This window comes from Candidatus Poriferisocius sp. (assembly GCF_965219775.1).
GTDB lineage: Bacteria > Actinomycetota > Acidimicrobiia > Acidimicrobiales > Bin134 > Poriferisocius.
The window spans coordinates 1,375,119-1,432,346 of the sequence record NZ_OZ244793.1 but is presented as its reverse complement, the minus strand read 5'-3'; the positions used below and the strand labels follow the sequence as shown (position 1 = coordinate 1,432,346).

Below are 57,228 nucleotides of genomic sequence, written 5' to 3'. Positions count from 1 at the left end.
GTCGAGGCGCGAATCGGTGCTGCGGGAGTGGGCCCCACACCCGTTCGATTGGCCAACGCGGAGGCGGCGTTGGTGGACCAACCGCTCAGCCCCGAATCAATTGCCGCCGCATCAGAAATGGCCGGTCAGGAAGTCGACCCACGGGGCGACATCCACGGATCGGCCGACTATCGCCGTGATCTCGTCCGGGCCCTGACTCGACGAGCACTTCGGTGACCATGGTCGACCCGTGGGTCGGGCGCTCGTTGCGTCGGGTCGAGGATCCGGCATTGGTGCGGGGGGAGGGCTGCTTCGTCGGCGACGCCGCGGTGAGGATGCACACGGCCAGGTTCGTCCGCAGCACAGTATCCTCCGGGGTGATTCGGTCCATAGAGGGGCCCTGCTACACCGCGGCCGACCTCGATGCCGGTGGGGTCGGGGACATCGAGGCGGTTCTCCACCGCCCCAATTTCGTGAAGGTTCGCCAACCTCTGCTGGCACGTCGCCGAGTGCGGTTTGTGGGTGAGCCGGTTGCCGTCGTCGTGGGGCGCTCACCCGAGGAAGCCGAAGACTTGGCCGACCAGGTCGTCGTCGACGTGGACCACGACGAGGAACCACTGGTCCATCCCCATGACTCCGAAAGCAATGCCGTTGTCGAGGCCGAATTGGCCACTGAGCAGATCGAACGGGCCCTTCATGAAGCGGATCACCTCGTCGAGGTGGTGTTCACCTCGCATCGACAGGCCGCCCTGCCTCTTGAGCCACGGGGCTCCACCAGCGAATACGATCGCCGGACCGGGCGCCTCGTGGTCCGGGCGTCCACGCAAGCTCCACACATCGTACGGACCGCCATTGCCGATCTTTTGGCCATTCCCGAAGCCGACGTACAAGTGGTGGCTCCGGATGTAGGCGGTGGCTTTGGGCAGAAGCTGCCGTTGGCACGGGAGGACGTGGTGGTGGCATGGCTGGCCTTGCAGCGGCGGGGGAGTGTCGCCTGGATCGAGGACCGTTCGGAGAATCTCACGGCGTCGTGGCACAGCCGCGATCAGGTGTATCGAGTTGTCGGTGGATTCACGGACAGCGGGGAATTACAGGCCCTCGATGCCGAGATCATCTGCGATGTGGGGGCATGGTCGTGCTATCCCTTCACCTGGGGGGTGGAACCCCTGATGGCGATGGGCGAGATGTGCGGTCCCTACAAGGTCGCCCACTACCGGGTCCGCACCCGAGGGGTGACCAGCTTCCGCTGTCCGATGGCCCCTTATCGGGGGGTCTCCCGCCCGGTGATCACCGCTTCGTTGGAGCGCCTCATGGACACGGCGGCCCGTCGCATGGCGATGGACCCCGTGGAGATCCGTCGCCGGAACCTCATCGCAGCCTTCCCCCACACCTCGGTGACCGGGATGACCATTGATGCCGGGTCGTACGTGGAGTCACTGGAGAAGGCGGCTGAGTACTTCGATCTCGGCGAGTTTCGACACCGTCAGTCGGAGGCCCGCAAGCGTGGCGGTCCACTGCTCGGTGTCGGGATTTCCTCCTTTGCGGAGCGGACGGGGTACGGCACACCGGTGTTCGCCTCCAGGGCGATGGGGGTTACCCCCGGGTACGAGACGGTCACCATGAAGATGGACCCCTCCGGATATGTCGAAGCGGCCGTCGGCGCGTCACCGCACGGTCAAGGCCTGGAGACGACGCTGGCGCAGTTGATCGCCGATCAGCTCACCGTCGACGTTTCCCGGATCCGAATCGTCCACGGCGACACCGATCGCACGCCCTACGGGTGGGGTACTTTTGCCAGCCGCTCCATGGTGATCGCCGGAGGCGCCGCTCACCTCGCCGCCGGCCGTCTGCGAGAGCGTTTGGCGCAGGTGGCCAGTGCGGTGCTCGAAGCAAATGCCGACGACATCGTGTTCTCCGGGGGCAGTGCGACGGTGGCCGGGACGGATATCGGAGTGCCCGTCGCCGAATTGGCACGAATCGCTCACCACCACACCGAGCGCCTTGAGGAAGGGACTCCAGTGGGTCTGTCGGTGGAGGCCTCCTACGATCCGGGGGGTACGTTCTCCAATGCGTGTCACATCGCCGAGGTGGAAATCGACCCGGAGACCGGAGCCACAAGAGTGACCCGCTTTCTCGTGGTAGAGGACGCAGGCCGGTTGATCAACCCGATGATCGTGGATGGCCAGATCCGTGGGGGTGTCGCCCAGGGGATCGCCAATGCGCTGTTCGAGGAGGTGGTGTACGACGAGGACGACAACATATTGACGGCATCGCTCATGGATTACTTGCCGCCCACTGCGGCCGAGATACCCGACATCGAGATTCGGCACCTCGAGACCATTACCGATGCGACGATTACAGGGGCCAAGGGACTCGGCGAGGGGGGCACCATCGGCGCGCCCGCGGCCGTGCTCAATGCCGTCTCCGATGCATTGGGCCACCTGGACCTGGCCATGAACGAGATGCCGGCCACACCTGAACGGGTTCGGACCCTCATCCGGTCGAGCGAGAATGCCCCATGAGTTCGGAGCAATTGCCCCTGAAGCTGACCGTGAACGGCGAGGAGTACCGGGTGCAGGTGGAGGCCCGGCGGACCCTGGCCGACACGCTGCGCGAAAACTGCGGACTGACGGGAACCCACTTGGGATGCGAGCAGGGAGTTTGTGGCGCGTGCACCATTCTGATGGACGGTGAACCGGTGCGCTCTTGCCTGATGTTTGCCGTGCAGGCCGAGACCTCGGATATCGAAACGGTGGAGGGGCTGGCCGGCGATGATGGAGAATTGCACCAGCTTCAGGAGGCCTTTTCGGCTCACCACGCCCTTCAGTGCGGGTTCTGCACGCCGGGATTCTTGATGCTGGCACGAGGAATCCTCGACCGGCAGCCCGACATTGACGACGACGAACTTCGGGAGGCCCTGTCTTCGAATCTCTGTCGCTGCACCGGCTACCAGACCATCATCGAGGCCGTCCGCAGCGTCCGCGACCAATTGTGAGCCCTGGGTCCGAGGCAGGCCGACAGGGAAGCGTCGGACAGTCGGTCCGCCGCCGAGAGGATAACCCGCTATTGAAGGGACGGGCTCCATTCGTGGCTGACCTCTCGTTTCCCGGCCAGGCTTATCTGCGAGTGGTCCGCTCCGAGGTGGCCAACGGAGAGATCGTTGACATCGACCTGTCCGAGGCACTCAAAGCCGATGGCGTAATCGGCGTGTGGACCGGGGAGGATGTCGCCACCGTTCCGCCCATCGACTTTCGCCAGATCGGCTACGACGAACTCCTGCCCTTTCGCCAACCGGTGCTGGCCCGAGGATCGGTCCGGTACGTGGGTGAACCGGTGGCCATTGTGGTGGCCGAGGATTCCTACGTGGCCGAGGACATCGCGGAACTTGTCGTGGCGGACATCGAACCCCATGACTTCGAGGCGGTCGAGGCCATGGTGCTGCGCAGCGAGTACGGGTCGGTCGACGAGGCGTTCGCCACAGCCCATCATGTCCTGGAGCTCGAATTGGCGGTCGGCCGCCACACGGGGATACCCATGGAGACCCGTGGGCTACTGGCCCGACCGGATCCCGCCACCGGGCGACTTGAACTCCACGGAGCCTCAAAAGTCCCCCATTACACCTGCGCGGCCATCGCTTCCATGCTCAAACTGGAGCCCCATGCCGTGGTCGGACGGGAGTGCGCCGTTGGTGGCGGCTTCGGCATCCGTGGGGAGCTGTACCCCGAGGACGTTCTGGTCGCGTGGAGCGCTCTTCGGTTGGGGAGGCCGGTGAAGTGGATCGAGGATCGTCGCGAGCACCTCATGGCCGCCAACCACAGTCGTGACCAGCGCCATCGCGTCCGGGTGGCGGTGGACCGCAAGGGAGTGATCACTGCGGTGGATGACGAGTTCTGGTACGACCAGGGGGCATACGTACGCACCCACGGGGCCACGGTGCCCTCACTGACCGCGGCCATGTTGCCCGGGCCTTATGCTATCGGCTCCTACCGATCCCGAGGCCACATCGTTCTCAGCGCCAAGACTCCGGCGGGCACCTATCGAGCACCGGGGCGATTTGAGGCAACGTTCGTCTGCGAGCGGATCATCGAAGCGGCAGCTCAGGCGGTGGGACTCGATCAGGTCACCATCAGGCGTCGGAATCTGATTCAGCCCGAATCGATGCCCCACGATCGGCAGCTCTCCGTCTTGGGTACGTCGGTGGTTCTCGATTCGGGGGACTATCCCCGCATTCTCCAGCGCCTGTTGGACCATCTGGACTTTGAAGGGCTCGAGCGCCGGCTCTCTCAACGCCGGCTGGATGGCGAATTGGTGGGACTCGGGATCGCCATGTTCGTCGAGAAGTCGGGTCTCGGCCCATTCGACGACGTTGAGATCACGCTGCGGCATGATGGATCGGTGGAGGTGGTGACCGGTGCCGCTTCGGTTGGGCAGGGGGTCGATACCGTCGTGGCCCAAGTCTGTGCCGATGCACTTGACCTGGACTACCGCGACATCGAGGTAGTCCACGGACAGACCGATCGCATCTCTCGCGGCATGGGCGCTTTTGCCAGCCGAGTGACCGTCATGACCGGCTCCGCCACGCACTTGGCGGCTGATTCCCTCAAAGACGTCGCCCGCAACATCGCAGCCGAAATGATGGAGGCACGGCCCGGAGACCTGGAGTTTCGGGCAGGGGGCATCGGTGTGCGGGGCCAACCGGATCGTTTCCTTGCCCTGGCGGAGATCGCAGGGGCCAATGGAGGAGAGTTGACCGCCGAGGCATCATTCACCTCCGAACACATGACATATCCCTACGGAGCTCATGCAGTGGTTGTGGCGGTGGACGCCGATACGGGAGAGGTGGAGATCGAGCGATACGTGGTCGCTTACGACGTTGGACGAGCCGTGAACCCGATGCTCGTCCAAGGGCAGATCCAAGGGGGTGCCGCTCAAGGCATCGGCGGGGCCCTGCTGGAGGAGTTCCTCTATGACAGTGCGGGCCAGCCGCTGGTGACGTCGTTCATGGACTATCTCATGCCGACGGCATCCGAGACCCCGGCCGTGGAGATTCTGCTCTCTGAGGATGCTCCCAGCCCGTTGAATCCTCTCGGGGTCAAGGGCGCAGGCGAAGGCGGGACCAACGCATGCGGGGCGGCGTTGGCCACTGCGGTGGAACAGGCGATCGGTCGGCCCGGCGCGGTTACCGAATTGCCCATCACGCCGGAGGCGGTCAAAGCGATGATCAAGTAGGGCTTGGCTCGGGCCAGAGTTCGTCGCGGAGTTGGGTCCGGAGGACCTTGCCGGTGGGGTCGCGGGCGATGGTGGGGCGGATGATGTAGCGGCGGGGGCGCTTGTAGCCGGCGAGGTGCTGGCCGCAGGCGTCGTCGATGGCGGCGGTCACTTCCTCGGGGGTGTACCCGTCCACCACGGCCAGGTAGACCACCACCTGCTCCCCCCGGTCGGGGTCGGGGCCGCCCACCGCGCAGGCGTCGGCCACGCCGTCCACGGCAAAGAGCACGTCCTCGATCTCCGCGGGGTAGATGTTCACCCCGGCGGCCACGATCACCTCGGAGCTGCGGCCCGACAGGTACAGGTAGCCGTCCTCGTCGAGGTACCCCACGTCGCCCACGGAGAAGAAACCGGCGTCGTTGTAGGCGTTGTCGGTCTTGTCCTCGGCGTTGATGTAGCGGAAGTAGCGTCCCTCGGGTCGGCGGAAGTACACGGTGCCCGGTTCGCCGGGGCCCAGCACCTGGCCGTCGTCGTCCACGATCTGGATGGTGAGATCGCCGATGGGGGTGCCCACCGTGCCGGGACGGGCCAGCCACTCGGCCGAGTCGCACATGGTCATGCCGCCCTCGGTGAAGCCGTAGTACTCGGTGAAGATGGGACCCCACCACTCGATCATGCGCTGCTTGAGGGGCACGGGACAGGGCTCGCCGCCGTGGAGCACGGTCACCAGCCGGGAATGGTCCAGGGCGGCCTTGCGGTGGTCGGGCAACCCCAGGAGCTGGCGAAACATGGTGGGCACCATGATGGTGGCGGTCACCCCGTCGTTGAACACCTCCACCGAGGCCTCGGCGTCCCACCGCCCCAGGATGCGCAGGGGGGCGCCGTGGGCCAGCGCACCCAGGCAGAACGCCAACGGGGCGCCGTGGAAGAGCTGGGCCACCACCAGGTGCTTGCCGTCACGGGGCAGTCCCAGGCCCTGGGCCCCGAGCGACGACGACGTCCACCACTGCTCGAAGGTGGACTGCGAATCGGCGGTGCGCTCCACCCCCTTGGGGCGGCCGGTGGTGCCCGAGGTGTAGGGGATGCGGTAGCCGGTGCCCCCGGCGGGAAACGGCGTGGAATCCTGGGCGTCGACCCAGGCGTCGAAGTCGTCGCCGATCCAGATCACCGGACGCCCCCCGGCGGCGTCTCGGGCGGCGGCCACGTCGGTCACCACCACCGTGGAGCCCGCGTCGTCCAGCACGTGGGTGATCTCGGCCGGGGTCCAGTTGGTCTTGATCGGGGTCATCTTCAGCCCGGCCCGAAAGCACGCCAGCATCACCTCGACGAACTCGGTGCGGTTGGTACACACCAGCCCGACGTGGTCTCCCGGTGAGGCCCCGGCGGCCAGGAGGCCCCGCCCGATGGCGTGGGTGCGGCGGTCCAACTCGGCCCAGGACACCAGGTGGGTGTCGTCCTCCAGGGCCAGATCGTCGGGTTCCCGCCCGGCCAACATCGCCAACATGGAGGGTGCCGTCACCGATGCGACACTACTGCCGTCCGCTGATGGGTGTCCTGCCCGGAGGCGGGTTCAGTTGTCCTGCAGTCGAGCCCCCGGCCAGCGCAGGGTCAGCCTCTCCAACAGGCCGATGAGATTGAAGAACACGATGCCCCCCGCCGACGAGAGCACCAGACCGGCGAACAGTCGTTTGGTGTCCAATCGGTAGCTGGCCTGGATGATCACATAACCGATGCCCCGGTCGGCGCCGGTGAACTCGGCCACGATGGCCCCGATCACCGCCAGGGTGGAGGCGATCCGCAGCCCGGCGAACACGTACGGCAGCGAGCTGGGCACACGCAGGCGCCAGAAGACGGCCGTCTTGCGGGCCGACAGCACGCTCATGAGCTCCACAGCTTGCCCGCTGATGGATCGCAGCCCTCGAGCCGTGTTCACCAGCACCGGGAAGAAGCAGATGATGGCGGCGATGGTCACCTTGGGTACCAGGGTGAAGCCGAACCAGATGGTGAGCAGCGGGGCGATGGCCACGATGGGGATGGTCTGGAGCACGATCGCCCACGGGAACAGGGCCCCTTCGATGATGCGGAAGTGGACGAAGACCACGGCGGCCACGAAGGCGGCCGCGCTCCCCACCAGGAATCCGAGCACCGCCTCGAGCATGGTCCAGCGAAGATCACCGAGCAGCGACCACCCTTCCTCGTACAATTCCACGCCGATTTCCGACACCCTGGGCAACAGGTAGGTGGGCACGTCGCGCACCACTACCCACACCTCCCAGACCACCAGGGCCGCCACGAACAACAGGGCCGAGAAGAGGTAGGTGAGCCCCTTGGAGTCCCGCGGCGTGCCCGTCATGGGGACGGCACCGCCTGGTCGGCGTCGGGGTGGGCGTCGGCCTGCAGGAGTTCCCGCAACTCGCCGTTCAACGCGGCGAAGTCGGGTTGGTAGCGGATGGCGAGTTCCCGGGGTCGGGTGAAGGGCACGTCGGCGATCCTGAGCACGTGCCCCGGCCGGGGGCTCAGCACCACCACCCGGTCCGACAAAAAGATGGCCTCGGCCAGGCTGTGGGTGACGAACACGATGGTCGAGCCGGTCTGTCGCCACACGTCCAGGAGCTGGAGGTTGAGGTTGTCCCGGGTGAACTCGTCCAGGGCGCCGAAGGGTTCGTCCATCAACAGGGTGGACGGCCCGTAGCTGAGCGCCCGGGCCAGTGCCACCCGCTGTTGCATCCCTCCGGAGATCTGCTCGGGGTAGTGATCCTCGAATCCCTCCAGCCCGACGTCTCGGAGCAGCTTTCGGGCTCGGGTTTCGGCGTCGTGGTCCCGGAGCGGGTTGCGCTTGCCCAGGATCCGGTCGGGCAACAAGACGTTGTTCAGCACCTGCAGCCAAGGGAACAGCACCGGATTCTGGAAAACGAAGCCGAACTCCACGTCACTGCGGGCCTGTGACGGCGTCTTGCCTCGCACCGTCACCGATCCCGACGTGGGTGGTTGCAAGCCGGCAATGATGCGCAACAGGGTCGACTTCCCGCAGCCCGAGGGGCCCACCACGGCCACGAACTCCCCGTCGGCGATGTCGAAGCTCAGCTCCTGGAGCGCTGCGGTGGCTTCGGGGCCGTCGAACCGCATGGTCACGTCGTCCACGACGATGCCCGCGGGGCCATCCGCTCGGCCCGGTGCCGCCTCGCTCACCCGCTGCTCTTTGCCGCCTCGTACCGTCGGATTCCCTCGAGGGCCACGTCGATGGCGTCGTGCCAGCCTTTGACGAGGGGCTCGTTGACCCCCTCGTAGTCGATGTCGGCGGGGGCGGTGAAGTTATACGACACGGCGCAGACCATGGCGGCCTTCACCTTGCGCAGGTGGGCCACGGTGAAGATGGCCGATGCCTCCATCTCCACGTTCATGATCCGGTGCTTGATCATCCGCTCCACCCACTCCGGGGTCTCGGCGTAGAAGCCATCGCTGGAGACGTTGATGCCCACGTGGGTGGCGAACCCCCGGCCGGGGCCAGGTCGCCGGCGGCGTCGATCAAGGCCCGCACCAGGAAGTGATCGGCCACGGCAGGGAAGCCCTCCTCGGCGTACATGGCGCTGGCCCCGTCGTTGCGCATCGACGCGGTGTTGATCAAGATGTCGCCTTTGTCGATCCCCACTTCGAAGGCGGCACTGCTGCCCACCCGGATGAAGTGGGTGGCGCCCACGTTGCAGAGTTCCTCCACGGCGATGGCCGCCGACGGGCAGCCGATCCCCGTGGAAGTCGCACTGACGGGAATGCCCCGGTAGGAACCGGTCACGGTTCGGTACTCCCGGTGGTCGGCCACTTCGCGTGGGTCATCCAGGTGTTGGGCGATCAACCCCACCCGGGCCGGGTCGCCGGGGAGCAGCACGTAGGGGGCCACGTCGCCGGGCCCCACCCGCAGGTGGTACTGGATCTTGTCCCGGGTGGACGCGCCCTTGTCGAAGATGGCCATCGTGTTCCTCTCGTCGACCGCCGGCATGGCCGCCGGGGGTGCTGGCCCCCGGCGGCCTACCGCAATTTAGGAGGTGAAACAGGTATCGGAGTAGACCGAGTTGAGGTCCAACTCGGCTTCGAGGCCGCCGTAGGTGCGCAACACCTCGTCGGCGGTTTCCCAGCGGCTGTGCTTCATCGACCCGATGCCGTCGGCCTGAGCATCCGGGGTCCACACGGCATCCTTGATGGCTTCCAGGCTGCGGGACTCCTTGTCGCGATCGAGGTTGTCCGGGTCGATGGCCAAGACGATGTCCACGGCCTCCTCGGGATTGTCGAAGGCGTATTCCCAGCCCCGGGCGATGGCCCGGACCATCCCGCAGACCACCTCCGGGTTGTCATCGAAGTAGCTCCGGGTGGTGAACAGGGCGTTGGCCGAGGTCTCCACTCCGTAGTCGTAGGGCACGAAGACCCTCGACTCGAAGCCCTGGAGTTCGGCCAGGATCGGCTCGTTGGTGGAGAACACCGTCTTGAGGTCCACGTCGCCGTTGAGGATCGGGGCCAAGTCGAAGCCGGTGGCCACCTTGTCGATGTCGTCGATGTCGATCCCGTTCTTGGCCAGCATGGCCTGGGTCAACTGCCACGGCCCGCCCTCGGCGAAACCGATCCTGCGTCCCACGAAGTCCTCCAGGGTCTCGATGCCGGAATCGGCCAGGGCCATGACCGCACCGGGGTGTTTGTGGAAGTAGGTGGCCACCGTCATCAGGGGGATTTCTTCGGCCGCGGCGAACAGCAGCGACCCGGTGTCGTGGAGCCCGAAGGTGTCGGAGCCGGCGGCCACCAGGGTGATGCTGTTCACGTCGAACCCACCGGGGTTGATCTCCACGTCGAGGCCCTCGTCGGCGAAGAACCCCTTGGCCGCGGCCACGTACGAGCCGCTGAACTGGGTGTTGGGGAACCACGGGAGCCGCAGCGACACCGAGACCGGCTCGGGCGCCGGTTCCGGTTCGGGCGGGGGCGGTTCCTCGGTGGGCGCCGGCGGTTCGGGCGTGGCCGGAGCCTCGGTGGCCGGAGCCGGTTCGGGTGCCGGCGCCGATGTGCCCGCGTCGTCGTCGTTGCCGCAGGCGGTGGCGAGTAGGGCCATCGCCATTACCAGGGCCAGGATTCGTCTCCCGGATCGTGCATACCTCATTGGTTTCCCCTCTCGGTGGTGAAGTTTCGGTTCAGATCGTGGTGGTCGGTTGGGCGGCCGGATGGCCGCAGTTGCAGGACTCCCGGGTGACCAGGGCCGTGGGTACGGTCACCGGGGGCTGGGGTTCACCGTCGCTGATGGCCTGGCGGAGGGTACCGATGGCCTCCTCACCGAGCCGGTCGGCGGGCAGGCGTACCGTGGTGAGCGGTGGGTCGGCCAAGCGGGCGAACGGGATCTCGCCGTAGCCGATGACGGCAACGTCGTGGGGCACCCGAAGACCCCGTTCGTGGATGGCGGAGATGGCGCCGAGGGCCAAAATGTCGCCTGCACAGAAGATGGCGGTGGGCGGATCGTCCTGCAGGAGCAGTTGGGTGGTGGCCTTGGCCCCGGCGTCGAGAGAAAAGTCGGACACCGGTGCCACCAGGTGGTCATCGGAGGGGAGATTGGCTTCGGCCAGGGCTCGGGCGTAGCCGGTGGCGAGGAGATTCGAGCTGGAGTCGGCCGGTGAAGAGATGTAGGACACCCGACGGTGGCCGTGGCCGATGAGGTGCATGGTGGCCTCGTAGGCGTCGTTGGTGCGGTCGGCCAGAATGTGCGAGCCCATCCCTACGTTGGGGCTGTCCACGAACACAAAGGGCAACAACGCCGAGGACGGCTCCACCACCCTCACCACCGCTTCGTCACCGGCGGTGGTGAAGTGAATGAGGACCACGCCGTCCACGTTGCGGCTGAACAGTTGGTCGAGGTGGCGGGACACTACCTGGGCGTCGTAGTGCTGGGTCTGGCAGATGATCGGCAGCCACCCCTCCAGGTCGGCGGCCTGGCTCAGTGCCTGGAGAAAGTCGGCGTAGTAGTCGGTGAACGCGGGCACCATCACGCCGATGCTGTAGCTGGGGTGGGCGTCATTGCGGGCCGACGCCCGGTTGCGGTCGTAGCCCAACACTCGGGAGCGGGATCCCCGGCTGATCGACGCGATGCCGTCGTCGGCCAGTTGCCGGTAGGCGGCCCGGACGGTGTGAACGCTCACTTGGAGTTCGGCGGCCAACTCGGCGATGGGGGGGAGGTGGCTGTCGGCGGCAATCCTGCCCGAGGCCACCTGCCACATGAGCTGACGGGCGATCTGTGTGGCCAACGGCACCCGGCTGGAATCCTGCACCCGGATGGGAGCAGCCAGCCCCCACCGGTGTGGTCGCCGGTCGTTGTGGTCACCATCGCGAGGTCCGTCGTGGAATCCCTCAGCCATAGTGTCGTTCTATCATTCATTCAAACATACGGTCAACCGTATGTTTAGGACCGGTGCCTGGACTGCAGATGCTGCCGCCGCGAGGGCAGCCCCCGGCGGGGGGTGGAGGGAGGGCTTCGAGCCCTCATTCGGTGGGGGGTGGGGGTTAGGGTGGCTCATGGCACCGTGGCCTGCCCGGGGAGCGTTCCCCAACCACCGTTGAGCATCCCATGAGAGTCGCCAGATGAGAGTCATCGAGTCGCGGTGTGATCCGGGCAGTGCCCGCTTCGCAGAGAATCGGGCGGCTTATGAGGGGTTGGTCGCCACTCTGCGGGATCGCCAACAGGTCGCCATTGACGGCGGCCCGGGCCGGCAGCGGTCGATCGAGCGGCACCGGTCGCGAGGCAAGGTGATGGTGCGGGACCGCATCGACATGGTGACCGACGCCGACACCGCGTTCCTGGAGTTCTCCACCCTGGCGGGATTCGGCCAGTACGGCGACGAGGTGCCTGGGGGCGGCATCGTCACCGGGATCGGCCTGGTTCACGGCGTGCCCTACGTGTTCATCGCCAACGACGCCACCGTCAAGGGCGGTTCCCTGGTGCCGGTGGCCATCAAGAAGCACGTGCGGGCCCAGGACATCGCCGAGGAGAACGGCCTCGGGGTGATCTACCTGGTGGATTCCGGAGGGGCCTTCCTGCCCCTGCAGGACGAGATCTTCCCCGACAAGGACCACTTCGGGGGCTCGTTCTACCGCCAGGCCCGACTGTCGGCCATGGGACTGCCCCAGCTCTCGGTGGTCCTCGGCGGCTGCACGGCGGGCGGCGCCTACGTGCCCGCCCTCAGCGACGAGGTGATCATGGTGCGGGGGATCGGGCGGATCTTCCTCGGCGGGCCGCCCATCGTGAAGGCCGCCCTGGGAGAGATCATCGAGCCCGACGACCTCGGCGGCGCCGATCTGCACACCCGGATCTCGGGGGTGAGCGACTACCTGGCCGACACCGAGGCCGAAGCCTACGGCCGCCTGCGGGAGATCTGCGGCACCACCAACCAGCGATCCATCGATCACCGGCAGGGGTGGATCGACTGGCGGGAACCGGAGCCACCGGCCTACGACCCCGTCGAGATCTACGGGATCGTCTCGGCCGACGACCGGATTTCGTTCGACGCCGTCGAGATCATCGCCCGGCTGGTGGACGGATCACGGTTCTCGCCGTTCAAGCCCGAGTGGGGCGACTCGGTGGTGTGCGGCTTCGCCCGCCTGTGGGGCCACCTGGTCGGCATCATCGCCAACAACGGGATCATCTTCAGCGAGTCGGCCCTCAAGGCCACCCACTTCATCGAGCTGTGCGAGCAGCGCCGCGTGCCGCTGCTGTTCCTCCAGAACACTTCCGGCTACATGGTGGGCCGCGACTCCGAAGCGGCGGGCATCGCCAAGAACGGGGCCAAGATGGTGGCCGCAGTGGCCAACGCCACCGTGCCCAAGTACACGGTGCTGATCGGCGGGTCGTACGGGGCGGGCAACTACGGCATGTGCGGGCGCGGCTTCAACCCCCGCTTCCTGTTCGCGTGGCCCAACAGCCGGATCGCCACCATGGCGGCCGACACCGCCGAGACGGTGCTGGTCGACATCCGACTCGGGGGCATGAGGGGCGCCGAGACCACCGAAGAGGAGATCGAGGCCATCCGGGCCGAGATCCGGTTGCAGTACGAGACGCAATCCGACCCCTACTACGCCACCTCCCGACTGTGGGACGACGGCCTGATCGACCCGGTGGACACCCGTGACGCTCTCGGCCTGTGCCTGGCCTTGGCCGCCCGACAGGTTGCGCCCGAGCCGGGGCCGGGCCTGGTCTACCGGATGTGAGGACCCGACCGTGAAGATCCTCATCGCCAACCGGGCGGAGATCGCCCGCCGGGTGATCCGCACCGCCCGACGGCTGGGCCACGCCACCGTGGCGGTGTACGCCGAGCCCGATGCCGGTGCCCCCTTCGTGGCCGACGCCGACGAGGCCGTGCCCATCGGCCCGGCCGACCTGGCCGCCTCCTACCTGAGCGTCGAACGGCTCCTGGACGCGGCGGCCATCTCGGGCGCCGATGCCGTCCATCCCGGCTACGGCTTCTTGTCGGAGAACGCGGCCTTTGCCACCGCGGTGATCGACGCCGGTCTGGTGTGGATCGGCCCCAATCCCTCGGTCATCGAGGCGATGGGCTCCAAGATCGAGGCCCGCCGCATCGCCGCGGCCGCCGGGGTGCCCGTCATTCCCGGTTACGACGAGAGCCAGCAGCCCGCCGATCTGGTGGCCGCCGCCGAGCGGATCGGCTATCCCATCCTGGTGAAGGCGGCCGCCGGCGGGGGCGGCAAGGGAATCCGCATCGCCCAGGCGCCGGAGGAGTTCGAACGGGCCCTGGACGAGGCGGTGACCGAGGCCGAGCGATCGTTCGGGGACGGCCGGGTGATCGTGGAGCGGTTCATCACCCGCCCCCGCCACGTGGAGGTGCAGGTGGTGGGCGACCGCCACGGCGGGGTGATCGAACTCGGCACCCGGGAGTGCTCGGTGCAGCGCCGCTACCAGAAGGTGCTGGAAGAAGCCCCGGCCCCCAACCTGGCCGAGCCCACCCGCCAGGGGCTTCGGGCCGCGGCGGCCGAGTTGGCCCGCTTCATCGGGTACGACTCCACCGGCACCGTCGAGTTCGTGGTGGACGACGAGACCGGCGACTTCTTCTTCCTGGAGATGAACACCCGGCTGCAAGTGGAGCACCCGGTGACCGAGTTCATCACCGGCCTCGATCTGGTGGAGCTGCAGATCGCGGTGGCCACCGGCGAGCCGCTGCCGGTGACCCAATACGAGATCGCGCCGGCGGGCCACGCCTTCGAGGCCCGGATCAACGCCGAGGACGCCACCCGTGGCTTCGCCCCCCGGATCGGAACGGTGAGCCACCTGTCGGTGCCCCCGGACGTGCGCTGGGAATCGGCCGTGGAGGCGGGCACCACCATCACCCCCCACTACGACCCGATGATCGCCAAGCTGATCGTGGGAGGCCCCGACCGCGAGGCCGCCCGCCGCCGACTGGGCCGGGCGCTCGAGGAGCTTCTCATCGGTGGCGTGGTCACCAACACCGGCTTTCACCGTTGGCTCATCGACCAGCCACCGGTGGTTGCCGGCCGGGTCACCACCCGCTTCCTGGACGAGGCCGAACTGCCCGGCGCCCACGATCGGGCCACCGCCGCCGATCGGGCCGCCGCGGCGTGGATGGCAGCTCGCCGGGACGCTGCCGGGGCGGGGCCGTGGACCGCACCGGGGGATCGCCGGTTCACCCCCCACCGGCCCACGCGTCGGATCGTGCTGGAGGACCAAGCCGGCGAGGTCCACGAAATTGTCCCCGAAACCATCCCCGAGGCGTCGGCGCCGACGCCACCGTCGGGCGTGAGCCACGTGGACCTCCCCGGTCGTCAGGTGGCGGTCAACGTGGACGGGCAGAGCCACACCTTCTCGGTTCGCTCCCGCAGTGAGCACTGGGCCCCCGCGGGCGGGGCGGCTCACGGGCACGCGGGCTCGGTGGTGGCGCCGTTTCCCGCCCTGGTCACCGAGGTGCCGGTCAAGCCGGGCGATGCCGTGGCCGGCGGCGACACCGTGGTGGTGATCGAGGCCATGAAGATGCTCCACACCCTCACCGCCGGCGGACCCGGCGTGGTGGCCGAGGTGCGGGTGGCGCCGGGGCAACAAGTGGCCACCAATCAGGTGCTGGTCACGTTCGAGGAGGACGAGTGAGCTCACCAGTGGCCGAGACGGCCCCGTCCTACGCCAGCGGGGCGGCCACCAGCGGGCTGCTCGGCATGACCATCGGGCAGGTGCTGAACCGGGCCGCCACCGAATTCGGCGACATCGAGGCCGTCGTCCATGCGCCCGACGGGACGCGCCTCACCTTTGGGGACCTGCTCGCCAGGGTGCGCCAGGCCGCCACCGGCCTGCTGCGCACCGGGGTGCGACCGGGCGACCGGGTGGGCATTTGGAGCCCCAACAACGTGGAGTGGATCATCACCCAGCACGCCACCGCGCTTATCGGCGCGGTGTTGGTGAACGTCAATCCCGCCTACCGTGTCCACGAACTCCGCTATGCCCTCGAACTGGTGGGCTGCTCGACCGTCATCGCCGCGCCCTCGTTCAAAACGTCCGACTACGAGGCCATGATCGCCGAGGTGGCCCCCGACCTCCCGGCGCTGCAACGCGTCATTCTGCTCGACACCGACTCATGGACGGCGGTGGCCGAGACAACCCCCGATGTCGCGGCCCTCGACGAGGTGGCCGCCTCCTTGAGCTTCGACGACCCCATCAACATCCAGTTCACCAGCGGCACCACCGGTCACCCCAAGGGCGCCACCCTCACCCACCACAACATCGTCAACAATGCCCGATTCGTCGGCGAAGGCTGCGAGTACCGGCCCGGCGACCGCATCTGCGTGCCGGTGCCCTTCTACCACTGCTTCGGCATGGTCATGGGCAACCTGGCCGCCGCCGTCCACGGGGCCACCGTGGTGATTCCCGGCCCCGCGTTCGAACCGGCCCCCACCCTGCAGGCGGTGCAGGACGAGCGATGCACCTCACTGTACGGGGTGCCCACGATGTTCATCGCCGAGCTGGCCCTGGACAATTTCGGCGACTACGACCTTTCGAGCCTGCGCACCGGCATCATGGCGGGCGCCCCCTGCCCGGTGACCACCATGCGCAGGGTCACCACCGAGATGCACATGGATCGGGTCACCATCTGCTACGGCATGACGGAGACCTCGCCGGTCTCCACCCAGACCTCGCCCGACGACACCGAGGAGCACCGGACGGCCACGGTGGGCCGGGTCCACCCCCACGTGGAGGTGCAGGTCGTCGATCCCGAGTCGGGCCGGATCGTGCCCCGAGGAACCGCGGGCGAGTTCTGCACCCGCGGTTATTCGGTCATGCGGGGCTATTGGAACGATCCCGAGCGCACCGCCGAGGCCATCGACGACGGCGGCTGGATGCACACCGGCGATCTGGCCGTCATGGACGATGACGGCTATGTGAACATCGTGGGTCGGATCAAGGACATGATCATCCGCGGCGGGGAGAACATCTACCCTCGCGAGATCGAGGAGTTCCTGCACACCCATCCCGCCGTCGAGGACGTGCAGGTCATCGGCGTGCCCGATGAGCGCTACGGAGAACAGGTGATGGCCTGGGTGGTGCTCAAGCGCGGGCACACGGCCACCGCCGCCGAGCTGCGCGACTTCTGCACCGGCAAGATCGCCCACTTCAAGGTGCCCCGATACGTTGCCTTTGCCGATGATCTTCCCGCCACGGTGACCGGCAAGATCCAGAAGTTCAAGCTGCGGGACATGGCCGCCGAGCACCTGCAGGCGGCCGCGGGCGAGCGCGATTGATGCGCAACGTCTACATGACCGACGAGTTGGAGGCGATCTACCGACAAACCGTGGATTTCGTGACGAGGCGGGTCACCCCCATGGGGGACGAGTGGGAGGAAGCCGGGCGGGTGCCCCGGGCGGTGCTGCGGGAGATGGGCGAGCTGGGGATGCTGAGCCTGCGGATACCCGCCGAGCACGGCGGCCTCGGGCTGGGGATGCTGGCCTCGGCCACTTTCTCCGAGGCCCTGGGGGCGTCGACCTACGCCGGCTTCGACGTCACCGTGCTGGTACACACCGACATGGCCGGTCCCCACGTGGTGAACTCGGGCACGCCCACTCAGCACGCCGAATGGCTGCCGAAGATGATGTCGGGCGAAGCCCTGTTGTCCATCGGCGTGTCCGAGCCGGACGCCGGATCCGACGTGGCCGGGATCCGAACCAGAGCGGCCAAGGACGGCGACGGGTGGCGCATCAGCGGGCGCAAGATGTTCATCACCAACGCGGTGTACGGCGATGTGACCATCGTGGCCGCCCGCACCGACCCCGACGACAAGTACGGCATCACCATGTTCCTGGTGCCCGCGGGCACCGAGGGCTTCGAGGTGGCCTCCAAGCTCGACAAGCACGGATGGCGTTGCTCGGACACCGCCGAGTTGGTGCTGGACGACGTGTGGGTACCCGAGAGCCACATCCTGGGCACCCTGCACCGGGGCTTCTACGAGACCATGAAGAACTTCCAGAACGAGCGGATGGTGTTGGTGGGCATGGGGGTGGGGGCGGCCCAGAGGGCCATCGACATGACCAACGCCTACTGCCACCAGCGCAAGGCGTTCGGCGGCACCCTGTTCGACCTGGGGGCGATTCGCCAGCGGATGGCCATGAACCAGGCCAAGATCGACGCGGTGCGGGCGTCGATGTACCACGCGGCGTGGATGCACGACGCCGGGCAGGACAATGTGAAGGAGATGTCGGGGGTGAAGGCCTGGGGGGCCGAGGTGGTGAATCAGGTGATGTACGACTGCGTCCAGTTCCACGGCGGCATGGGCTACATGCGCGAGTCCGACATCGAGCGGATGTACCGGGACGCCCGCGTCCTCTCCATCGGTGGGGGCGCCACCGAGGTCATGCTCGAAGAAGTGGCCAAGCGCAGCTAGGGTACGGGCCGCAGGTAGTGCAGCCGACCGGGACGAGCAGCCGGACATGACCGAACAGCACGAGAACCTTCAGGCCGACAAGACTCCCGAGGTCCACAACGCCGGCGACAGGGCCCCGGGCAAGGCCGACGACAAGACGAACCGCGACGGTCTGGCCGCGTTGGCCATATTGGCGTTGACCATCGGGTTCATTGTCGTGATCGTGGTGTTCGCCATCGCCTAGGCGAGCGAGTCGGCGAGCGCACAGCCGGGCGGACGGTCGAGCCGGGCCGGCCCAGGGCGGCTGAGCCGAGGCCCAAAACCGGCAAATGGAAGAACCGGTGTCGGTCTGCAAAGATGCTCTCGCTCAGTTGTGCCGCCTGCTGTGCCGCGCGGCGGCCCGTCAATCCCGGAGGGGGAGTTCATGCATTCCATTCAAGGTGATCCTCGGTCACGTCGAAAGATGCGGGTGTGGTCCACGCTGATCGCGTTGTTGGCCGTGTTCGCGCTGGTTGCCACCGCCTGTGGCAACGACGACGATGACGAATCGGCGCCTGCCCCGTCGACTCCGGCGCCCACCGAGGCGCCGACACCAGAGCCCACCGAGGAGCCCGCCCCCGCGGAGCCCATCAAGGTGATGACGGTGACCACGCTCAACGCCGCCGGACCGACCTACCAGAACATCGCCAACACCGCGGAGGCCTACGCCGCCTACATCAACGCCCGCGGCGGCATCGCCGGTCGCCCCCTCGAGGTGACGGTGTGCGACGAGATGTTCGACCCTTCCGTGGCCTCGGGCTGTGCCCGTGAGGCGGTGGCCGAGGACATGGTGTCGATCGTCGGCTCGTTCACTTTCTTCGCCGAGTCCATCGTCCCGGAGGCCTCCCAGTCCGACATCACCTGGTTCGGCCCGTGTTGCCCGATCACACCCTCGGAGCTGACCAGCCCCCACTCCTTCCCCATCGGCAACCAGCCCATGTACGCGGTGGGTGCGGTGAAGAAGGCCATCGAGGACGGCTGCCAGGCCATCTCGGCGGTCATCATCGACGGGGCCCAGATCTTCATCCCGCCCATGGAGAACGCCATCACGGCGTTGGGCCAGGAGTTCGTGGACACCATCATCCTGCCGCCCACCGCCCAGGACTACTCCTCGGAGGTGGCCCAGGCCACCAGCGGTGGGGTCGACTGCGTGATCGGGATCATCTCCGAGACGCCCTACATCACCTGGAACACCGCGTGGTCCCAGTCGGGCACCGACGCCCGCCAGTACGGCCCCCAGGGCAACCTGAACGAGGTGTCGGCCGCCGGTGCCGAAGAGGCCACCGACGGCGACATCATCGCGGGCATGTACCCGGACATCTCCACCCCGCCGTGGGAAGAGTACCGGGTGGCCCTCGAGGAGGGTGGCTACGACCTGACCGCCCACGACTACAACAGCCTGGGGGGCATGGGCACGTGGGCCGCCTTCGTGGCCTTCACGCAGATCGCCGAGACCATCGACGGGGAGATCACCGCATCGTCGTTCTTCGAGGCCGCCTCGGCCACCGACAACCTCGACCTCGGGGGGATGGTGCCGGTGTTGGACTTCACCCAGGAATGGACTGACGGTCTCGAGGGCTATCAGCGGCTCTTCAACCGCAGCGTCGTCTTCAGCACGCTGGAGAACGGCAAGGTCGTGCCGCTGACCACCGACTTCGAGGACGTCGGCGACTTGGCCACCGGCAACGCCGGCTGACCTCCCCCGCATTCAAGGGCCCGCGCCGAGTTGGGCGAGGTAGTCAGATTCGCGCTGTTGGGCTTTGGGGTGGGAGCGCTGTACGCGTTCGCATCCCAAGGCCTGATCGTGATCTACCGGGGCACGGGCGTGCTCAACTTCTCCCTGGGCGCCTCGGCCATCGCCGGGGTGTATCTGCAGTGGGAACTGCAGCAAGAGGCGGGCTGGCCCTTCCTGTTGTCGGCGCTGATGGGGGTGTCGCTGTCGGCGTTGCTCGGGGTGCTCACCCATTGGGTGATCATGCGGCCGCTGCGCCGGGCCAGCTCGCTGATCCGGGTCATCGCCACGCTCGGCGTGCTCATCTTGATCCAGGCCGCGGTGGTGATCCGCTACGGGTCCAACGCCCGCAAGGTGGAGAGTTGGCTGCCCACTGACCGGTTCACCTTGTGGGGTGAGGCGTCCATCACCGTGGACCGGCTCATCCTGTTCGGGGTCGCCGCCCTGTCGGCGGTGGTGCTGTGGTTGATGTACCGCTCCAGCCGGTTCGGCCTGGCCACCGAGGCGGTGTCGGAGAGCGAGCGCCGGGCGGCGGCCATCGGCTTGTCCCCCAACAAGATCGCCATCCAGAACTGGGCGCTGGGTTCGGCCATCGCTGCGGTGGCCGGGATCCTGGTGGTGCCCATCATCACCCTGCAGGTCACGGCCATGACGTCGCTGGTGCTGGCCGCCTTTGCCGCCGCCCTGGTGGGGGACTTCCGATCCTTCCCCATCGCCACCGCCGCCGGTTTGGCGCTGGGCATCGGCCAAACCCTGGTGGGCCGCTACGTGGATCAGCAGGGACTGGGGCCGTCGCTCCCGTTCCTGGTGATCATCGTATTCCTGGTGTTCCGGGGTCGGTCGCTGCCGCTGCGGGACTACTTCCTGCGGGAGCTGCCGATGATCGGCAACGGGCGCATGTCGTGGGACTGGACCATCTTCGGCGTCGGCACGATCGCCTTTCTGATGCTGACCAAGGAGCCCAAGTGGATCGACGCGCTGACCGTCTCTCTGGGTGTGGCCATCGTGTTGTTGTCGATCGTGGTGCTCACCGGCTACGCCGGCCAGCTCTCCCTGGCCCAGTACACCATTGCCGGATTCGGGGCCTACGTGGCCGGGCGGCTGGTGGCGGTCCACGACATCCCCTTCCTGTTGGCGTTGTTGGCCGGGGTGGCCGCGGCGGTGCCCCTGGGGTTCGTGTTCGCCCTGCCCGCGGTGCGCACCCGGGGCATCAACCTGGCCATTGTCACGCTCGGGCTGGGTACCACCATCGAGTTGATGCTGTTCCGCAACCGCGAGTACACGGGGGGTGTGCAGGGCACCCAGGTGGGGAGCCCCGATCTGTTCGGTTTCGACCTGGGATCGATCCGGTACCCCGAGCGGTACGGCCTCTTCGTGCTGGGCCTGGCCCTGTTTGCGGTGTGGGCGGTGTCGAACGTGCGCCGGGGTCGCAGCGGCCGCCGACTCATCGCGGTCCGGACCAACGAACGGGCGGCCGCCGCCCTGGGGATCGACGTGATGGCGGCCAAGCTGTTCGCCTTCTCGTTCGCCTCCGCCATCGCCGCGCTGGGCGGCATCCTGTTGGCCTTCCGGCTGACGTCCATCAGCTACCCGTCGTTCACCAACCTCACGTCCATCCTGTTCGTGGGGCTGGCCTTGGTCGGCGGGGTCGGCCACCTGTTGGGTGCCTTCGTGGGGGCCACCATGGCCACCGCCGGGTTCAGCCAGGAGGTGCTGGAGGCGGCGTGGGGTGGGGTGGGTCGGTGGATTCAGCTCATCAGCGGCATCGCCATCTTGTTGATGGTGCTGGGCTACAAGGACGGGGTGGCCGCCGAGTGGGTCAAGATGTTCCGGCTGGCCAAGAAGGCCCGCAAGTGGGGGCGGACCTACCTCATCGAACTGGAGGACGTGGCCGATCCCAACGCCGGCGACACCCAGGCCACCGTGGCGCCGGTGACCCTGACCGTGGACGCCATGACGGTCCGCTACGACGCGGTGGTGGCGGTGGACGACGTGAGCTTCTCGCTGGAGCCGGGCACCATCACCGGTTTGATCGGGCCGAACGGGGCGGGCAAGACCTCGCTCATCGACGCCATCAGCGGGTTCACCGGGGCCGAGGGCCGGGTGCTGGTCAACGGCACCGACATGTCCCGGCTGTCGCCCGCCCGACGGGCCCGCTCGGGGGTGGCCCGGTCGTTCCAGTCGCTGGAGCTGTTCGAGGACTCCACGGTGTTCGAGAACCTCAGCGTGGCCGCCGACCCCCAGGACCTGCGCTCGTACCTGCGCGATCTGGTGGCCCCGTCCAACCCGCCCTTTCCCCCCGAAGTGGTGCGGGCCATCGTGGAGTTCCAGCTCGACAAGGATCTTCACCGCGACGTCAAGGACCTCTCCTACGGCAAGCGCCGGCTGCTGGCCATCGCCCGGGCGGTGGCCATGCACCCCAGCGTGTTGCTGCTGGACGAGCCGGTCGCCGGCCTCAGCACGGCCGAGAGCGAGGAGTTGGCCGAGGTGGTCCGACGGCTGGCCCGGGATTGGGGCATGGCCGTGTTGGTGGTGGAGCACGACATGAACTTCGTGAACGGCGTGTGCGACCACGTGGTGGTGCTGGACTTCGGCAAGATGATCGCCTCCGGCCCCCCGGAGCAGATTCGCAACGACCCGCTGGTGGTGGCCGCCTACCTGGGCACCGAGGCCGACGCCGAGGCGCAGGGGGTTGAGCCCGCGGCCCCCGTGACGGGGGGCGGGGCATGAGGCCGCTCTTGCAGACCCGCAGGCTCAAGGCCGGCTACCTGGGCCGGGCCGTGGTGCAGGGCATCGACCTGAAGGTGCAACGGGGCGAGGTGGTGTGCCTGCTGGGACCCAACGGGGCGGGCAAGACCACCACGCTGTTGACCATCGCCGGCGAACTCACCCCGGTGGACGGCATCGTCATGTTCGACAACGTTCCCACCTTCACGCCCATGGACCAGCGGGTGCGCAGCGGCGGCATCGGCCTGGTGACCGAGGAGCGGCTGGTGTTCACCAAGATGTCGGCCCGCGACAACCTGCGGGTCGGGGGCGGGTCGGTGGAGGCCGCCCTCGAGCTGTTCCCCGAACTGGAGGCCCGCCTGTCGGTCCGGGGGGGGATGCTGTCGGGGGGCGAGCAGCAGATGCTGGCCCTGGCCCGGGCGCTCAGCCGCAACCCCTCCATCCTGTTGGCCGACGAGCTGTCGCTGGGGCTGGCCCCCAAGGTGGTCGATCGGCTGCTGGGGGCCGTCCGCCAGGCGGCCGACACCAGCGGCGCCGGGGCCCTGATCGTGGAGCAGCACGCCCGCAAGGCCCTGCAGTACTCCGACCGCATGTATCTCATGGCCCGGGGTCAGATCCTGCTGGAACTGTCGGCCCAGGAGGCCCTGGACCGCCTCGATGAGATCGAGGAGACCTACCTGACCGGAACCTCCGAGACCGAGGAGGACCACATCGAGCGGCTGCGCCGCAAGAACAAGAAGAAGGCCTGGAAGCGCCTCCGGGTCCGCGAGCGGGAGCTGGCCCGGCTCTCGGGCAAGCTCATCTCCACCCGCAGCGCGGCCGAGGACGACTATTACCTGGAACGAGAACAACAACGCAGAGACGCGGCCATGGCCCGCCGAAAGAGGTAACCACGATGGGATATCGAACCGCAGAACTGCCCGACGTGGATCTGGACGAATTCGCCAAGATCCCCTTCTTCGAGCGGATGAAGCTGTTGCAGCTCCACTGGGTGGAGCACGGCTTCGGCACCCCCAAACAGACCGGCATGTTCTACGCCTGGAAGATCTTCCTCTACGGGCTGTTCGGCCTGATCGTGGCCGGTGCCTTCACCGCCGGTTTGGAGTTCGACGACATCGGCGGGTGGTGGGACGAGCCCATCTTGTACCAGAAGCTGATGATCTGGACCATCCTGCTGGAGGTGATGGGCCTGGCCGCCACCTGCGGCCCGTTGGCCTTCCACTTCGACCCCCCCATCGGCGGTCTCCTGTACTGGTGGCAGACCGACACGCTGCGGGTGCCTCCCTACCCCAATCACGTGCCGTTCACCAAGGGCAACCGGCGCACCCCGTGGGACACCGGGCTCTACAAGTTGATCCTGGCCAGTCTGGTCCTGCTGTTGGTGCTGTCGCCCCAACAGGTGGACGGGCTGCCCGAGGGACGCACGGGGGTCTTGCCCTCGTGGGCGGTGCTGATCTTCTGCGGGCTGATCCTGCTGATGGCCCTGCGCGACAAGATCATCTTCTTGTCGGCTCGGTCCGAGCAGTACGTGCCCACGCTGATGTGCTTTGCGCTGTTCAGCAACTTCGTGGACATGATCATCGCCGCCAAGATCTTCATCGTGGTCATCTGGATGGGGGCGGGCTTCTCCAAGCTCCAGCACGGCTTCTCGTCGACGGTGTCGATCATGGTGCAGAACACGCCGTGGGTGATCTGGGATCGGTTCCGCAAGGCGACCGTGAAGGACTACCCCAACGACATCCGACCGTCGAGAAACACCCACCTGTTGGCCCACATCGGTGGCACCACGTGCGAGCTGGTCATGCCGCTGGTGTTGCTCCTGTCACCGTGGGGGTGGCCCACCTGGATCGCCATCGTGTCGATCTGGATGCTGCACACCTTCATCATCTCCACGTTCCCCTTGGCGGTGCCGTTGGAATGGAACGTGTTCTTCATCTTCTGCGTGGCCTTCCTGTTCGCCAACTTCCACGCGGGCAACGGCTACGGCGTGCAGGACATGGACCCGGTGCTGTTGGTGGTGGTGCTGGTGGTGGCCCTGTCGCCCATCACGTTGGGTGCGCTGCGGCCCCAGTACGTGTCGTTTCTGGTGGGGATGAAGCAGTACGCGGGCAACTGGGCGTCGGCCACGTTCTCGCTGCGCAACAAAGAGATGGAGGACCGCATCAACGACAAGATCGTCAAGTCGGCCGACAACCAGATCGACCAGCTTGAGCCGCTGTTCGGCCCGGAGATCTCGGAGATCTTCATCCAAAAGGCGGTGGCCTTCCGGATGATGCACCCCATGGGTCGGATGCACATCTCCGGGCTGATGGTGCACGTGGACGACCTCGACAACCGGATACAGCGCGAGGGCGAGTTCTTGAGCAACGTGCTCACCGGCTGGAACTTCGGGGACGGCCATTGCCTGGACGAGCGGCTGATCGCCGGGTGGCAGGAGCGGTGCCAGTACGAGCCCGGCGACGTGGTGGCCGTGTTCACCGAATCGCAGCCCGCGTTCAACAAGAAGGTGCAGTACCGGGTGATCGACGCCGCCCTGGGCACGGTGGAGAAGGGCTGGTACAACAACGACGACGCCTACAACTCCCAGCCGTGGCTGCCCGACGGTCCCATTCCCCACACCGTTACGTGGCGGCTGGAGGGCTACGAGCCCCAAGGGGTGCCCCACCCTGGCAACGCCCGGAACATCCCGTCGGTCGGCAAGGACGGCAAGTGGCTGATCCCCCGAGTGGGCGAGGGTGCCGGGCCCTCCGGTGCCGTTGGCAACCGGTCCGAGGGCACCGAGGGGTCAGCCTGAGCCAGGTCGGGGTGGCCACATGACGTCGGCCATCGTGGTCGGCAGCGGGCCCAACGGGCTGGCCGCCGCGGTGGTGCTGGCGCGCGCCGGGGTCGAGGTGACCGTGCTGGAGGCGGCCGACACCGTCGGGGGCGGGTTGCGCAGCGGGGAGCTGACCGTACCCGGCCTGGTTCACGACCACTGCTCGGCGTTCCATCCGGTGGCCGCGGCCTCGCCGTTTCTTCGGGGGCTCGACCTCGAATCGCTCGGGCTGGCGTGGTGCGCCCCTGCGGTGGACTGCGCCCATCCGCTGGACGACGGCAGCGCCGGGGTGCTGTACCGGTCCATCGGGGACACCGCCGCGGGGCTCGGGGCCGACGGCGGGCGCTGGCGGCGGCTGTTCGGCGCCCTCACCACCGACTTGGACGAGCTGTTGGCCGACATCACCCAACCGGTGTTGCGAGTCCCCCGGCACCCCGTGCTGACCGGCCGATTCGGCGTGCTGGCCATGACCCCGGCCACCTGGCTCGGCCGACTGTGGCGGGGCCCGGCGGCCAAGGCGCTGTGGGCCGGGGTGGCCGCCCACGCCCTGCACCGGCTGGACCGGCCCATGACCAGCGCCGTCGGGCTCATGATCCTGGCCGCCGGCCACCAGCACGGCTGGGTGGTGGCCCGAGGCGGATCCCAGGCCATCGCCGATGCCCTGGTGGCCGACGTGGTGGCCCACGGCGGCCGGGTGGAGACGGGCCGCCGCGTCCGGTCGGCGGGCGAGTTGGGGCCCCACGACCTGTTGATGTTGGACGTGTCACCGTCGATCGCCGCCGACATCCTCGGTGACCGGCTACCCCCGCGGGTGGCTCGGGCCTACCGGGGCTTCCGCCACGGGCCGGGGGCGTTCAAGGTGGACTTCGCCGTCGAGCAGGGGGTGCCCTGGCGGTCGGCCCCGGCGCAGCAGGCAGGCACCGTCCACCTCGGCGGGGACCTCCGCGAGGTGGTGTCGGTGGAACACGAGGTCCACCACGGACGGATGCCCGACCGCCCGTTCGTCCTGGTCGGACAGCAGTACCTGGCCGACCCCAGCCGTTCGGTGGGCGACGTACACCCGGTGTGGGCTTACGCCCATGTGCCCCACGGCTACACCGGCGACGCCACCGAGGCGATCATGGCGCAGATCGAGCGGTTCGCCCCGGGGCTTCGCGAGCGGGTGGTGGCCATGGCGGTACGCTCGACCACCGACATGTCGACCCACAACGCCAACTACGTGGGGGGTGACATTCTGGGCGGCGCCTCCACCCCGAGGCAGCTCTTCTTTCGCCCCCGCTTCGGGCCCAACCCCTACTTCACCGGGGTACCCGGCGCCTATCTGTGCTCGGCCTCGACGCCGCCGGGCGCGGGTGCCCACGGCATGGGCGGCGCCAACGCGGCCACTCGGGCCCTCGCCGCGCTCTGAGTCTCTGGGCGGCGCTCTCCTGGGCCCTCGCCGCGCTTTGAGTCTCTGGGCGGTGCCCTCCCGCTTCGCCGGCCGCGCTCTGAGCTGACCCTTCGGTTGCTCTCGGTCAGGACACCGCTCGGTCCTGGCCCTGCCAGTAGCGGGCCCGCAGGGCCTTCTTGTCGGGTTTGCCCACCGGGGTCAACGGAATGTCGTCCACGTAGTCGACCGACTTGGGGGACTGCTGGGGGCCCTTGGCCTCGCGCACCAGCGACTGCAGCTCCGAGGTCAACGCCGCGGACGGTTCGACGCCGGGCCGCAGCACCACCACCGCCTTGACAGCCTCGCCCCATTTCTCGTCGGGCACCCCGATCACCGACGCCATGGCCACCGCGTCGTGGGTGCTGATCACATCCTCGACCTCGCGGGGAAACACGTTGAACCCCCCGGTGATCACCATGTCCTTGGTGCGATCCACGATGTACAGGAAGCCGTCGTCGTCGAACCGGCCCACGTCGCCGGTGTGCAGCCACTCACCCGACAGCGCCTCGGCGGTTTGTTCCGGCAGATCCTTGTACCCGTGCATCACCAGCGGCCCCCGGGTGCAGATCTCACCCGATTCACCGGGGGCGACCGGCCGGTTGTCGGCGTCGAGCAGGGCCACGTGCATCCACGGCACCGGCCGGCCACACGAGGCCAGGCGCTGCGGTTCGGTCAGGTCGTGCTCGGCTCGCTTCAGGTGGGCGATCACCATGGGGGCCTCGGTCTGGCCGTAGAACTGGAAGAAGACCGGTCCCCAGTGCTCGATGGCCTCGGCCAGCTTGGACGGGCTCATGGGCGACGCCCCGTAGAAGACGGTCTCCATCGACGACAGGTCGGCGGTTCGGTACCGCTCGTGGGACTGCAGGGCGTACAACATGGCGGGCACGATGAGGGTAGCGGTGATCCGGTTCCGCTCCACCACGTCGTAGAACTCGTCGGGGTCGAAGCCGTCCATCACGTGGAAGGCGCCGCCGCTCAGCAGCACCGGGGCCAGCAGCGAGAGGGCGGCGTGCGACAGCGGGGTGGCCACCAACATGCGCAGTTCGGCGGGGAACTCCCACTCGGCCATCTGGATCCAGGTCATGGCCGCCCACACCCGATGGCTCATCATCACCCCCTTGGGGTGGCCGGTGGTGCCGCCGGTGTACACGATGGTGCAGAGGTCCTCAGGGCCCACATCGGGCGGGGTCAGCGGTTGGGGTTCGAAGGCGGCTGCGCCGGCCAGGTAGTCCACGCCCAGGTCGTTGGGGCCGAGGCCCAACAGGGTCAGGTCGGGGTGGCGCTGTTGGAGTTGGGCGGCCCGCTGGGAGAAGTGCTCCGGCTCGAACACGAGGTAGCGCACCTCGGCGTCGCCGACCACGTAGTCATGGTCGGTGAGCTGCCCCATGGGGTGCAGGGGGGTGACGATGCACCCGTTGATGATCGAGGCCGCCATATTGGTCAGGACCTCGGGTCGGTTCTTGGACAGCACCGCCACGTGGGTGCCCGGAGTCACGCCGACGTGGCGTTGGGCCTGCAGGAGTTGGCTGGTCTGGCTCCTGACGTCGGAGTAGGACAGCGTTTGGTCGCCGAGCAGGATGCAGGGCTGGTCGGAGTGGGCGTCGAGCCCCCGAATGATCAGGTCCGCCAGCAGCGGCTGGTCGAAGAGCACGGGCACCCGGCTCACGCTACTTCTTGGGGGATTCCGGCGGGACCTCTTGGGGATCTGGAACCTCTTGGGGGATTCAGGCGATGGGGCCGGGCCGGTTCAGCCCGAGCGTACGGCCAGGGCCAGGTAGTGGTCCTCGGCGTCGTCCAGCAACTCCAGCGTCCAGCCCCCTTCGGCCAGGAGCGGCCCGATGCGGTCCGGGTCGATGTTCATGTCGTGGGCGTGGGCCCCTCGCTGTCGGTGGCGAGCGGCCAGGGCCAAGCGGCCTATGGGATGGAACACGCCAAGGCGGGCGCCCGGTCGAGCGGCGCGGGCCATCTCCGCCAGGGTCGCTGCCGGATCGGGCAGGTGGGGCAACAGTCCGGCGGCCAGGATGCCGGTGGCGCTGCCGGTGCGGACCGGCAGTCGGGCCACGTCGCCCAGCGCAAGCCCCGCGACGGCCTGGCGTCCCAGCCGGGCGGACTCGGCCAGCATGGCCGGGGTGGCGTCGAGACCCAGCACCGCCCCCGTGGGTCCCACCGCCGCTCGCAGCGGCACCAGGGCTCGCCCCGATCCGCAGCCGGCGTCGATGGCCACGTCGCCCGCCGACAGCTTGAGCTGGTCCACCGCCCACTCGAACAGCACCCCGTCATCGGGGTGGCGGTCCTCCCAGCCCGCGGCGCGAGAGGTGAAGAACTCCCGGGTTTGCGCCAGGTCTCGCGACAGTTCCATCAGCGAAGAACCTTCAGACTGAACGTCATGGCCGCACCGAGGCCAGCAGGGCGGCCAGCTCGGCGGCGGTGGCCGGGCCGGCCAGGGAGGCCCGCACCGCGCCGGACCGGTCGGCCAGCACCACCAGGGGCACGGCATCCACCCCGTAGCGTTGGTGCAGTTCTCGGTGGCGTCGGTACTCCACCTCCTGCACCACCAGCGTGGCATCGGCCAGGCCGTGGGCGGCCTCCGACACGGCGGCACAGGTGGAGCACGTCTTGGAGGTGAACACGGCCATCAGCCAGTCGGTGGAGGGCTTCGAGAAGTCCCAGCGTTCGAGCCGGTCGGGTACGGCGTAGGTCGGGGCGGTGGGCACGGACGGTCGGGAGCGCCGCACCAGCCAGGCCACCACCAAGGCCAACGCGATGACGCCGAGGGTGATCAGGACGCGGGCCACGTCTCCGGGGTGTCGGGCTCCTCCGAGGCGACCGTGACGGCCGGGGCGGGCGGGGGAGCATCGGCGGTGGTCTCGGCCTTGCGGTGCCCCAGGGCGATACCGACCAGATCCCGAGGATCGCCCACGGGGCCGTCGATTGCCACCTTCACCAGCCGCCCCACCTCCTCGCCGGAGATCGTCTCGTGCTCCAGCAGGGCCCGGGCCACCAGGTCGAGCCCGTTGCGGTGCTTCGACAGCACCTCGCGGCAGCGCCGTTCCTGGTTCCGCAGGATGTCGGCCACCTCTTCGTCGATGACCCGGGCGGTCTCGTCGCTGTATTCCCGGTTGGTCATCAAGTCGTCGCCCAAGAACACCTGCCCGGCGCTGCGCCAGGCCATCGGTCCGATGCGATCGCTCATGCCCCACTCCCGCACCATGCGGCGGGCGAACTCGGTGGCCCCGGCCAGGTCGTCGGCCGCGCCGCTGGACGACACCCCGAACACCAGCTCCTCGGCGATGCGCCCCCCCATGCGCATGACCAGCATGTCGTCCAGGTAGTCGCGCCTCAGGGTGTGGCGGTCTTCCTCCGGCAGGGTCATGGTCACCCCCAGGGCCATGCCCCGGGGAATGATGGTCACCTTGTGCAGGGGGTCGGCGTGGGGCAGCACGGCGGCACACACCGCGTGGCCGGCCTCGTGGTAGGCGGTGATCTGCCGCTCCTCCTCGGACAGGGCCATGGACTCCCGTCGCTGGCCCATCAGCACCCGGTCGCGGGCGTTCTCGAAGTGGATCATCCGGATTTGGTCGGAATCGCCTCGCACGGCGAACAGGGCGGCCTCGTTCACCAGGTTGGCCAGGTCGGCCCCGCTCATGCCCGGCGTGCCCCGGGCGATCAGCGGCAGGTCCACATCGGCGGCGATCTTCTTCGACCGGACGTGGACGTTCAGGATCTGCAGGCGGTCGTCGGCCTCGGGCAACGGCACCACCACCTGGCGGTCGAACCGTCCCGGTCGCAGCAAGGCGGGATCCAAGATGTCGGGCCGGTTGGTGGCGGCCATCATCACGATGCCCTCGGTGGCCTCGAAGCCGTCCATCTCGGCCAGCATCTGGTTGAGGGTCTGCTCCCGCTCGTCGTGACCCCCACCCAACCCGGCGCCCCGCTTGCGGCCGATGGAGTCGATCTCGTCGATGAAGATGATGGCCCGGCCCATCTTGCGAGCCGACTGGAACAGGTCCCGCACCCGGCTGGCCCCCACCCCCACGAACATCTCCATGAAGTCCGACCCGGTCACCGACAAGAACGGCACCCCGGCCTCACCGGCCACCGCCCGGGCGATCAGCGTCTTGCCCGTGCCCGGCGGCCCCACCAGCAACACCCCCTTGGGGATGCGGGCCCCGATCTGGGCGAACTTGTCGGGGTGCTTGAGAAAGTCGACCACCTCGACGATCTCCTTCTTGACCCCCCCGTAGCCGGCCACGTCCTCGAAAGTGGTTCCGGGCCGCTCGGTGGTGTACGTCTTGGCCTTGGACCGGCCGATGGACATGATGCCGCTCATCTGTCCCTGGGCCCGGCGCTGGAACCACCAGAAGATCAAGAAGATCAACCCCACCGGGATGAGCAGCGGCAGGATGCTGGCCCAGATGCTGCTGCGGGGCGTGTGGAACTGCAGGGTGGCGATGTGGGTTCGCAGGTCGGCCTCCACCTGGTCGCTCAGCGGCACCGGCCCGGTGGTGTGGAACTTGGACTCGTCGACCCGCACGCCCTTGATCTCACCGGTGTTGTTGTTGTACTCCGCCTCGGAGATCTGGCCCAGTTGGGCGATGTCCACGAACTCCTTGAAGGAGATTTCGTCGCCCTTGTCCTCGCTGCGGAACACGTTGGAGAACAACAGGGCGCCCAGCAACCCCAACACCAGGAACCACACCCAGCGGGGCATCCGACCCGAGGATTGCTGGGTGGGCGGGCGCTGGGGGTCGCGTCGTTCCGGTGTGGGCGGGGGAGGGGGCGGCGGTGAGGCCATGACGCAATTCTACGGGCCGAGGTGACATTTCCACCATCGCGGCAGCCTGCGGCGCCGGGGCGGTCTCGTAGGCTGCGGACCGTGGCGGCAGGCGCGGCGCGCGGTCAGCGAGAAATCCGATGGGGCCTTCCCGATGTGCTCGTCGGCCTGGTGGTGTCGTGGGCCGCCGCGGTGGTCGTGCTGGTGACGGTGCTGGCCGCCATGGGGTTGGAAACCGGCCAGGCCACCGGCACCGGTTCCTACGTGGGTCGCTACGGGCTGAACGATGTCACCGCGCAACCGCGCAGCGATCCCGCCCTCCCGCTGTGGACCCTGCCGGTGGGCCAGATCGGGTTGTGGGCCGGGCTGGGGCTGACCGCGGTGGTGGCCGCCACCTTCCGGGGCAACGGGCTGCGCCGGGATTTCGGCTGGTCGATGCGGCTGAAGGACGTCCCCATCGGCTTGGCGGTGGGCGTGTTCGCCCAGATCTTCGTGGTGTGGCTCATCTACGCCCCGTTCCAGCAGTTCTTCGATTTCGACGTGAGCGAGGCCGCCCGTCAGATCACCGACCGGGCGGCCACCGGCGGCGACATCGCCCTGGTGATGCTGGGGGTGGTGGTGGGCGCGCCCATCTTCGAGGAGCTGTTCTTTCGGGGGCTCACCCTGCGGGCGATGGAGCGGAAGTGGGGGGCGGTCGCCGGGGTGCTGGTTTCCTCGGCGGTGTTCGGTGCGGTGCACTTCCAACCGCTGCAGTTCCCCGCGCTGATGGCCTTCGGGATCATTGCGGCGGTGCTGGCTCGGCGCTACCAGCGGTTGGGCCCGGCCATCTGGGCCCATGTCGGCTTCAACCTGCTGGCCGTGATCAACCTGATCTGGCTGGCATGAGCGGGCCGGGTCGGTGCCGTGGGCTCGTGGTGAGGCCGTGAGCGGGCCGGATGGGTGCCGTGGGCTCGTGGTGAGCCCGTGAGCGGGCCGGGACTCTTGCACGGGGTGGTGCAGCCCTACGCCTGGGGGTCCACCGAGGCTCTGGCCCGGATCATGGGGGTGCCGCCCTCGGGGGAGCCCCAGGCGGAGTTGTGGTTGGGCACCCACCCTCGGGGGCCGTCGGTGCTGCGTCGCCACGGCCAGGACCACCCCCTCGACCAGGTGATCGCCGCCGACCCGATCGGCGAGCTGGGCCCGGAGGTGGTCGGCTCGTTCGGCGGGGAGCTGCCGTTCCTGTTGAAGATCCTGGCCGTCGCCCAACCGCTGTCGCTGCAGGCCCACCCCTCGCGCCGGCAGGCCCAAGCGGGCTTTGCGGCCGAGAACGAGCAGGGCCTGGCCGCCGACGCCGAGCGCCGGTCGTTCCGGGACCGCAACCACAAACCGGAGCTGATCTGCGCGCTGGAGCCGTTCACCGCCTTCTGCGGGTTTCGCCCGCCCGACTCGGCTGCCGACGTGCTCGACTCCCTGGGGGTGCCCGGGTTGGCTCCGGCCGTCGCCCGGTTGCGGGCGGGCGACACCGACGGCGCCCTGCGATGGCTCCTGGAGCGGCCCCGAGCGACGGCCGCCGAGATTGCCCGTCGGGTGGTGGCCTCGTGTGGCTCACCGGGTCCGTTTCCCGAGGAACGGCGCTGGGCCGGGCGGATCGGGGAGCATCATCCCGGCGACATCGGGGTGGTGATCGCCTTGCTGTTGCACCTGGTGCGGTTGGAGCCGGGCCACGCCCTGTTCCTGGCGCCCGGCAACCTGCACGTGTACCTGCGGGGGGTGGCGGTGGAGATCATGGCCAACAGCGACAACGTGCTGCGGGCCGGCCTCACCCGCAAACACGTGGACGTGCCGGCGTTCCTGGAGGTGGTGGACTGCCGGCCGACCGAGGTGGCGGTGCTCGTCCCCGACGGTCCGATCCACCCGTTCGCGCCCCCCGTGCCCGATTTCCGTCTCACCCGAATGGAGGTGAATCGCCGGGTTCGGTGTGAGCCCAACGGACCGGAGATCGTGCTGTGCGCTTCCGGCCACCTCACCGTGGCGGGCCAGGAGGTGCCCCCCGGCCAAGCCGCCTGGCTCCCCGCCGGCACCGGCCCCTACGAGGTGGCCGGATCGGGCCTGGCCTTCCGCGCCGGCGCGTTGAGCATCTGAGGGGTGATCTGAGGGGTCGCGTTCTGCGGGGGAGGGGGTGGATGTGGTAGTCAGCAGGATATGGGCAAGCTGGACGAGGCAATTTCGGGGGCTGGTGCGTTCCCTAGGGTGATGCCCGGTGTGGGCCGGGAGTTGACCGAACCCCAGAAGATCGCGTGTGCCGCCCGCATCCTGGATGCGCAGGGGTACGCCCTCGACGTGGCCGGTCACATCACCGTGGTGCGCGACGACGCCGACGACGGTTCGATGTGGTGTACGCCCTACGGGCTGTGGTGGGGTGAGCTGACCGCGTCCGACATCTTGGTCATCGACACCGACGGGGAGGTGATCCAGGGTCGCTGGGACGTGACGCCCGCGGTCTTCATCCACACCGAGTTGCACCGGGCCCGACCGGACGCCAAGACGGTGATCCACAACCATCCCCATTACGGCAGCCTGCTGTCCACGCTGCACCGGCTGCCCGAAGTGACCGAGCAGCAGGCGTGCATGTTCGACGGCGACATGGCCCTGTTCGACACCTACACCGGCGGAGTGGACGACGCCCAGGGCGGCCGACACCTCGCCGACGCGGTGGGCAAGGCCACCGCGGTCATTCTGGCCAACCACGGGGTGCTGATAGCCGGGGAGACCACCGAACAGGCCACCTACCGGGCCTCCAACTTCGAGCGCGTGTGCCGGCTGAACTACGAAGCCCTGGCCACCGGACACTCACCGGTGCCGGTGCCCCCCGCCCAGCGGCCCACCCTGAAGGCGGCCATCAACAGCCACCACATGACGGTGCGCTACTTCTGGGACGGGGCCGTGCGACGCCTGCTGCACGATGCCCCCGACGTGTTGGACTGACCCCCACCCACTACCCCACCCACCAGCCCTGACGCGCGACGTCAGGGCCAGAGTTGGTCGGCGGTCAGAGCCTGGTGGAAGTGGTCGAGGGGCCAGACGTGAATGCCGTCCTCGGTGGTGAACTTTCGAGAGCCGTTGTTGACGAGGACTCGTCGGCACAGTCCGGGTAATCCGTCGAGGGCTCGCAAACCCCCACCACCCACGCTCCGGGCTCAACCTCCCTGAGAAGATTCCCGAACAGCCCCGGATCGGCCAGCAGGTCCGTGAAGAGGGCCTCGTCCAACAGATCAAACCGAGTCGCGTCGGGCAGTGCCATCTTCACCGAGGTGCTCTTGCCGACGCCCCGCACGCCAAACAGAAAGAAGCTGTGTTCCGGGGCGGGCAGGAGCCGTGTGTACATCACCCCATTAAAGAAAGCCGAAATCTGTTGTCGAGCTATACATTTTTCGGCTCGCTTGCCCAGAGGCAGCCCCAGCGTTGTTCCGGAGATCTGGCGGGTTAGGCCGCCACCGGGGTGGGGCGGGTGCGGCGGACGGCGGCCACTGCCTCGCGGCAGGCGAGCACGATGAAGAACTGCAGCACGCTGAACCCGGCCATGGTGGCCCCCCCGGCGGTGCCGTAATGGAAGCTCACCAGCAGCCCGCCCACCACCGAGATGGCGCCGAGCAGCATCGACACCAGCATGATGGCGGGTATCCGGCTCACCAGCAGCGACGCGGTGGCCGGCGGTCCGACCAGCAGACCGAACACCAGCAGGGTGCCGATGGCCTGAAAGCTGGCCACGATGCTGAGCGCCAACAGGGCCAGCAGGGCGGATTGGGCCAGGCGGGGATGCATGCCGAGGGTCTGCGCTTTGTCCCGGTTGAAAGTGAGGGCCAGGAACGGTCGGTACAACACCACTGAGAACACGATGACGATGGCGGTGGCAATCAACTGGCTGCGGATGTCGCCCGCGGTGACCCCGAGGACATCACCGAAGAGCAGGGCGGTGACCTCGGTGGCAAACGACCGAGCCTTGGAAACGATGACGATTCCCAGCGACAGCATGCCCACGAACAGCAGACCGACGGCGGTGTCGTCCCGGACGATGGTGCGATTGGACACCACGCTCACGAGCCCGCTCATCACCAGGGCGGCAATGAAGGCCCCGATGATGGGGTTGAACCCCCACAGCACCGCCAACGCGATGCCCGGGATGACCCCATGGGCCAGCGCGTCCCCCAGAAAGGCCAATCCTCGCAGTACCACCCAGGTGCCCACGATGGATGTGGCCACCACGGCAATCAGACTGCCGATGAGGGCTCGCTGCATGAAGGCCGGTTCGAACGCGTCGAGGACAACCTCCATGGGTGAGAAGGTACCTCAGCCAGTCAGGGCGTCGACGATGCGTTGGGCGTTGGTGCGGGCCATGTCGATGTAGGTGGCTCCTTCGGAGTCAGCGTCACCGAGCGACTCCGAGAACAAGGCGACGACCTGAATGTCGCCCACCTCGGCGGCCAGCGTCTGAGCCAGTTGGTCGGACGAGGAGATGTCGGCGAAGATCGCAGGCACGCCCTCGTGCTCGATCACCTCGGCGAGTTCGGCCAGTTCCCGGGCGCTGGTGCCGTCGAGGGTGGAGCCGCCGGGAATGATGGTGCCGACCACCTCGAAGTCGTAGCGCTCGGCGAAATAGCCGAAGACCTCGTGGTTGGTCACCAGCACGCGACGCTCGTCGGGGATTGCTGCCAGCAGGTCGGCGATCTCGGCGTCAAGGGCCACGAGTTCGTCGATGTAGTCCTGGGCGTTGGCGCGTAGGGCATCGCCGTCGACCCCGTCCACGTTGGTGGCCAAGAACTCGACGATGGCTTCGGCGGCGTGGGCCATGCGCGCCGTGTCGGTGAAGAAGTGCGGGTCGACGCCCTCGTGATCATGGCCGTGGTCGTCTTCGTCTGCGTGGTCGTCGTGGTCGTCATCATCTGCGTGGTCGTCGTCGGCATGGTCGTCTTCGTCGGCGTGGTCGTCGTGGTCTTCGTCGGCATGGTCTTCGTCGGCGTGGTCTTCGTCGGCGTGGTCTTCGTCGTCGTGGTCGTGGTCGTCTTCGTCGGCGTGGTCTTCGTGGTCTTCGTCGGCGTGGTCGTCGTGGTCGTCGTCGTCGTCGTGGTCTTCGGCGTGGTCTTCGTCGGCGTGGTCGTCGTGGCCGCCCTCGCCGAATTCGATGGGCTCGACGGCGCTGATGGCCTCCAGGACGGGCACACCGTCTTCTTCGGCGGCCTCAATCACGTCGATCAGGCCTTCTTCGAAGGCGGCGCCGTTGACGATGAGCACGTCGGCCTGACCGATCGCCGCCACCTGCTGGGCCGACGCCTGGAAGTCGTGGGGGTCGGAGCCCACCGGCATGATGGTCACCACGTCGAAGGCATCGCCCACGAGGTTTTCGACGACATCGCCGAGGATGTTGGTGGTCACCACCACGGTGGGTCGCTCCGTGGTGGTCTCCACGGGGGCGGCCGTCTCGGCCGGGGCGACGGTGTCGGTTTGGGCGACAGGCTCGGCGTCGTCGCCGCAACCTGCAGCCACCAACGCGACGGCCCCGATGACAGCAACCAGCGAACGGCGGAAGAACCTCATGTGCAACACTCCAGAGTGAGAACCACTATCAGTTGGCGACCACGGTAGAGCCCGAGCACGAGGACGACAACTCAATTCGAGAATCGGTTCCGTTCTCACAACGATCTACGCTGGGGCCGATGACCACGGTGATCACCACTCGGGGGCTCGAGGTCCGCTTCGGGGACACGGTGGCGTTGTCGGGGGTCGATCTCCACGTATCGGCAGGCTCTTCGGTGGCGGTCATCGGGCCCAACGGATCGGGCAAGTCCACCTTGCTGGGCGCGCTGGCGGGGACACTGGTGCCCAGCGCCGGCGAGGCCGCGGTCTCCGGAGCGGGGTCGGCGTTGGTGCTGCAGTCCACCGATGTCGACCGCAGCCTCCCGATCACGGTGCGCGACACGGTCAGCATGGCCCGCTATTCGAGCCTCGGCCTCTTTCGGCCGTTCGGGGTCGCAGACCGGCATGCGGTGAACGAGGCCCTCAGCAAGCTGGCGGTTGATGATCTCGCCGGCCGCCAGTTCCACGAGCTGTCGGGCGGGCAGCGACAGCGAGTCGTGGTGGCCCAAGGACTGGCCCAGGACACCGATGTGTTGCTGCTCGACGAACCGGTCACCGGGCTCGACGTGGTGTCCCGAGCGATCATCTTCGACGTGATCGATGAGGAGATCAGCAGGGGCCGAACGGTGGTGATGACCACGCACGACCTTGACGACGCCCGCCGGTGCGATCAGGTGCTGTTGCTGGACACCTCCCCGGTTGCCGTCGGGCCGCCCGAAGCGGTGTTGACCGAACAGTACCTGCGCCGGGCCTTCGGCGGCCGGTTCATCCGCATCGGCGACGAGTTGCTGCTCGACGACCCCCACCACCACCAACATTGAGGGCCACCCGAAGCGGAGCACCTGCCTGACGCCCGCCTCGCCTGGGACATTCCCAGTGGTTCTCAATTGAGGTAGTCTGGGGTGGTGACCTCAGCCGAGATCGACGCCAAGGTGGACGAGGAAGTCGCCGAGCGGCTCCGCCAAGCCGACCAGCGTTACACCAGCGGTCGCCGACGCCTTGTCTCCGTGCTGCAGAGGGCGGAGGGCCCCGTCACCATCACCCAGATCCTGGCTGCGGACCGCTCCTTGGCCCAGTCCAGCGTCTACCGCAACCTCGCCATCCTCGAACAAGTTGGCGTGGTGACCTGCATCGTGACCCGCGACGACTTCTCTCGCTACGAGCTGGCCGAGCACCTCACCGAGCACCACCACCACCTCATCTGCTCAAGCTGCGGCGACGTGGCCGATTTCTCCCTCGACAATTGGGCCGAGGCCAGCCTGGACCGAGCCCTCCACCAGGCGGCCGGCCGGTTCGGCTTCGCCATCGACACCCACCGCCTCGACCTGCTCGGCACCTGCGCGGCCTGCCCCAACTGAGTCGACCTCGACTGATTCGAGAGTAAGACTCATTCTTGTATAGGGTGGGGCCTTCGCATGCCCGACCGATACTCCCTCCCGCACCCCCGAATCGGGGATGAGCCGTGACCGGACCGGTTCCACCCGCCGTCCAACTGCGGGGCGTTGACGCCCGGCACGGCCGCACGCTGGCCCTGCAGGACGTGAGCCTGTCGATCGAAGCCGGGAGCGTCACCGCGGTGATCGGGCCCAACGGATCGGGCAAGTCCACCCTGTTCGGCCTGATCAGCGGCCGCCTCCGCCCATCGGCGGGAACCGTAGCCACCCGGGGGGCCGTGGCCGACGTGTTGCAGGCCACCGCGGTCGACTCGCAACTGCGGCTCACCGTGGACGACGTGGTGAGAATGGGCCGCTACCCCAGCCGGGGGCTACTCCGCCCGATGCGACGGGCCGACCTCGATGCCTGCGAGGAGGCCCTCGGTCGGGTCGATCTCCTGGACCATCGCCGACGCCCCATCAATCAGCTCTCCGGCGGTCAACGTCAGCGGGCCTTCGTCGCCCAGGGGATCGCCCAACAAGCGCCGGTTTTGCTTCTCGACGAGCCGGCCACCGGGCTGGACGCCCGGTCTCACCAGCTCATCCTCCAGGTCATTCGAGAAGAGGCCGATGCGGGCCGGGCCGTGCTGTTCTCCACCCACCATTTGGCCGACGCCCATTGCGCCGACACGGTGATCGCCCTGGCCTGTCGCTGTGTTTGCTGCGCCCCACCGGCCACCGCCATGGACGACCCTGCGGTGACGTCGCTGTTCGCCCCCCAACCCCTCCGACCACCTCAGTCCGAACCGGTGGCCATGGCCCGCTGACACCGGCTCCGTCGGCATCCGGCCCGCCACCGGCGCGGCGATCACCGGCGCGGTGGGGTGGGGCGAGCGGGGGCTGATCGGCAAGACTGGGGGGATGGGGCTGGATGCTCGATTGCTGGAGATTCTGGCGTGTCCCGACGACAAGGGGCCGCTGCTCTACTTTGCCGACGAGGACGCCCTCTACAACCCCCGACTGCGCCGCTGCTATCGGGTGGAGGACGACATCCCCAACATGATCATCGACGAGGCCGAGACCGTGGACGACGATGAGCACGAGCGGCTGATGGGCAAAGCCGAGGCCGAGTCCATCGCCTACACGTTCAACCCGTGAGCTCTCAGCCCGTGGGTCTCCGATCCGCGAGTGGCCGGGGGCACCTGTCGGGGTCGGGGCAGCGCCGGTTATGAGCGAACGGGTGGACACCCTGGGCATGGGACCGGCCATGAACCGGCTGCCCGAGCAGATCCTCGACGCCCTGGACGGGGCCAAGGACGTGGACGGGTTGCCCCACCGCTCGGAGATCTCCAACGTGCTGGTGTTGGGCATGGGGCCGGGCGGCTTCGCCGGCGATCTGCTGGCGGTGACCGCAGGGCCGTTCATGCCGGTGCCCATCGTGGTGGTCAAGAGCTATCAGCCCCCCTCCTACGTGGACGAGCAGACCCTGGTGTTCGCCCTGTCGGCCAGCGGCGACACCCCCGAGATCGTGCAGGCCGCCGCTCAGGCCGCCGAAGCGGGCGGACGGGTGGTGGCGGTGGCCGGCGGTGGCCGGCTGGCCCGAATGGCCGGGGAGTGGGGCACGCCGCTGGTGGAGGTGGATCTCATGCTGTATCCCCCTCGGGCCGGGCTGAGCGTGCTCACGGTGGCCCCCATGATCATCCTCGAACAGATGGGCCTGTTTCCCGGCGCCACCCAGTGGGTGCGCCATTCGGTGGACCAAATCCGCCGCCGACGCGACACGGTGCGCTCCTCGGCCAGTGCCCTGGCCCGCCGCCTCGCCGGTTCGGTGCCCCTGATCTACGGCGGCGGGGGCCTGGGGTCGGTGGCCGCCCGGCACTGGAAGAACATGATCAACACCTGTGCCAAGGCCCCGGCGTTCAGCGCGGGGGTGCCCGACCTGTTGCACAACGAGATCGCCGGGTGGGGCCAGCACGGCGACGTGACCCGACAGGTGTTCAGCTTGGTGGTGCTGCGCCACGAGCACGAGCATCCCGAGGTGATGCGGGGCTTCGAGTTGGTGGTCGACATGATGGAAGAAGTGGTGCGCTCGGTGCACACGGTGGAGGCCAACGGGGAGGGACCGGTGGCCCAGTTGTTCGACCTCATGTACCAGGGGACGGTCACCGCCATGGAGTTGGCCGCCGGGGTGGGCCTCGATCCCGGCCCGGTCCCGGCCATCGACTCCGCCCGACGGGTGCTGCAGGGCCGCACCTGATGGCGCCGGCGAAGCGCCGGGCACGGTGAGCAGCCCCGCCCACGGAATCGAACACGTACCGAAGCAAGCAAGGGAGAATGGCCGTGGCCGTTGACCACAACTCTGGCGACAACCAGGACGATCAGCACGACGACGATCAGGACCACGACATGGACTACCACGACATGGACTACAAGGTGGCCGACGTGACCCTGGCCGAAGCCGGGCGCAACGAGATCCGCCTGGCCGAACACGAGATGCCCGGTCTGATGGCGCTGCGGGCCCAGCACTACGACGACCAGCCCCTGGCCGGGGCCCGTATCACGGGCTCGTTGCACATGACCGTGCAGACCGCGGTGCTCATCGAAACCCTCACCGCCCTGGGCGCCCAGGTGCGGTGGGCGTCGTGCAACATCTTCTCCACCCAGGATCCGGCTGCCGCCGCGGTGGCCGTCGGTCCCAACGGCACCCCCGAGCGCCCCGACGGGGTTCCGGTGTTCGCCTGGAAGGGCGAGACCCTGGAGGAATACTGGTGGTGTACCGAGCGGGTGCTGTGCTGGCCCGACGGCGGCGGCCCGAACCTCATCCTGGACGACGGCGGTGACGCCACCCTGCTGGTCCACATGGGGGCCGACGCCGAGGCGACCGGCAACGCAGGCGACCCCGACGAGGCCGACTCCGAGGACCTGGCCGAGATCCGCCGCCTACTGGGCCGCACGCTGGCCGACAGCCCCGGGATGTGGACGGCCATTGCCGACGGGGTGCGGGGCGTGTCGGAGGAGACCACCACCGGCGTCCACCGGCTCTACCGGATGAAGGCCGACAACACCCTGCGTTTCCCGGCCATCGACGTGAACAACTCGGTGACCAAGTCGAAGTTCGACAACCTCTACGGCTGTCGCCACTCCCTGATCGACGGCATCAACCGGGGGACCGACATGATGATCGGCGGCAAGCTGGCCGTGGTGTGCGGCTACGGCGACGTGGGCAAGGGCTGCGCCCAGTCCCTGCGGGGCCAGGGGGCCCGGGTGGTGATCACCGAGGTGGACCCCATCTGCGCGCTTCAGGCGGCCATGGAGGGCTTCGAGGTGAAGCGGCTGGAGGACGTGCTGGGGTCGGCCGATCTGTTCATCACCGCCACCGGCTGTCGCGACGTGATCAGCGCCGAGCACCTGGGGCGGATGAAGCACCAGGCGGTGGTGGGCAACATCGGCCACTTCGACAACGAGGTGGACATCGCCGGGCTGAACGCCCTGTCGGACGTGCGCCGCATCACCATCAAGCCCCAGGTGGACGAGTACGTGTTTCCCGACGGCCACTCGGTGATCATCCTGTCGGAGGGGCGGCTGCTGAATCTGGGCAACGCCACCGGCCATCCCAGCTTCGTGATGTCGTGCAGCTTCACCAACCAGGTGCTGGCCCAGATGGAGTTGCACGCCAACGCCGAGGCCTACGGCACCGACGTGGTGACCCTGCCCAAGGAGCTCGACGAGATGGTGGCCCGCCTGCACCTGGATGCCCTCGGGGTGCGGCTGTCCACGCTGACCCCCGACCAGGCCGACTACCTGGGGGTGTCGACCACCGGGCCGTTCAAAGCCGACCACTACCGGTACTGAGGTCGGCTTGGTCGTGGCGTCGTCGCCGGCGGCGACCCCACGAGGCGGCCCGACTGGTCAAGGCCACCCGGAACTGTCACCGCCGGTGCCTAGAGTGCCGCCATGTTGTTGATGCGGGTGTGCGCAGGATGCGGCGGGCCGGGGTCGTCCCCGTGCGCGGCGTGCGTGGCCGGGTTGCGGCCGGTGGGGGAGATGGCCCCGCCGGTGCCCCTGTCGGGGCTGTGGGCGGCTTTTGCCTACCGAGGGCCGGGGCGAGAGTTGCTGGCTCGGCTGAAGTACCGCAACCAGCGGGCGGCCATCGGGTGGCTGGCGGCGGCCATGCACCTGGTGTTGCCCCCGGAACCGGCGGCGGACGCGGTGACGTGGGCGCCCACGTCTGGTCAACGGCGGCGCCGTCGGGGCTTCGATCAGGCCGAACTGCTGGCCCGGGCCCTGGGCCGCCAGTCCGGCCTGCCCGTGGTCCGTTTGCTCAAGCGGGTGGACGCCGCGGGCCAGACGGGGCGGAGCCGCAGCCAGCGGTTCAGCACCCCGGTGTTCGCGGCGTGCGGCCCGCCCCCCGCCTCGGTGCTGGTGGTGGACGACGTGATCACCACCGGGGCCACCCTGGTGGCGGCGGCCGACACCCTGGTACGGGCCGGGGCCCGGCGGGTGGACGCCGTGGTGGCCGGGGCCACGCCGCTGCCCTTCACCCGATCACCGTGTGGGGTGGCTACGATGAGCAACCACAACCAGACCCCCGCCGAAAGGGAGCCGCCATGGACGTGACCATCAGCAGCAGCGGTATGGAGGTGTCGCCGCGATTGGGGGAGTCCACCCGACAGAAGGTGGGCAAGCTCAACCGCTACCTGTCGGGCATCGATCACGCCACCGTTCGGTTCAGCGAGGAGAAGAATCCCCGCATCGCCGATCCCGACATCTGCGAGGTCACCCTGGAGGGTCACGGCCACCACATTCGCAGCCGGGTCAACGGCCCCACCCCGCTGGCCGCCCTCGACCGGGCCATCCACAAGCTGGAACGCCAGCTCCGCCGCACCAAAACCCGCAGGGTGGATCGCCAACAGCACACCCGGGAGCGCCGAGCCAGCTAACTGCCCTCCGGGGGGCACGGGCGCCTTTCACGGTGCCCGTTCTGCGACCCACCACGGGATCCCGCCCGTGGGCGCATTCCGGTTGCCCCTGTTCGTCCCCGCTGACCGGTAGACCAGAGGGGCAGGGGTAGAGTGGAGGCCACATGAGCGTGTTCAACAAGATCCTGAACACCGGCGAGGGCAAGAAGCTCAAGGCACTGCAAGAGCTGGTGCCCGACATCAACGCGCTGGAACCCGAGACCAAGGCGTTGTCCGACGACGGGCTGCGGGCCCGCACCGGGGAGTTCCGCCAACGCCTGGACAACGGCGAGGACCTCCACGACCTGCTCATCGAGGCCTTTGCCGTGGTGCGGGAGGCGGCCTGGCGGGTGATCGGGCAGCGCCACTACGACGTGCAACTCATGGGGGGCGCGGCCCTGCACTTCGGCTGGGTGGCCGAGATGCGCACCGGGGAGGGCAAGACCCTGGTCTCCACCCTGCCGGTGTACCTGAACGGCCTGGGTGGCCAGGGCGTCCACGTGGTGACGGTCAACGACTACCTTGCCGCGCGCGACGCCGACTGGATGGGGGCCATCCACCGCTGGCTGGGCCTCAGCGTCGGTTTGGTGGTGCCCGGCGAGCGGGGCTCGGACTTCAAGCGGGAGCAGTACGGCTGCGACATCACCTACGGCACCAACAACGAGATGGGCTTCGACTACCTGCGCGACAACATGGCCATGTCGGCCGACCGCCGGGTGCAGCGGGGCCACAACTTCTGCATTGTGGACGAGATCGACTCGATCCTCATCGACGAGGCCCGGACCCCGCTGATCATCAGCGGGCGCCTGGCCGACGCCGCCAAGATGTACTACAAGTTCGCCAGCGTGGTGCGGGGCCTGCGCCGCGACGTCCACTACGACGTGGACGAGGAGAAGCGCATCGTGGCCCCCACCGAGGACGGGGTCCACGCCGTGGAGCGGGCCCTCGGGGTGGAGAACCTGTACGACTCGGTCAGCGCCAACCTGGTCCACCAGCTCCAGGCCGCCCTGCGGGCCAAGGAGCTGTACCACCGCGACAAGGACTACATCGTGCAGCGCGGCGAGGTGAAGATCGTCGACGAGTTCACCGGGAGAGTCCTGGACGGCCGTCGCTGGTCGGAAGGGCTGCACCAGGCGGTGGAGGCCAAGGAGGGGGTGAAGATCAAAGAGGAGAACCAGACCCTGGCCACCATCACCCTGCAGAACTACTTCCGGCTCTACGACAAGCTGGCGGGCATGACCGGCACCGCGGTGAGCGAGGCCAACGAGCTGTTCGGCACCTACGGCCTGCACGTGGTGCCCATTCCCACCAATCTGCCGGTGGTGCGCGCCGACCAGGGCGACCTCATCTACAAGAGCGAGGCGGGCAAGTTCGACGCCCTGGTGGAAGACCTGGTGGAACGTTTCGAGCGGGGCCAGCCGGTGCTGGTGGGCACGGTGTCGGTGGAGAGTTCCGAGAAACTGTCGGAGGTGCTGAACAAGCGGGGCATCCACCACGAGGTGCTCAACGCCAAGCAGCACTTCCGGGAGGCCGAGATCGTGGCCCAGGCCGGTCGGCTGCACGCCATCACGGTGGCCACCAACATGGCCGGACGCGGGGTGGACATCGTGCTGGGGGGCAACCCCGAGGCCATGGCCCGCAAGGAGGCCGCCGCCGAGGGGCTCGACCCGGCCGGTGAACAGGGCCAGGCCCGGGCCGCCGACCTGCTGGAGAAGTACGAGGCCGAGTGCCGGGCGGAGGGCGAGAAGGTACGAGCCCTGGGAGGGCTGTACGTGTTGGGCACCGAGCGCCACGACAGCCGCCGCATCGACAACCAGCTCCGAGGCCGCTCCGGTCGCCAGGGCGACCCCGGCGAGAGCCGGTTCTACCTGTCGCTGGAGGACGACCTCATGAGGATCTTCGCCTCTGGGGCCATGAACTGGGTGATGGACAAGGCCCTGCCCGAGGACGTGCCCATCGAGGCCAAGATGGTGACCAAGGCCATCGAACGGGCCCAGGGCACGGTGGAGCAGAAGAACGCCGAGGCCCGCAAGAACGTGCTCAAGTACGACGAGGTGCTCAACGAGCAGCGCAAGGTGATCTACAAGCGCCGGGAGCAGATCCTGTCGGGGGGCGACCTGCGCACCGAGGCCATCGAGCACCTGGGCGAGGCGGTCGACGCGGTGATCGGCAGCCACTGCGCCTCCGACGATCCCACCGACTGGGACCTGGAGCAGCTCGAAACCGAGATCCGGGTGCTGTGGCCCTCCCAACTGTCGGCCGACCAGCTCGCCGACGCCGGTTCCACCGACGAGCTCTACGAGCGGCTGGTGGGCGAGGCGGTGGCCCGCTACGAACAGCGGGAGGAGCAGGTGGGCGCCGAGGCCATGCGGGAGGTGGAGCGCCAGATCATGCTGCGGATCATCGACCAGCGCTGGCGCGAGCACCTCTACGAGATGGACTACCTCAAGGAGGGCATCAACCTGCGGGCCCTCGGCCAAAAGGACCCGCTGACCGAGTGGCAGCGGGAGGGCTTCGAGATGTTCGGCCAGATGATGGCCGGGGTGGCCCGGGACTTCGTCACCTACATCATGCACGTGGAGATCAACGTGGAGGCCCCCGGAACCGCCGACGAGGCCGGCACCAGCAACGTCACCGAGTCGGGCCCCGCCGATCCGTCCACCCAGCCGCCGTTGGCCCGGGCCGGGGCCCAGGCGGCCCTGGCCGGCATGCGGGCCGCGCCCGCGGTGGTGGAGGAGTCGGCCCCCAGGTCGAAGGTGCCGGTGGTGCGGTCCGAGTTCGAGAAGACCCCCCGCAACGCCCCCTGTCCGTGCGGATCCGGCCGCAAGTTCAAGCAGTGCTGCGGGCGCTGACTGCTCAGTTCCGGGAATCCTCGTGCCCGACGTCACCGGCGAACTGTCCCTGCTGCGGTCCAAACTGCAAGAGGCCCGCCGCTACCTGCACATCGACGACCTGATCGACCGCCGTCCCCGCCTGGAGAACGCCGCCGCCGCCCCCGGCCTGTGGGACGACCCCGACCGGGCCCGCAAGGTCACCCGGGAGCTGGCCGAGCTGATGGAGGACCTGGAGCTGTTCGCCGGTCTGGAGGCCACCCTGGAGGACGCCGAAACCCTGCACCAGTTGGCCGCCGAGGAGAACGACGAGTCGTTGCTCCCGGAGATAACCCAGATGCTGGCGTCGTTGGCGGCCAAGGTGGACGACCTGGAGCTGCGGTCGCTGTTGGGAGGCGAGCACGACGATTCCGACGCGGTGTGCGAGCTGCACAGCGGGGCGGGGGGCACCGACGCCCAGGACTGGGCGGAGATGCTGTTGGGCATGTACCAGGGGTGGGCCGAGCGCCGGGGCTTCGACTTCAAGGTGGACTCGGTGTCGGAGGGCCAGGGGGCGGGCATCTCCTCGGCCGATTTCACCATCTCCGGGCGCAACGCCTACGGGCTGTTGCAGTCGGAGCGGGGCGTCCACCGTCTGGTGCGCATCTCGCCGTTCGACTCCGACGCCCGTCGCCACACCGCCTTCGCCCAGTTCAAGGTGGTGCCCTACTTCGACGAGGTCTCCGACGAGGTGGACATCGAGGACAAGGATCTGCGGATCGACACGTTCCGGTCGTCGGGCGCGGGCGGGCAGCACGTGAACGTGACCGACTCGGCGGTGCGCATCACCCACCTGCCCACCGGCATCGTGGTGTCCTGCCAGAACGAGCGCAGCCAGCACCAGAACAAGGACCGGGCCATGCAGATCCTGGCCGCCCGTCTGGCCGACCGGAAGCGGGCCGAGCGGGAGGCCGAGATAGCCGGGTTGGCGGGCGACTACATGAAGGCGGAGTGGGGCAGCCAGATCCGGTCCTACGTGCTGCACCCCTACCAGCAGGTCAAGGACGACCGCACCGGGGTGAGCATCGGCAACGTGGACGGGGTGCTGGCGGGCGACATCGACGAGCTGATCGAGGCCTACCTGCAGTGGAGGCGGATGTCGTGACCCCGGCGGGGTTCTTGGCGCTGGGTGAGCGTTCGGCACCGGCGGCGGGTGGTAGCGTGGTTCGAGTTTTTCGGGCCGCCGGTCGGGGTTCCGGGACCGTTCGGCAGTTCGGGGTTCACATCGCATGATCAGACTGGAAAACGTCACCAAGGTGTACAAGGGCGAGGTGCTGGCCCTGCAGAACGCCTCCTGTGAAGTGCAGCGGGGGGAGTTCGTCTTCCTGGTGGGTCCGTCGGGCTCGGGCAAGTCCACGTTCATGCGCCTCCTCAACAAAGAGGAGATGCCCGACCGGGGCCGGGTGTTCGTGGCCGGGCGCGACATCGGCGAGCTGCCGAGCTGGAAGGTGCCGTTTCTGCGCCGCAACATCGGCTGCGTCTTCCAGGACTTCAAGCTCCTGCCCAACAAGACGGTGCTGCAGAACGTGGCCTTCGCCCTGGAGGTGATCGGCCGCCCCCGCAGCGTGATCAAGTCGAAGGTGCCCGCCATCTTGGAGCTGGTGGGCCTGTCCAAGAAGATGCACAACTTTCCCGACGAGCTGTCGGGGGGCGAGCAGCAGCGGGTGTCCATCGCCCGGGCGTTCGTGAACCGGCCCCTGATCCTTCTGGCCGACGAGCCCACCGGCAACCTCGATCCCAACACGTCGCTCGGCATCATGACCCTGTTGGACCGCATCAATCGCACCGGCACCACCGTGGTGATGGCCACCCACGACCGCAGCATCGTGGACAAGATGCGCCGCCGGGTGGTGGAACTCGACCGGGGCCAGATCGTTCGGGATCAGTCCCGCGGCGTGTACCAGTAGCCCATGGGCCTGAGCCGACACCGCCCCCGCAGCCGATGACCATGGGCCGATTCTCCTTCGGGGGCCGATCAGCGGGCCGGCGCCGATGAGTCTCAAGCTGGACTACGTGCTGCGGGAGACGGTGGGGAACTTCCGGCGCAACGTGACCCTCACGTTGGCCACGGTGATCACGGTGACCATTTCGCTCACCCTGTTGGGGGCGGCCCTGTTGTTCGGCGACGCGGTGGACAACGCCACCGTGCGCTGGAAGGACGGGGTGGAGTTCATCGTCTTCATGGACCCCGAGATCAGCCCCCAACTGGAGGCCGACCTGCGCCGCCAGCTCGAGGAGTCCCCCGAGGTCAGCGGATTCGCCTACATCGACAAGGACGAGGCCTACGCCGAGGTGCAGGACCTGCTGGGGGATTCCCCCGAGCTTGTGGAGGTGATCACCCCCGAGCGGCTGCCGGCCTCGTTCCGGGTCAAGCCCACCGACACGCTGCCCGAACGGGTGGACGAGCTGGCCTCGGTGTTCCGGGCCCAGCCGGGGGTGGCCCGAGTGGTGACCGCCAGCGAGACCATCCGGGCCATCGAGGATTTGTCCAGCGGCCTGCGCCAGCGGGTGATCATCATCGCCATCGTGTTGTTGGTGACCGCCGCGGTGCTGATCCTGAACACCATCCGGATGGCCCTGTTCTCCCGCCGCCGCGACATCGAGGTGATGAAGCTGGTGGGGGCCACCAACTGGTTCATACGGGTGCCGTTCATGTTCGAGGGGCTCATACAGGGACTGATCGGCGGGGTGATCGCCATCCCGCTGATCTGGCTGACCAACAATTTCCTCAGCGTGATCAACGACGACGTCTCCCTGGAGCTGTTGCGGGGCTTCACCGTGGATCCCTCCCGGGTGTGGGCGTTGGGCTTCCAGATGGTCGGCCTCGGGGCGTTGGTGGGCACGGTGGGCTCGGGCATCGCCGTCACCCGGTTCCTGGACACCTGAGCGTCCGGGCCGCCCCGGACCGAACGACCGGCCCGACCGGCGAGCCGTAGTAGATTCGATCCACGGTCGGTACGACCAAGGGCCGCGGCTGTGGTGGCCGGTGGCCGGGGGAAAGGAGCAGGACATGGGCCAGCAGGTTCAAGCCGTCGTGGCCAAGGCCAAGGGCGAGGCCGTGGGCATCGAGACGATCGAGGTCCCCGATCCCGGACCGGGAGAGGCCCTGGTGGCCGTGCAGGCGTGTGGCGTTTGCCACACCGACTTGCACTACCGGGAGGGGGCCATCAACGACGAGTTCCCATTCCTGCTCGGCCACGAGGCCGCCGGGGTGGTGGAGTCGGTGGGCGAGGGCGTGACCAACGTGGCCCCCGGCGACTTCGTGATCCTCAACTGGCGGGCGGTGTGCGGCCAGTGCCGGTCGTGTCTGCGGGGACGCCCCTGGTACTGCTTCGCCACCCACAACGCCACCCAGAAGATGACCCTGGACGGCCAGGAGCTGTCGCCCGCGCTGGGAATCGGCGCCTTCGCCGAGAAGACCCTGGTGGCCGCCGGACAGGCCACCAAGGTGAACCCCGAGGCGGCCCCCGAGGTGGCCGGGTTGATCGGCTGCGGTGTGATGGCCGGGCTGGGGGCCGCCATGAACACCGGCGGCGTGGGCCGGGGCGACTCGGTGGCCGTGTTCGGCTGCGGGGGCGTGGGCGACGCCGCCATCGAGGGCTCCCGGCTGGCCGGGGCCCACACCATCATCGCGGTGGACATCGACGACACCAAGCTGCAGTGGGCCACCGAGTTCGGCGCCACCCACACGATCAACTCCACCCGGGATGATCCGGTGGAGCGGATCCGGGAGCTGACCGGGGGCCACGGGGTGGACGTGGCCATCGAGGCCATCGGCCTGCCCCAGACCTACGAGCAGGCCTTCTACGCCCGGGACCTGGCGGGCACGGTGGTGCTGGTGGGGGTGCCCAACCCCGAGATGCGCATCGAGCTGCCCATGATCGAGGTGTTCGGCCGGGGCGGGATGCTGAAGTCGTCGTGGTACGGCGACTGCCTGCCGTCGCGGGACTTCCCCATGCTGATCGACCTCTACCTGCAGGGTCGGCTGAATCTGGAGCGGTTCGTGTCGGAGACGATTCCCCTGGAGGGCGTGGAAGAGGCTTTCCACGCCATGGAGCGGGGGGAGGTGCTCCGCTCGGTGGTGATGATCTGAGGCTGCCGGCTGCGTCGGAAGCACCACCGCGGATTGCCAACACCGAACACCGGCCCCGGAGGCGGTTGCTTCCGGTCTGGTCCGGTGGCTACCCTGTGGTGTTGCGGGTGGGGAAGATGGGGCCTGTGAGGCTGGAGCACACCCTCGGGTTTGCTCCTCACGGAGGCCCCCGACATGCCCGAACTGAACCTGACCACGCTGGTCACCTCGATCATCATCCTCTTGCTGCTGGCGTTGCCGTTTCTGGTCGCCCGGATCGTCGGCGGACGGCGACCGGCGGCCGCCACCGGTGGGGAGGCCGGTCCGGGGCCGGGCTTCACCTATGCCCTGGTCCCTCCCGGCGGCCATCCCGATCTGGCCCAGGGCCAGGAGCGGGGATCGTGGCAGTGGTGCTTGGCCTTCATCCCCGAACAGACGGCCGACGGTGGTACCGAGATGCCCCCCTGGTGGGCCCCGGCGCCGCCCTGGGATGCAGTCGCCGGCCGTGGCGGGGAGTTCACCGGTGACGCCGATGCCCTCCAGGCCGTCTTCGAGGAGACCATAAGCCTGCCGAAGGCCAAGCCCTCTTAGTGGTGGGTGGCCGTCCCTGCATGAGTACATGAGCGATGGCCAAGGGTGCCGGGGTTTCCGAGAGTCGGCAGCGGGACCGGCGTCTGGCCATGGTTCGCCGCCAAGTGGAATCCCGGGGCATCAGCGACCGGCGGGTGCTGGCGGCCATGCGGTCGGTGCCCCGTCACCGGTTCGTGTCCGTTCGACACGCCGACCAGGCCTACGAGGATCACCCGCTGCCCATCGCCGCCGACCAGACCATCTCCCAGCCCTACATCGTGGCCCTCATGGCCGACGCCGCGGCGATCCATCCCGACCATCGGGTGCTGGAGGTGGGCACCGGCTCGGGCTACGGGGCCGCGGTGCTGGCCCACCTGGGCGCCTCGGTGATCACCGTGGAACGGCACCGGGTGTTGGCCGACCGGGCGGCGCAGGTGCTGGACGACCTGGGGTACCACAACGTGACGGTGGTGACCGGCGACGGCTCGCAGGGCCACCCGCCGGGGGCACCCTACGACGCGGTGGTGGTGACCGCGGCGGCCGACGGGATTCCCCCGGCCCTGGTCGACCAGTTGGCCGACGGGGGTCGGTTGGTGATCCCCGTGGGCTCCACCGCCGGGGCCCAGGAACTCACCCTGGTGCACCGTCGGGGCGACGCCACCACCACCAGGCCGCTCGGCCCCGTTCGCTTCGTGCCCCTGGTCGAGGATTCCTGACCGGAATGCCCCGGCCGGCTGGATAGGGTTGACCGGTGCTGCGATTGGCGGAGGACGTCCATGCCGAGGTCGTGGCCCACGCGCTGGCGGGGCTGCCCAACGAGGCGTGCGGGCTGCTGGCCGGCCCCGTCTGTGACGACCGGGTGACCCGGTTCTTCCCGGTGCGCAACGCGGCCGAGTCCAGCCAGATCTACCGGCTGGACGACGCCGAGTTCCTCCAGGTGGAGCGCACCGCCGACGCCGAGAATCTGGCCCTGGTGGCGGTGATGCACTCCCACACCCACACCAGCGCCTACCCGTCGCCCACCGACGTGCGCGACGCCACCGCCTTCGACCCGTTCGGGGCCCTGCAGTACGTGATCGTGTCGTTGAAGGATCCCGAGCCCGCGCTGCGCTGCTACCGCATTCTCGACGGGGTCATAACCGAAGTGGCGGTGACCGTCGAGGGGTAGGATTTCGTCCGTGGGGACGCACGAATCGGTGATCGATCTCATTGGGAACACCCCGATGGTCGACGTCTCCACCCTGTCGCCCAACCCGTCGGTGGCCGTCCACGTGAAGCTGGAGGGGGTGAATCCCGCCGGTTCGGTCAAGGACCGGGTGGCCCGTCAGATGATCCTGGAGGCCGAGGCCGACGGCACCCTGGTGCCGGGGCGCACCATCATCGAACCGTCGTCGGGCAACACCGGGATCGCGCTGGCCATGATCGCCCGGCTGCGGGGGTATCCCCTCAAGATCGTGATGCCCGAGAACGTGTCGGCCGAGCGCCGCCAGCTCTTGGAGGTGTTCGGGGCCGAGATCATCTGGTCGCCGGGCGCCGAGGGCTCGAACGGGGCGGTCCGCCTGGCCCAGGAACTGGCCGACGACAACCCGGAGTGGGCCTTTCTGTACCAGTACGGCAACGAGGCCAACCCCCGGGCCCACTACACCACCACCGGTCCGGAGATTTACGCCGACTGCCCGCAGATCACCCACTTCGTGTCGGGGCTGGGCACCAGTGGCACCCTCATGGGGGTGGGGGCCTACCTCAAGGAGCGCAATCCCGCGGTGCAGGTGCTGGCGGTGGAGCCCCCCGCCGGGGAGTTGGTGGACGGCCTGCGCAGTCTCGACGACGGCTACATCCCCCCGATCTACGAGAAGTGGGGGGGAGACCAGCTCCTGGACGGCAAGCGCATCGTGCGGCCCCGAGAGTCGATCGAGTGGACCCGGCGGCTGGCCGCGGAGGTGGGCATCTTTGCCGGAATCTCCACGGGGGCGGCCCTGGCCGGGGCGGCTCGGGTGGCCGACCGGGTGGACGAGGGCACGGTGGTGGTGGTGTCGGCCGACGGTGGTTGGAAGTACCTGTCCACCGGGGCGTGGACCGACCCGATCGATCAGGTGGTCGGCCGGGCCGAGTCCATCATCTACTTCTGAAACATCTGTGAGAAAAATCCCATTACTACGGGAATTCTGCATCTTGATGTGCTATAAGCGCTCGGCCCTGCTAGAGTTAGGGTTCCCAAACCACACCACCTAGCTGGAGCACTGCTCCAGCCGAACGGCCTCGACTCAACCCGCCAGAGTCGGGGCCGTTCCTCTTGCCGGCGAATTGTGCAGTCGAATTGCCGCCAACCTTCCCCCTGTGAGTCAATCCCTGTCAGCCCAGCGATGAGGAGCCAATCATGAGAAGCGACGGCCGGTCGGCCGGGGAGTTGCGGCCCATCGGTTTCGAGCGCGACTTCACCGAGATGGCCGACGGCTCGGTGCTGGTGTCGTTCGGTCGCACCCGGGTGCTGTGTACCGCCTCGGTCGATCCCGAGGTGCCTCGGTGGATGCGGGGCCGGGGAACCGGCTGGGTGACCGCCGAGTACTCCATGTTGCCGGGATCGTCACCCGAGCGGGTGAACCGGGAGGCGGCTCGGGGCCGGCAATCCGGTCGGACCCAGGAAATTCAGCGGCTCATCGGGCGGTCGTTGCGGGCGGTGACCGATGCCGCCAAGCTGGGGGAACGCCAGGTGATCTGCGACTGCGACGTGCTGCAGGCCGACGGCGGCACCCGAACGGCGGCCATCAGCGGGGCCTACGTGGCCCTGCACGACGCCTTGACCCGGCTGGTGCTGGCCGAGGAGATCGAGGCCCACCCCATCCTGGAGGCGTGCGCCGCCGTGTCGGTGGGGATGGTCGACGGGGTGCCGTCGCTGGATTTGCCCTACGAGGAAGACGTGGCCGCCGCGGTGGACATGAACGTGGTGATGACCGAGTCGGGCCGCTTCGTGGAGGTGCAGGGTACCGCCGAGGGTCAGTCGTTCGACCGCAAGGAGCTGGACGAGCTGTTGGACCTGGCCGCCTCGGGCATCGGGCAGATCATCGCCCGGCAGAATCGGCTGTTGTCCGACCCACCCGCCGCCCGTTGAGGCCGAGTTGAGTTCAGGCCGGGTGCAGTTGGTGGCGGCGACCGCCAACCCCCACAAGCTGGCCGAGATCGAGGTCATTCTGGCTGGAGCCGGTCTGGCTGAGGCCGGCCTGGCCACCAGGATTCAGCTACTGCCCCGGCCCGGTGATCTGGGCGATATTGTCGAGGACGGGGACACCCTGGAGGCCAACGCCCGCCTCAAGGCGGCTGCGGTGTGTCGCCACACGGGCATGGCGGCGGTGGCCGACGACACCGGCCTGGAGGTGGCCGCTCTGGGGGGCGCGCCGGGCGTGCGGTCGGCCCGCTACGCCGGAGAGCACGCTGCTGATGCTGGCGATGACGCGGCCAACCGAGCCAAGCTGCTGGCCGAACTGGAGGGGGTCACCGACCGGTCGGCCCGCTTTCGGACGGTGGCCATGGTGGTGTTCCCCGAGGGTTCCGGCCGTGCCGATGGTGCCGAGCTGGTGGCCGAAGGGATCGTCACCGGCACCATTGCCCGGGAGGCTCGGGGCCATGATGGCTTTGGCTACGACCCGCTGTTCGTTCCCGACGAGGGCGACGGTCGCACCTTTGCGGAGATGTCGCTGGAGGAGAAGAACGCCATCTCTCATCGGGGCCGGGCATTTCGGGCCTTGGCCGCCAAACTGCTTGAGTAGCCTGTTGATCAGCGGGGCCCGGTGGCCGGCTCCCCAGCCGGCCACAATCGGAGACACATCACACGACCACGCGCCAGTGGCGGAATTCGGCAGACGCGCAGGGTTTAGGTCCCTGTGGGCGCAAGCCCGTGTGGGTTCAAATCCCACCTGGCGCACAAAAGACTCGTAGGCGTCCAGCAAAAGGGTCTCGTCGTGACCACGGTTCCAGTATGCTGGTGTCAGACCTTGATGCGTACGTGTCGGTCACCGTCTGAACGGGAGGAGCCGCCTTCGGGCCGCTCCTCCCTTTACCTTTCAGTGGCCGGGGGGGCGTGGGGGGCCGGTAGAGTTTGGGGCATGAGCAATCCCGCCTTGTTCGAGCCGGGCAGCCCCGATCGCGGCGCATTCGAGATCTACAACCGGCTGTTGAAGAACCGCATCGTATTTCTGGGCACCGATGTGGACGACGACATCGCCAACTACATCACCGCCCAGCTCCTCTACCTGGAGGGCGAGGACGCGGAGAAGGACATCTGGCTGTACATCAACTCGCCCGGAGGGTCGGTGACCTCGGGCATGGCCATCTACGACACCATGCAGTTCATCGCCCCGGACGTGGGCACCATTTGCATGGGCCTGGGTGCCTCCATGGGCCAGTTCCTCTTGTGCGCCGGCGCCCCCGGCAAGCGCTACGCCCTGCCCCACGCCCGCATCATGATGCATCAGCCCCTGGGCGGCGTTCGGGGCCAGGCCTCCGACATCGCCATCCAGGCCGAGCAGCACGCCTACGTCAAGTCGCTCTTGGCCGAACGCATCGCCCACCACACCGGACAATCGGTCGACCAGGTGGAGGCCGACTCCGACCGCGACCGCTGGTTCACCGCCGAAGAGGCCAAGCAGTACGGCATCATCGACCACGTGATCGTCAAACGCGGCGAGATGATCTGAGCCCCTGAGGCTCTGGGGCTGGGGGGCCAGGGAGTTCTGAGCCTCAGCCCTCGACGTCGAGTCTCACCTCGCCGGTGATCCGGTCGGCGTCGGCTGGCACCAGAGGCACCTGGGTACTCTCCCAATCCAGCACCAGGCCGCAGTGGTCGCCGGAATAGCGGGCCAACTCGGCGGCGGCGATGCCCGCCTCCTGCAGCTTCTCGGCATTCACTCTTTCGGCGCCACTCTCGGCGCCACTGTCGGTACCGCCGGCGGGGTTGCCGAAGGCAGCAATGATCAGGCCCATGGTGTCGTTGATCACCGCCAGGGACGGCTCGATCTCCAGCGGTGCCACCTCCCGCACTGATTCCAGTTCATTGACCACGGCCTGGGCTGCGCTCGGGTCATCGGAGTAGTCCGAGGCCAGTGCCCCCTCGGGGCCGAACGCGGTCTCAAGCCTTCCGCAAAAGGCGTCCAGGTCGGGCTGGTCACTGCCGCCACAGGCACCGAAAGCGCTCATGCTGGTTACGGCCACGATGGCCAACATTGATCTCAGGCCCATCGAGACCTCAGCCTTGGTCAACGGGCGGTGGCTGCTTCTCGGAGGTCGGAGATGGCGTGGTCGAATCCCTGCTCGTCCTTGAACACCGCACTGCCGGCCACGAAAACATTGGCGCCGGCTTGGGCCGCGGCCCCGATGGTGGCTGGCCCGATGCCCCCATCCACCTCCAGCTCTGTGCTCTTGGTGTTCCTGGTGCTCTCGCCGACAGCACGACCACGCTCGTCGATCATCGCCCGGATCTGGGTCACCTTGGATTCCATGGAGGCGATGTACGACTGGCCGCCCCAGCCGGGGTTGACCGTCATCACCAGCACCTGCTTGCACAGATCCAGCACGTGGGCCACGGCCGACGCCGGGGTGCCCGGATTGAGGGCCACGCCCGCGTCGACGCCCAGCTCCCGGATCGCCCCCAGAGTCCGGTGCAGGTGGGGACAGGCCTCGGCGTGGACGATGATCAGCTCGCAGCCGGCCTCGACAAACTGGGGGGCCAGCTCATGGGGCTCTTCCACCATGAGGTGAGCCTCGAAGGGCAGAGACACCAGCGGCCGCACCGAGGCGATCACGTCCGGGCCGAAGGTGAGATTGGGCACGAACCGACCGTCCATGACGTCCCAATGGATCCGGTCGGCCCCGGCCTTCTCCAACCCGATGCACTCCTCGCCGAGGCGGGCAAAATCAGCGGGCAACACCGAGGGGGCGATCAGGGCTCTCGCACTGGGTGAACTTCCAGGCGTAGCTCCGGAGGAGGCTCCAGGGGCCATGCCCCGACCCTAGCGGCCATGAGACGGAGACTGGCGCAATGGTTTGCTCGGGCCGGGGAGTGCTCAGCCCGAGTCTCAGCGGAGCATCCCGCCGTCCACGAATACGGGGCGACCGCTCATGTAGGCCGAGGCATCTCCGGCCAGGAACACCGCCGCGCCCACCAGATCGTCGGGCACCCCGAGGCGACC

54 protein-coding genes and 1 tRNA gene (2 of these 55 running past the window's edge) are annotated in these 57,228 nt (G+C 68.3%); 38 read left to right on the top strand and 17 right to left on the bottom strand.

Translation table 11 applies throughout. The features are described 5' to 3' along the window. The 4 genes in view from ACOQPQ_RS06495 to ACOQPQ_RS06480 are tightly spaced (at most 2 nt apart) and all read left to right on the top strand, a layout consistent with a single transcriptional unit that may run on beyond the window. Positions 1-216: the end of an FAD binding domain-containing protein gene (locus ACOQPQ_RS06495; RefSeq protein WP_420638628.1), read on the top strand. Its footprint begins 627 nt before the window's first position; the window shows 216 of its 843 coding nt (coding positions 628-843); the start codon falls outside the window, past its left edge; its stop codon occupies positions 214-216. Positions 217-218: 2 nt separating this feature from the next. Beyond that, complete coding sequence (locus ACOQPQ_RS06490; protein WP_420640367.1) at positions 219-2,501, top strand: xanthine dehydrogenase family protein molybdopterin-binding subunit; 2,283 nt, start codon at positions 219-221, stop codon at positions 2,499-2,501. Then, complete coding sequence (locus ACOQPQ_RS06485) at positions 2,498-2,974, top strand: (2Fe-2S)-binding protein (protein ID WP_420638627.1); 477 nt, start codon at positions 2,498-2,500, stop codon at positions 2,972-2,974. Before ACOQPQ_RS06490 ends, ACOQPQ_RS06485 begins: the two co-directional genes overlap by 4 nt. Further along, positions 2,971-5,208: a xanthine dehydrogenase family protein molybdopterin-binding subunit gene (locus ACOQPQ_RS06480; protein ID WP_420638626.1), complete on the top strand. Its 2,238-nt coding sequence runs from the start codon at positions 2,971-2,973 to the stop codon at positions 5,206-5,208. Before ACOQPQ_RS06485 ends, ACOQPQ_RS06480 begins: the two co-directional genes overlap by 4 nt. On the opposite strand, the gene ACOQPQ_RS06475 is transcribed toward ACOQPQ_RS06480, so the two are convergent. The 7 genes from ACOQPQ_RS06475 to ACOQPQ_RS06445 all read right to left on the bottom strand — a co-directional run bounded on the left by ACOQPQ_RS06475 (position 5,201) and on the right by ACOQPQ_RS06445 (position 11,567). Beyond that, complete coding sequence (locus ACOQPQ_RS06475; RefSeq protein WP_420638625.1) at positions 5,201-6,706, bottom strand: AMP-binding protein; 1,506 nt, start codon at positions 6,704-6,706, stop codon at positions 5,201-5,203. The genes ACOQPQ_RS06480 and ACOQPQ_RS06475 overlap by 8 nt on opposite strands. Before the next feature lie 51 nt (positions 6,707-6,757). Then, positions 6,758-7,540: an ABC transporter permease gene (locus ACOQPQ_RS06470; protein ID WP_420638624.1), complete on the bottom strand. Its 783-nt coding sequence runs from the start codon at positions 7,538-7,540 to the stop codon at positions 6,758-6,760. Then, positions 7,537-8,376: an ABC transporter ATP-binding protein gene (locus tag ACOQPQ_RS06465; RefSeq protein WP_420638623.1), complete on the bottom strand. Its 840-nt coding sequence runs from the start codon at positions 8,374-8,376 to the stop codon at positions 7,537-7,539. The genes ACOQPQ_RS06470 and ACOQPQ_RS06465 overlap by 4 nt, the downstream gene beginning before the upstream one ends. Then, positions 8,373-8,666: a hypothetical protein gene (locus ACOQPQ_RS06460; RefSeq protein WP_420638622.1), complete on the bottom strand. Its 294-nt coding sequence runs from the start codon at positions 8,664-8,666 to the stop codon at positions 8,373-8,375. The genes ACOQPQ_RS06465 and ACOQPQ_RS06460 overlap by 4 nt, the downstream gene beginning before the upstream one ends. Continuing rightward, positions 8,603-9,154, bottom strand: a complete 552-nt coding sequence (locus ACOQPQ_RS06455; RefSeq protein WP_420638621.1) for a nucleoside phosphorylase — start codon at positions 9,152-9,154, stop codon at positions 8,603-8,605. Before ACOQPQ_RS06455 ends, ACOQPQ_RS06460 begins: the two co-directional genes overlap by 64 nt. 66 nt (positions 9,155-9,220) lie before the next feature. After that, the gene (locus tag ACOQPQ_RS06450; RefSeq protein ID WP_420638620.1) at positions 9,221-10,324 is read right to left on the bottom strand and encodes an ABC transporter substrate-binding protein; all 1,104 of its coding nucleotides are present in this window, start codon (positions 10,322-10,324) and stop codon (positions 9,221-9,223) included. Between the two features lie 31 nt (positions 10,325-10,355). Then, positions 10,356-11,567, bottom strand: coding sequence for a LacI family DNA-binding transcriptional regulator (locus tag ACOQPQ_RS06445; RefSeq protein WP_420638619.1), 1,212 nt, complete (start codon positions 11,565-11,567; stop codon positions 10,356-10,358). 223 nt (positions 11,568-11,790) lie between these two features. Between ACOQPQ_RS06445 and ACOQPQ_RS06440 the strand changes: the two genes are divergently transcribed. The 10 genes from ACOQPQ_RS06440 to ACOQPQ_RS06395 all read left to right on the top strand — a co-directional run bounded on the left by ACOQPQ_RS06440 (position 11,791) and on the right by ACOQPQ_RS06395 (position 26,798). Then, positions 11,791-13,413 (top strand): acyl-CoA carboxylase subunit beta, encoded by a 1,623-nt coding sequence (locus tag ACOQPQ_RS06440; protein WP_420638618.1) that lies wholly within the window; start codon positions 11,791-11,793, stop codon positions 13,411-13,413. A 10-nt stretch (positions 13,414-13,423) separates the two neighbouring features. Continuing rightward, entirely contained in the window at positions 13,424-15,319 is a 1,896-nt protein-coding gene (locus tag ACOQPQ_RS06435) for a biotin carboxylase N-terminal domain-containing protein (protein WP_420638617.1), read from the top strand. Between the two features lie 65 nt (positions 15,320-15,384). Next, complete coding sequence (locus ACOQPQ_RS06430; RefSeq protein WP_420640366.1) at positions 15,385-16,962, top strand: AMP-binding protein; 1,578 nt, start codon at positions 15,385-15,387, stop codon at positions 16,960-16,962. Further along, positions 16,962-18,098 carry an acyl-CoA dehydrogenase family protein gene (locus ACOQPQ_RS06425; RefSeq protein WP_420638616.1) on the top strand — a complete coding sequence of 379 codons (1,137 nt, stop codon included), beginning with the start codon at positions 16,962-16,964 and terminating at the stop codon, positions 18,096-18,098. The genes ACOQPQ_RS06430 and ACOQPQ_RS06425 overlap by 1 nt, the downstream gene beginning before the upstream one ends. 46 nt (positions 18,099-18,144) lie before the next feature. Beyond that, entirely contained in the window at positions 18,145-18,321 is a 177-nt protein-coding gene (locus ACOQPQ_RS06420; protein WP_420638615.1) for a hypothetical protein, read from the top strand. A 219-nt stretch (positions 18,322-18,540) separates the two neighbouring features. Then, positions 18,541-19,812, top strand: coding sequence for an ABC transporter substrate-binding protein (locus tag ACOQPQ_RS06415; RefSeq protein WP_420638614.1), 1,272 nt, complete (start codon positions 18,541-18,543; stop codon positions 19,810-19,812). A 69-nt stretch (positions 19,813-19,881) separates the two neighbouring features. Continuing rightward, a complete protein-coding gene (locus ACOQPQ_RS06410) occupies positions 19,882-22,578 on the top strand; it encodes an ABC transporter permease subunit (RefSeq protein ID WP_420638613.1) in 2,697 nt (898 codons plus the stop codon). Then, the gene (locus ACOQPQ_RS06405) at positions 22,575-23,465 is read left to right on the top strand and encodes an ABC transporter ATP-binding protein (RefSeq protein ID WP_420638612.1); all 891 of its coding nucleotides are present in this window, start codon (positions 22,575-22,577) and stop codon (positions 23,463-23,465) included. Before ACOQPQ_RS06410 ends, ACOQPQ_RS06405 begins: the two co-directional genes overlap by 4 nt. A 5-nt stretch (positions 23,466-23,470) precedes the next feature. After that, the gene (locus ACOQPQ_RS06400; protein ID WP_420638611.1) at positions 23,471-25,369 is read left to right on the top strand and encodes a DUF3556 domain-containing protein; all 1,899 of its coding nucleotides are present in this window, start codon (positions 23,471-23,473) and stop codon (positions 25,367-25,369) included. A 19-nt stretch (positions 25,370-25,388) separates the two neighbouring features. After that, positions 25,389-26,798, top strand: a complete 1,410-nt coding sequence (locus ACOQPQ_RS06395) for a phytoene desaturase family protein (RefSeq protein WP_420638610.1) — start codon at positions 25,389-25,391, stop codon at positions 26,796-26,798. A gap of 106 nt (positions 26,799-26,904) precedes the next feature. Here ACOQPQ_RS06395 and ACOQPQ_RS06390 read toward each other — a convergent pair whose 3' ends face one another. From ACOQPQ_RS06390 to ftsH, 4 genes are all read right to left on the bottom strand, one after another. Continuing rightward, positions 26,905-28,476, bottom strand: coding sequence for an AMP-binding protein (locus tag ACOQPQ_RS06390; RefSeq protein ID WP_420638609.1), 1,572 nt, complete (start codon positions 28,474-28,476; stop codon positions 26,905-26,907). Between the two features lie 90 nt (positions 28,477-28,566). Beyond that, positions 28,567-29,178, bottom strand: coding sequence for a class I SAM-dependent methyltransferase (locus tag ACOQPQ_RS06385; protein ID WP_420638608.1), 612 nt, complete (start codon positions 29,176-29,178; stop codon positions 28,567-28,569). 25 nt (positions 29,179-29,203) lie between these two features. Beyond that, positions 29,204-29,614 (bottom strand): hypothetical protein, encoded by a 411-nt coding sequence (locus ACOQPQ_RS06380; protein WP_420638607.1) that lies wholly within the window; start codon positions 29,612-29,614, stop codon positions 29,204-29,206. Further along, a complete protein-coding gene (ftsH, locus tag ACOQPQ_RS06375) occupies positions 29,599-31,614 on the bottom strand; it encodes an ATP-dependent zinc metalloprotease FtsH (RefSeq protein ID WP_420638606.1) in 2,016 nt (671 codons plus the stop codon). Before ftsH ends, ACOQPQ_RS06380 begins: the two co-directional genes overlap by 16 nt. Positions 31,615-31,695: 81 nt before the next feature. Between ftsH and ACOQPQ_RS06370 the strand changes: the two genes are divergently transcribed. The 3 genes from ACOQPQ_RS06370 to ACOQPQ_RS06360 all read left to right on the top strand — a co-directional run bounded on the left by ACOQPQ_RS06370 (position 31,696) and on the right by ACOQPQ_RS06360 (position 34,557). Then, complete coding sequence (locus tag ACOQPQ_RS06370) at positions 31,696-32,478, top strand: CPBP family intramembrane glutamic endopeptidase (RefSeq protein WP_420638605.1); 783 nt, start codon at positions 31,696-31,698, stop codon at positions 32,476-32,478. 78 nt (positions 32,479-32,556) lie between these two features. After that, positions 32,557-33,714, top strand: coding sequence for a mannose-6-phosphate isomerase, class I (manA, locus tag ACOQPQ_RS06365; RefSeq protein WP_420638604.1), 1,158 nt, complete (start codon positions 32,557-32,559; stop codon positions 33,712-33,714). A gap of 111 nt (positions 33,715-33,825) precedes the next feature. Continuing rightward, positions 33,826-34,557 carry a class II aldolase/adducin family protein gene (locus tag ACOQPQ_RS06360; RefSeq protein ID WP_420638603.1) on the top strand — a complete coding sequence of 244 codons (732 nt, stop codon included), beginning with the start codon at positions 33,826-33,828 and terminating at the stop codon, positions 34,555-34,557. Between the two features lie 64 nt (positions 34,558-34,621). On the opposite strand, the gene ACOQPQ_RS06355 is transcribed toward ACOQPQ_RS06360, so the two are convergent. From ACOQPQ_RS06355 to ACOQPQ_RS06345, 3 genes are all read right to left on the bottom strand, one after another. Next, complete coding sequence (locus tag ACOQPQ_RS06355) at positions 34,622-34,957, bottom strand: hypothetical protein (RefSeq protein ID WP_420638602.1); 336 nt, start codon at positions 34,955-34,957, stop codon at positions 34,622-34,624. Between the two features lie 98 nt (positions 34,958-35,055). After that, the gene (gene aztB, locus ACOQPQ_RS06350; RefSeq protein WP_420638601.1) at positions 35,056-35,904 is read right to left on the bottom strand and encodes a zinc ABC transporter permease AztB; all 849 of its coding nucleotides are present in this window, start codon (positions 35,902-35,904) and stop codon (positions 35,056-35,058) included. 15 nt (positions 35,905-35,919) lie between these two features. Further along, a complete protein-coding gene (locus ACOQPQ_RS06345; RefSeq protein WP_420638600.1) occupies positions 35,920-37,164 on the bottom strand; it encodes a metal ABC transporter solute-binding protein, Zn/Mn family in 1,245 nt (414 codons plus the stop codon). Positions 37,165-37,283: 119 nt separating this feature from the next. Between ACOQPQ_RS06345 and ACOQPQ_RS06340 the strand changes: the two genes are divergently transcribed. From ACOQPQ_RS06340 to ACOQPQ_RS06240, 21 genes are all read left to right on the top strand, one after another. Beyond that, positions 37,284-38,024, top strand: a complete 741-nt coding sequence (locus ACOQPQ_RS06340) for a metal ABC transporter ATP-binding protein (RefSeq protein WP_420638599.1) — start codon at positions 37,284-37,286, stop codon at positions 38,022-38,024. Between the two features lie 84 nt (positions 38,025-38,108). Then, a complete protein-coding gene (locus ACOQPQ_RS06335; protein ID WP_420638598.1) occupies positions 38,109-38,561 on the top strand; it encodes a Fur family transcriptional regulator in 453 nt (150 codons plus the stop codon). 104 nt (positions 38,562-38,665) lie between these two features. Beyond that, positions 38,666-39,403, top strand: a complete 738-nt coding sequence (locus ACOQPQ_RS06330) for a metal ABC transporter ATP-binding protein (RefSeq protein ID WP_420638597.1) — start codon at positions 38,666-38,668, stop codon at positions 39,401-39,403. Positions 39,404-39,497: 94 nt separating this feature from the next. After that, the gene (locus ACOQPQ_RS06325; RefSeq protein WP_420638596.1) at positions 39,498-39,734 is read left to right on the top strand and encodes a Trm112 family protein; all 237 of its coding nucleotides are present in this window, start codon (positions 39,498-39,500) and stop codon (positions 39,732-39,734) included. Between the two features lie 70 nt (positions 39,735-39,804). Next, entirely contained in the window at positions 39,805-40,833 is a 1,029-nt protein-coding gene (locus tag ACOQPQ_RS06320; protein WP_420638595.1) for an SIS domain-containing protein, read from the top strand. A 164-nt stretch (positions 40,834-40,997) separates the two neighbouring features. Next, positions 40,998-42,428 (top strand): adenosylhomocysteinase, encoded by a 1,431-nt coding sequence (gene ahcY, locus ACOQPQ_RS06315; protein WP_420640365.1) that lies wholly within the window; start codon positions 40,998-41,000, stop codon positions 42,426-42,428. Between the two features lie 102 nt (positions 42,429-42,530). Further along, entirely contained in the window at positions 42,531-43,193 is a 663-nt protein-coding gene (locus tag ACOQPQ_RS06310; RefSeq protein ID WP_420638594.1) for a ComF family protein, read from the top strand. Further along, positions 43,184-43,516, top strand: coding sequence for a ribosome hibernation-promoting factor, HPF/YfiA family (hpf, locus tag ACOQPQ_RS06305; RefSeq protein WP_420638593.1), 333 nt, complete (start codon positions 43,184-43,186; stop codon positions 43,514-43,516). Before ACOQPQ_RS06310 ends, hpf begins: the two co-directional genes overlap by 10 nt. Before the next feature lie 143 nt (positions 43,517-43,659). After that, a complete protein-coding gene (gene secA, locus ACOQPQ_RS06300) occupies positions 43,660-46,386 on the top strand; it encodes a preprotein translocase subunit SecA (RefSeq protein WP_420638592.1) in 2,727 nt (908 codons plus the stop codon). A 22-nt stretch (positions 46,387-46,408) separates the two neighbouring features. Further along, positions 46,409-47,509, top strand: a complete 1,101-nt coding sequence (gene prfB, locus ACOQPQ_RS06295; RefSeq protein WP_420638591.1) for a peptide chain release factor 2 — start codon at positions 46,409-46,411, stop codon at positions 47,507-47,509. 124 nt (positions 47,510-47,633) lie between these two features. Beyond that, positions 47,634-48,311 carry a cell division ATP-binding protein FtsE gene (ftsE, locus tag ACOQPQ_RS06290; protein WP_420638590.1) on the top strand — a complete coding sequence of 226 codons (678 nt, stop codon included), beginning with the start codon at positions 47,634-47,636 and terminating at the stop codon, positions 48,309-48,311. An 85-nt stretch (positions 48,312-48,396) separates the two neighbouring features. Next, entirely contained in the window at positions 48,397-49,290 is an 894-nt protein-coding gene (locus tag ACOQPQ_RS06285) for a cell division protein FtsX (RefSeq protein ID WP_420638589.1), read from the top strand. Between the two features lie 124 nt (positions 49,291-49,414). After that, positions 49,415-50,497 carry an S-(hydroxymethyl)mycothiol dehydrogenase gene (locus tag ACOQPQ_RS06280; RefSeq protein ID WP_420638588.1) on the top strand — a complete coding sequence of 361 codons (1,083 nt, stop codon included), beginning with the start codon at positions 49,415-49,417 and terminating at the stop codon, positions 50,495-50,497. A 174-nt stretch (positions 50,498-50,671) separates the two neighbouring features. Then, positions 50,672-51,067 (top strand): hypothetical protein, encoded by a 396-nt coding sequence (locus ACOQPQ_RS06275; RefSeq protein ID WP_420638587.1) that lies wholly within the window; start codon positions 50,672-50,674, stop codon positions 51,065-51,067. Positions 51,068-51,102: 35 nt separating this feature from the next. Continuing rightward, on the top strand, positions 51,103-51,762 hold the full coding sequence (locus ACOQPQ_RS06270) for a protein-L-isoaspartate(D-aspartate) O-methyltransferase (protein ID WP_420638586.1): 660 nt from the start codon (positions 51,103-51,105) through the stop codon (positions 51,760-51,762). A 35-nt stretch (positions 51,763-51,797) separates the two neighbouring features. Then, complete coding sequence (locus tag ACOQPQ_RS06265) at positions 51,798-52,214, top strand: Mov34/MPN/PAD-1 family protein (RefSeq protein WP_420638585.1); 417 nt, start codon at positions 51,798-51,800, stop codon at positions 52,212-52,214. A 10-nt stretch (positions 52,215-52,224) separates the two neighbouring features. After that, positions 52,225-53,175 carry a PLP-dependent cysteine synthase family protein gene (locus ACOQPQ_RS06260; RefSeq protein ID WP_420638584.1) on the top strand — a complete coding sequence of 317 codons (951 nt, stop codon included), beginning with the start codon at positions 52,225-52,227 and terminating at the stop codon, positions 53,173-53,175. A 248-nt stretch (positions 53,176-53,423) separates the two neighbouring features. Then, positions 53,424-54,155 (top strand): ribonuclease PH, encoded by a 732-nt coding sequence (gene rph, locus ACOQPQ_RS06255; RefSeq protein WP_420638583.1) that lies wholly within the window; start codon positions 53,424-53,426, stop codon positions 54,153-54,155. A gap of 22 nt (positions 54,156-54,177) precedes the next feature. Next, a complete protein-coding gene (gene rdgB / locus ACOQPQ_RS06250; RefSeq protein WP_420638582.1) occupies positions 54,178-54,810 on the top strand; it encodes an RdgB/HAM1 family non-canonical purine NTP pyrophosphatase in 633 nt (210 codons plus the stop codon). A 70-nt stretch (positions 54,811-54,880) separates the two neighbouring features. Continuing rightward, positions 54,881-54,965 (top strand) — tRNA-Leu (locus ACOQPQ_RS06245). A gap of 181 nt (positions 54,966-55,146) precedes the next feature. Continuing rightward, a complete protein-coding gene (locus ACOQPQ_RS06240; RefSeq protein WP_420638581.1) occupies positions 55,147-55,737 on the top strand; it encodes an ATP-dependent Clp protease proteolytic subunit in 591 nt (196 codons plus the stop codon). A 43-nt stretch (positions 55,738-55,780) separates the two neighbouring features. Here ACOQPQ_RS06240 and ACOQPQ_RS06235 read toward each other — a convergent pair whose 3' ends face one another. From ACOQPQ_RS06235 to ACOQPQ_RS06225, 3 genes are all read right to left on the bottom strand, one after another. Further along, positions 55,781-56,278, bottom strand: coding sequence for a hypothetical protein (locus tag ACOQPQ_RS06235; protein ID WP_420638580.1), 498 nt, complete (start codon positions 56,276-56,278; stop codon positions 55,781-55,783). Between the two features lie 17 nt (positions 56,279-56,295). After that, positions 56,296-57,039, bottom strand: a complete 744-nt coding sequence (gene rpe, locus ACOQPQ_RS06230; RefSeq protein WP_420638579.1) for a ribulose-phosphate 3-epimerase — start codon at positions 57,037-57,039, stop codon at positions 56,296-56,298. 75 nt (positions 57,040-57,114) lie between these two features. Then, a protein-coding gene (locus ACOQPQ_RS06225) for an SDR family NAD(P)-dependent oxidoreductase (protein ID WP_420638578.1) crosses the window boundary here: on the bottom strand, positions 57,115-57,228 show its final stretch. 681 nt of this gene lie beyond the right edge of the window; 114 of the gene's 795 nt are visible here — the last part of the coding sequence; the start codon falls outside the window, past its right edge; it ends in the stop codon at positions 57,115-57,117.

Bases quoted from the DNA above. Each gene is read 5' to 3' on its own strand.
- ACOQPQ_RS06490 (WP_420640367.1), top strand. From the start codon at position 219: ATGGTCGACCCGTGGGTCGGGCGCTCGTTGCGTCGGGTCGAGGATCCG.
- ACOQPQ_RS06485 (WP_420638627.1), top strand. From the start codon at position 2,498: ATGAGTTCGGAGCAATTGCCCCTGAAGCTGACCGTGAACGGCGAGGAG.
- ACOQPQ_RS06470 (WP_420638624.1), bottom strand. From the start codon at position 7,540: ATGACGGGCACGCCGCGGGACTCCAAGGGGCTCACCTACCTCTTCTCG.
- ACOQPQ_RS06455 (WP_420638621.1), bottom strand. From the start codon at position 9,154: ATGGCCATCTTCGACAAGGGCGCGTCCACCCGGGACAAGATCCAGTAC.
- ACOQPQ_RS06450 (WP_420638620.1), bottom strand. From the start codon at position 10,324: ATGAGGTATGCACGATCCGGGAGACGAATCCTGGCCCTGGTAATGGCG.
- ACOQPQ_RS06445 (WP_420638619.1), bottom strand. From the start codon at position 11,567: ATGGCTGAGGGATTCCACGACGGACCTCGCGATGGTGACCACAACGAC.
- ACOQPQ_RS06440 (WP_420638618.1), top strand. From the start codon at position 11,791: ATGAGAGTCATCGAGTCGCGGTGTGATCCGGGCAGTGCCCGCTTCGCA.
- ACOQPQ_RS06430 (WP_420640366.1), top strand. From the start codon at position 15,385: ATGACCATCGGGCAGGTGCTGAACCGGGCCGCCACCGAATTCGGCGAC.
- ACOQPQ_RS06425 (WP_420638616.1), top strand. From the start codon at position 16,962: ATGCGCAACGTCTACATGACCGACGAGTTGGAGGCGATCTACCGACAA.
- ACOQPQ_RS06420 (WP_420638615.1), top strand. From the start codon at position 18,145: ATGACCGAACAGCACGAGAACCTTCAGGCCGACAAGACTCCCGAGGTC.
- ACOQPQ_RS06415 (WP_420638614.1), top strand. From the start codon at position 18,541: ATGCGGGTGTGGTCCACGCTGATCGCGTTGTTGGCCGTGTTCGCGCTG.
- ACOQPQ_RS06405 (WP_420638612.1), top strand. From the start codon at position 22,575: ATGAGGCCGCTCTTGCAGACCCGCAGGCTCAAGGCCGGCTACCTGGGC.
- ACOQPQ_RS06400 (WP_420638611.1), top strand. From the start codon at position 23,471: ATGGGATATCGAACCGCAGAACTGCCCGACGTGGATCTGGACGAATTC.
- ACOQPQ_RS06395 (WP_420638610.1), top strand. From the start codon at position 25,389: ATGACGTCGGCCATCGTGGTCGGCAGCGGGCCCAACGGGCTGGCCGCC.
- ACOQPQ_RS06385 (WP_420638608.1), bottom strand. From the start codon at position 29,178: ATGGAACTGTCGCGAGACCTGGCGCAAACCCGGGAGTTCTTCACCTCT.
- ftsH (WP_420638606.1), bottom strand. From the start codon at position 31,614: ATGGCCTCACCGCCGCCCCCTCCCCCGCCCACACCGGAACGACGCGAC.
- ACOQPQ_RS06360 (WP_420638603.1), top strand. From the start codon at position 33,826: ATGCCCGGTGTGGGCCGGGAGTTGACCGAACCCCAGAAGATCGCGTGT.
- ACOQPQ_RS06355 (WP_420638602.1), bottom strand. From the start codon at position 34,957: ATGTACACACGGCTCCTGCCCGCCCCGGAACACAGCTTCTTTCTGTTT.
- aztB (WP_420638601.1), bottom strand. From the start codon at position 35,904: ATGGAGGTTGTCCTCGACGCGTTCGAACCGGCCTTCATGCAGCGAGCC.
- ACOQPQ_RS06345 (WP_420638600.1), bottom strand. From the start codon at position 37,164: ATGAGGTTCTTCCGCCGTTCGCTGGTTGCTGTCATCGGGGCCGTCGCG.
- ACOQPQ_RS06340 (WP_420638599.1), top strand. From the start codon at position 37,284: ATGACCACGGTGATCACCACTCGGGGGCTCGAGGTCCGCTTCGGGGAC.
- ACOQPQ_RS06325 (WP_420638596.1), top strand. From the start codon at position 39,498: ATGGGGCTGGATGCTCGATTGCTGGAGATTCTGGCGTGTCCCGACGAC.
- ACOQPQ_RS06320 (WP_420638595.1), top strand. From the start codon at position 39,805: ATGAGCGAACGGGTGGACACCCTGGGCATGGGACCGGCCATGAACCGG.
- ahcY (WP_420640365.1), top strand. From the start codon at position 40,998: ATGGACTACAAGGTGGCCGACGTGACCCTGGCCGAAGCCGGGCGCAAC.
- ACOQPQ_RS06310 (WP_420638594.1), top strand. From the start codon at position 42,531: ATGTTGTTGATGCGGGTGTGCGCAGGATGCGGCGGGCCGGGGTCGTCC.
- hpf (WP_420638593.1), top strand. From the start codon at position 43,184: ATGGACGTGACCATCAGCAGCAGCGGTATGGAGGTGTCGCCGCGATTG.
- secA (WP_420638592.1), top strand. From the start codon at position 43,660: ATGAGCGTGTTCAACAAGATCCTGAACACCGGCGAGGGCAAGAAGCTC.
- ftsE (WP_420638590.1), top strand. From the start codon at position 47,634: ATGATCAGACTGGAAAACGTCACCAAGGTGTACAAGGGCGAGGTGCTG.
- ACOQPQ_RS06285 (WP_420638589.1), top strand. From the start codon at position 48,397: ATGAGTCTCAAGCTGGACTACGTGCTGCGGGAGACGGTGGGGAACTTC.
- ACOQPQ_RS06280 (WP_420638588.1), top strand. From the start codon at position 49,415: ATGGGCCAGCAGGTTCAAGCCGTCGTGGCCAAGGCCAAGGGCGAGGCC.
- ACOQPQ_RS06275 (WP_420638587.1), top strand. From the start codon at position 50,672: ATGCCCGAACTGAACCTGACCACGCTGGTCACCTCGATCATCATCCTC.
- ACOQPQ_RS06270 (WP_420638586.1), top strand. From the start codon at position 51,103: ATGGCCAAGGGTGCCGGGGTTTCCGAGAGTCGGCAGCGGGACCGGCGT.
- rph (WP_420638583.1), top strand. From the start codon at position 53,424: ATGAGAAGCGACGGCCGGTCGGCCGGGGAGTTGCGGCCCATCGGTTTC.
- ACOQPQ_RS06240 (WP_420638581.1), top strand. From the start codon at position 55,147: ATGAGCAATCCCGCCTTGTTCGAGCCGGGCAGCCCCGATCGCGGCGCA.
- ACOQPQ_RS06235 (WP_420638580.1), bottom strand. From the start codon at position 56,278: ATGGGCCTGAGATCAATGTTGGCCATCGTGGCCGTAACCAGCATGAGC.
- rpe (WP_420638579.1), bottom strand. From the start codon at position 57,039: ATGGCCCCTGGAGCCTCCTCCGGAGCTACGCCTGGAAGTTCACCCAGT.